This window comes from Pseudoalteromonas rubra, from assembly GCF_000238295.3.
GTDB classification, from domain to species: domain Bacteria; phylum Pseudomonadota; class Gammaproteobacteria; order Enterobacterales; family Alteromonadaceae; genus Pseudoalteromonas; species Pseudoalteromonas rubra.
This window is the reverse complement of sequence record NZ_AHCD03000039.1, coordinates 1-57671: the sequence shown is the minus strand read 5'-3', so window position 1 is coordinate 57671 and position 57671 is coordinate 1. Positions and strand designations below refer to the sequence as shown.

Sequence of the window (57671 nt, the reverse complement as noted above, 5' to 3'; positions counted from 1 at the left end):
GTTGCTTAAAAAACGCCTGATCCGCCAAAGCACCGGATTTATTTTCACCTCCGCTGAAACCAGTCCAGAGTTAGTTCACAGCATCGTTGAGTTGCAACCAGATGACTTCCTGGTGAAGCCTTTTAGCATAAAGGAGCTTAAAGCGCGTATTGAGCGGGTGTTAAAGCGTAAACGTAGCCTTAAGGCGCTCTACAACCTGATTGACGACGAAAATTACTCTAAGGCACTCAAACTCATTAACTCTGAACTTGAGAGCGGTGAGCACGCTTACAGCCCGATTTTACTAAAGCTTAAAGGCGAGACGCTGTTAAAACTTAAGCTGTTTGACGAAACCAAACAATTCTATCGCTCCGTACTTGAGCTGCAAAAGTTTACCTGGGCCAAACTTGGTTTAGTCGAAACCCTGATTGCAAATAATGAAGACATCATGGCGCAAAAAATGCTCAAGTCACTAGTAGAGAAAAGCGAAACCCGACTTGCCGCCTTAGATCTATTGTCTCGCCTGGAGCTCAAACTCAACCAATTTGAAGAAGCGCAGGAGTCGTTGGTAAAAGCCTCTCAAATTGCGCCGCGCAATATTGAGCGTCAGAAATCCCTCAGTACTGTTGCCCGAATTAACCATGATTATGAATGCAGCTACAATGCACAAAAAGAAATCGCTAACTTTGCCCGCTTTTCAATGCATGATAGCCCTGAAGTCTATTTGAATGCAGCACGAGCCGGCATTGACTTTGCGCTCAGCACAGATCAGCACGACCAGATCACCCGTCTCACCCGGCAAACTCAGCAATATCTGAGTGATCTCAAAAAGCAGTTCCCCAATGCCAACAACCAGACTCAAATTGACGTGTTAAACGCACGGCTTCATTACCTAAAAGATGAACATACCAAAGCGCGACAACTCATGGAACAGTTGGAAGATGAACCTCAAATACGCTCGGTTGATGCTGCATTAGATAAAGCCAAAGCCTTCCACGAATTGGGGTTTCAGCACAAAGCAGAAGCGTTGTTTGGTCAAATAATTACGCACTGCGAACGCCATCAGCAGCAGAAAGATCCAACCTTAATGCACCTGCTTCAACAACAACAGGATGAACGCAAAAACATCACAATGGGGCCAAAAGAACTCAATAACCATGCTGTAAAACAGTTCCAGAAGGGGCAGTTAGACGTGGCATTAGAAGCGTTCACACAAGCATTCAGAGTGATGCCTAAAAATGCCAGTATCGCACTCAATTTACTGCAGTGTCTGGCTGATGCAACCGGAAAGCAAGCCACCACATTTAACTCAAATCTGGCAGAAAAGTGCTATAAAACACTGAGTGCAGCACAACTTGAGCCAGAGCAGCAGGAACGTTTCGACAAGCTACAAGCCCAGCTCGCAGAGATGAAACTGGACTTTAAAGCCTAACGACAAACGCCCCGCCCTGTTAGGTTAGTGGGTGCCTTCTTCGTGTTTTTTCAACGCCAGTGCATTGACACAATAGCGTAAACCACTAGGCTTAGGCCCATCCGGAAAAACATGTCCAAGGTGCGCATCGCAGACATTACAAACAATCTCCACTCTGTCCATACCATGGGAGCGATCCAGCCGATAAGCGACTGAATCAGCACAATATGGCTGCGTAAATGAGGGCCAGCCTGAGCCGCTATCAAACTTTTCTTCTGCATCAAATAGCAGCTGGTCACAACAGGCACAATGATATTTACCCGGTGAAAATACAGTGCAGCTTTGCGAGCTAAACGGACGCTCTGTACCGCGGTTGCGGGTGATATGAAAAACTGAAGGTTCCAGCAATGCCTGCCATTGCATCAGATTTTTTTCGACGCGCCTGGGTGGTTGTGGATTGCCGTTGTCTGCGAACTGCAGAATATCTCGCCAAGTTAACATGTCTCTTTCTCCGCTTGATGTAGGGTTACTCCATATTGGCAAACACATGAGATTTGTCTTATTGTTATAGAGTCACACAGCCAGTCCGGATCAGACTAGCGTGTTATTTTTACGCCAATATGAAAGCCACGATCGCCCTAATGTTTAGTTGTTAGCCCGTCAGCGTCAAGTCAATTATTTTCAGGTTCAGGCCAATCCCCAAAAAAACACGTTAAGTATCGGCTTTTGAGCAAATATAAAATTACCCAGGACACCAACACGGCTTGAATGGCCAGATAGAAAGAAAATTGATACTGCGCCTGAACAATTTGCATGCCTAACCAGGCCAGATCGAGACAGGCTGCCAGCAGTAATGGCCAACGCATATGGCGCCAGAAGCTGGCAAGTTTGGGAGAACTCGTTGGCCTGCGCAGTGAAAACAACACCGTTGGGAGGAGTGCCAGACTGGCTATCATAACTGCCACAAAGAAGTGTTGCTTTGAATGGAAAAACAAAGACATGAGGTCAAGATCAGGACGCCATGTGAGGGCTGAAACCAGCCACAGAAAAAAGGGTCTGAGCAACACCAACAAAGTCAGATTAAACCCTACAGGCGTGCGATATACTCCATATTTATCCCAATACTCGGGCCCATACCCTGCCTGTAACTTGCTCATACCACTTCTCTCATTCTGTGGCAGGCGAGTAGCCTGCCTGTTAATTACCCCTGATGTGAATCAAGTAGTGCAATCAGCGCCGCTTCATCAAGGATATCAATCCCGAGGTCCTGCGCCTTAGTCAGCTTAGAACCCGCTTTTTCGCCTGCAACGAGCGCATGGGTATTCTTTGACACGCTACCGGATACTTTGGCACCCAGCGCCTGCAATCGAGCCTTAGCATCATTACGGTTTAGCTGACTCAAAGTACCTGTCAGAACGTATGTTAAACCAGCAAGCGGTTGCTCACTTTCTTCCTTCGCCGCAATTTCAGGCCAATGTAGTCCCTGTTCTAGCAGATCGCTCACCACCTTCTGATTGTGAGGCTCAGAGAAGAACGCATGGATATGCTGGGCAACCACTACGCCAACATCGCTGACTTCCTGTAGACTTTCAATGGAGGCGTTCATCACGTTTTCAAGCGTCAAATAGTGATTCGCCAGGTTTTGTGCTGTGGCCTCGCCCACTTCACGGATCCCAAGTGCGTACATAAACTTAGCCAGAGTCGTTTGTTTGGCTGCCTGCAATGCCGCAACCAAATTTTTGGCTGACTTCGGGCCCATACGCTCCAATGACTCAAAGTGCCCCTGACGCAATGTGAATAATTCAGCTGGCGTCGTGATCAACTCGCGCTCAACCAGCTGCTCAACAATCTTGTCACCCAATCCATCTATGTCCAGTGCCTTACGCGAGGAAAAATGTTTAATCGCTTCTTTACGTTGCGCACGACACACTAAGCCACCAGTACAACGCGCAACCGCTTCCCCCTCTACGCGTTCAACATGGGAATCACACACCGGACAGGTAGCCGGGAAAGTAATCTCACGGGCATCCGCAGGCCTTTTATCCAGCACCACCTGGGTGATCTGAGGGATCACGTCTCCGGCACGTCGAATGATAACTGTATCACCCACTTTTACGCCCAAACGCTCGATTTCATCCCGGTTATGTAACGTCGCATTAGACACTGTGACACCACCGACAAATACGGGCTCGAGCCGAGCTACTGGTGTAATGGCACCAGTACGACCAACCTGGAACTCGACATCCAGTAACTGAGTCAATTCCTCCTGTGCGGGGAATTTAAACGCAATGGCCCAGCGCGGCGCACGTGCGACAAAACCGAGCTGCTCCTGAAACGGCTTATGGTCGACCTTGATCACCACACCATCTATTTCGTAAGGCAGCGCATCACGCTCTGTCATGATGGCCTCATAATACTGATAAGCCGCGCTGGCACCCGTCACCCGCTTTGTCTGCGGACACATTGGCAAACCCCACTCTTTTAACTGTTGTAGCTGAGCATAGTGAGTATCGGCCAGCTCAGCACCCTGTACGACACCCATTGAATAGGCGTAAAACATCAGTGGCCGCTTAGCGGTAATTTTAGGATCCAGCTGACGCAGACTTCCCGCTGCGGCATTACGTGGGTTAGCAAAGGTTTTTTCGTCGCGTTGCGCTGCGGTTTCATTCAGGCGAGCAAACCCCGCTTTGTCCATAAAGACTTCGCCACGTACTTCCAGCTCCGCGGGAATATCATCGCCACGCAGGCGCAATGGAATATTACGGATGGTCTTGACGTTCTCGGTGATATTTTCACCCACCTGACCATCACCGCGAGTTGCAGCCTGGACCAGCACACCATTACGATAAAGAATAGAGACAGCCAGGCCATCCAGCTTAGGTTCACAACAAAAATCCAACTCTGCATTGTGCAGCAGGCGTTCTTTAATGCGGCGATTAAAAGCTGTGAATTCAGCTTCATCAAACGCGTTATCGAGCGACAACATAGGCACCTGATGAGTGACCTGCTCAAATTTACTCAGCGCTGCACCGCCTACTTTCTGAGACGGTGAGTCCGGGGTTACATAGTCAGGGTGCTGAGTTTCCAGCTCGATCAGGGCACGCATTACACGGTCATATTCTGCATCGGGTACCGTTGGCTGATCCAAGACATAGTATTGGTAGTTATAGACTTCCAATTGCTGTCTTAATTCTTTGATTTGTTTGCTGATAGTTTCTGACATTACAACCTCTTAATAACACAAAAAGCCACGGACCCGGGTCCGTGGCTCTGTCGCGTCTGAGCCCGAAGGCAGCTTTAACGCTTATACGGTATATTCTCGTACCTTTTCGACATAGGCACGAGTGGTATTCACAGTGAGTGGCTCTCGATTGCTATCCAGCACACTGGCACCAAATTCATCGGCGAGTTTCTTTGCAGCACTGTGCAACATATTGAACGCCGCCATGCTGTCACCTTCACACGGCAAGGTCATAAACAGACTCACGCCACCGGTGCTAAATTGTTCCATATTGTCGATATCGAAGGTGCCCGGATTGTACATATTGACCAAACGGAACAAAACTGGTCCATTGCCGGATGATTCAACATGACGATTGAAAAAGCCTTCATCTGAGTACTTAAAGCCCAGACTCAATACGCAAGGTAGCAGCTTAGAACCCGCCATGGTTAGCCCTTCAGGCATATCAATATGCAGAATAATAAAGTCCTGTGGCGCCATTTCCTGCGGAGCTTCCTGCAGCTCAGTATCCGCTTGCTCAGTGGCGTCGGTATCGGCTTCAGCAGAGGCCGGTTGTTTATCCTCATCAACGGCAGAAAAGCTCATCTCGCCCAGTTGTGGCTCTTCTTCGCGTTGTGGCTGGGGTGCCGTCTCCGGTTTTTTTGCGGGTGCGGGGCTATCGGTGTCCTGGTTCTCTTTTTTTCTCACCGACCATAAGCCATGTATCAATAATCCACCAATGATCAGTGCACTGATCACGATTAATGCCCATCTTAATTCTGTGGCCATTGCTCACCTTTACTTATTATGCATGCGCCATTTGCACTGCTTGTTCTATATCTACGGCAACCATACGTGAAACTCCGGGTTCCGCCATGGTTACCCCCGTCAGCCGGCCTGCCATTTCCATTGCGACCTTATTGTGGCTGATGTAAATAAACTGCACCGTTTGCGACATTTCTTCGACCAATCGGCAGAAGCGTCCTACGTTCGCATCGTCCAGCGGTGCATCTACTTCATCCAGCATACAAAATGGGGCCGGATTTAGTCTAAATATTGAAAATACCAATGATAATGCGGTCAGGGCTTTTTCTCCACCACTTAACAGATGAATTGTCGAGTTTTTCTTACCCGGCGGTCTTGCCATTATGGTGACGCCACTTTCTAATAAGTCATCACTGGTGAGTTCCAGATAGGCGCTACCACCGCCAAACACCTTGGGAAACAGTTCCGCCAGGTCCTGATTCACCTGATCAAAGGTCGTTTTAAAACGGCTGCGTGTCTCACGGTCAATCTTACGAATAGCCCCTTCAAGCGTTTCCAGCGCGGCACTGAGATCGTCCAGCTGCTCGTCAAGATACCGCTTGCGTTGCTGGGCCTCATCAAATTCTTCAATCGCGGCGAGGTTGACCGCCCCCAACAGGCTCAGCTGCTGGGCAATGCGAGTCAGTTTCCCTTGATGGCTGCTGGCCTGCGCCTCTTCAGGTAGCTGAGCCAGGACGTCTTTGAGTGTCTGGCGCAGCTCTGTTAAAGGTTCAAGCACGGCCTGTGCCTTCACCATTAAACTCTGTTCCTGCAATGCCAGCTGCTGACGTTGCTCTTTGAGTTTAGTGCTCTGTGCCTGAGCATCTTTCAGCGCCAGCTGTTTATCACTCAATTGCTGCTTTGCTTCATTCAGTTTAACCGCGCCATCCTGTAGTGCTTGCTCCAGCTCGGTATGACGGATCAACAATTCGGTTTGCTGTTGCTCCAGCTCAACACCGGGTTCTTCACAGCTGTGTAATTGTTGTTGCACTTGCGCAAGTGATTCTGTGCCCTGCGTGAGGGTCTGGGCAAGGTGGCTGAGTTTAGTCTGACCAAGCTGCACATCACTTTCAACCTGCTGGCGTTTCAGTTTTGCCTGATGATACTGCTGTTGAATGTCACGTTGTTGCTGCTGCTGATGAAGCTGCGCCCGTTTGAGCATTTCCAGTGACTCGTTTGCCTGGTCCATCTGTTGCTGCTGCAATTCCTGCGTTTCTTCTGCCTGCCACAAAGCTTGCTCGCTTTCTTCGAGCTGTGCCACCAGCAGTTCGCTCTGCTCAGCCAGTTCATGTTGATTGCGCTCTAGCTGATCGCTTTGTTGTTGCCAGTTGGCTTGCTGAGACACTAACATGTCCACCCGGGTCTGGCTACTGGCGACCTGTTTGGCCGCCTCATGGACAGCCTGTTTATTGGTTTCAAGCAGCTCGGCACATTGCACTACCGACGTCTCCAGAGGCCCAAGCGCAGCCTCAAGCTCGCTAAGTCGCGCTTCAATCTCCGGCAGTGTCGCCTGATGGGCACGCAGCTCGCTATAATGGGCAAGTAAGTTCTCCGACTGCGTATCTGTCTCTTGCGCCTGCCAGTTATGCCCATACAAATTGCCTGCATCATCTATGGCGGCAAAAAACGCTGTATGTGCGCTAAAGTGACGGGCCTCACCAAGCCACTCAATCTGATTGAGAAAGTCCGGGTAAACGTCGGAATGGACTAACATCGCCACGCTGTTCGGGGTTTTCTCTCCCCTAGTACTGGCCCAAATCCGGTTTACATAGTCTTGTTCTGTGATCCGCAGCGAGCCCAACCCCAGCATTGCACGTTCCACAACCTGCTCGCGGCCCGGCTCGACCCTTAAAGCACTGAGCAATGACGCACCAGGTGCGTCTTCGCTGTCACCTTGCTGAGCATGGGTAAGTTTCTCCAGCGCCTGTACCTGAGCCTGAACCTGCCCAAGTTTGACTTGCTGTGTCTGAACCTGTTGCTGTAACGCCGCTTTTGCCTCATTCAAACGGTGTAGCTCGGCACTCAGACGCTGGTTTTCCTGCTGTGAGATAGCCATAGCATGCACCAACTCCTGATGTGCCTGTTGTTGCTGTGCCAATGCCTCAGCCGGGTTTTGTGTGCCATGCTGCGCCAGCTGCTGTGCCAGTTGTGCTTGTTGCTGAGTCAGGTGCTGTTGTTGCTGAGTTAAACGTTGCAACGCTAACTGACATTGCTGAACATGCTGTCGTGCCTGCTCAAGTACCTGCTGACTCTGCTGATTCGCTGCTTCTGACGCTTGCAGCTGCTGGATTTTTTCTTCGTTTAATATTTCTGCTTCAGCCAGCTTCTCAGCACTTATCTGCGTAGCCTCTTGGTGTATCTCAGCTTGCTCGGCTAATTCTGCACAATGTTGTTGTTGCTGTTCATATAACGTCTGAGCCTGGGCAATCTCTTCGTTCAGCTGTGTTTGTTTATCCACTAAGTCACGGCGCTTTTCACTCAGATGGATTTTCTGCTGCTCCAGCCGGGTTAACTGAGTTTGGGTAGCATGAAGCTGCTGTTGTAATTGGGTCTGCGCCTCGCTGAAGTAGGTGACTTGTTGCTCATAGGTGGCCAGTACATCATCATGGCCGCCATGGGCTTGCTCCAAAAAGGTCAATTGCTCATTCAATTTATTGATCTGATCGGTTTTTTCCTGCTGCCTGGCATGTAACTCCTGCCACTTTAACACCGCCAGCTGGCCTTTCAGAGTCCGCTCCTGTGCCTTAAGGTCTCGATACTGACGGGCCGCATCGGCTTGTTTTGACAACCGGTCAAGCTGATTTTGCAGCTCCTGACGCATATCCAGCAAACGTTCCAGATTCTCTCGGGTACTTTTTATCCGAGTCTGCGTTTCCCGACGACGCTCTTTATATTTGGAAACACCGGCGGCCTCCTCCAAGAAGATACGCAGCTCCTGCGGCTTACTCTCGATAAGTCGCGAAATCATCCCCTGCTCGATGATCGCATAACTGCGCGGGCCCAGGCCGGTGCCAAGAAAGATATCAGTGATGTCACGTTTACGGCATTTACTGCCATTGAGGAAATACAGTGACTGGCCATCTCGGGTTACCAAACGCTTGATGGCCACCTGAGTCCGATCGGCCATAGAACCTGGCAGACGCCCCTGAGTATTATCGAACAGCAGCTCTACCGAAGCCTGAGACACAGGCTTGCGATGGGTTGAGCCATTAAAGATAACGTCCGTCATGGCATCGCCGCGGAGGTTTTTTGCGGAGCTTTCACCCAGCACCCAGCGTACGGCGTCAATGACATTAGACTTACCACACCCGTTAGGGCCAACGACACAGGTCATCGGCTCTGGAAAGGGAATTTTAGTCGGCTCAACAAAAGATTTGAAGCCAGCCAGTTTGATGCTGCTCAGACGCATATAAACAGTAGCTTAAGTGCAAACACAAGAGTTCAAAGTCACACCACCTTAGCTATGGCGTTTGATGTTATCAAGAATGATCCCTGTCGCCATTGCCACGTTTAGTGACTCTGCACCACCAAATGCCGGGATGGTAATGGGCTGATTAATATGCTTAGCCACTGCATCGCTAATACCATGAGATTCGCTGCCCATCACGAGTATGCCGCGCGCAGCAAAAGGCGTTGTATGCACGCTTTCACCTTCTAAAAAAGCCCCATAAACCGGGCCATCGTAGTCTTGCAGCAGGGCACACAGATCCGTTCTGATCACCGCAACACGCGCAAAAGAACCCATAGTCGCGCTGATCACCTTCGGATTCAAATGATCCGCACAGTGCTCACTGAGTACAATTTGGTTCAGGCCATACCAGTCTGCAACTCGAATAATGGTGCCCAGGTTGCCCGGATCGGATACATCATCCAACGCCAGGATCAACCCTTGCGTGTCCAGCTCTGCCTGTGGCTCTGTCTGGGCAACGGCAATGGCCGCATTGTTGCTGACCAGCGTGCTGACCTTACTCAGCTCAGCTTCATCACACAGCACCACGTCATGACCTTCCAACAAAGCCTGGTTGTCGGCAACAAAATCGGCGCTGGCAAAGAGGTGTTGAACCGGCTTGCCTGCAATGAGCAACTCCTGGACATTTTTGGCCCCCTGCACCAGGTACAGACCATGTTGTTTACGATATTTTTTTTGCGCCAGAGCACGGAGCAGCTTTTGTTGATTTTTCGACAGCATACCTACCTCATTGGTTTACCCGCGAAGTATAACCGCAATGGCGCAGAAAAGGCAGAGTCATCCATCTGCTTGCTTGCCAAAGTCCTGTCGCGCACCTTAAAATAGGGACTTCTTCATACCTATAAGCTGTATTTATGTCCATTGAACTTCAGGTCATCCTGCTCAACGTCATCATTTTATGTTTGGCCTACTTTGTCATTTACCCCCGTTACGCTGGTAATGATCTGAAAAAGGTCTCTATTCAGGATTTGATCGCAACCATCGTCTCGCTGGCCATTGTCGGCTCGGTCTATTACGACTCCGGATTATCGTTTTCTCTGGTCTTGTTCGAGGTCAACTGGGCCTGGTTTACCGTTATTTCCTTTACTCTGATTGAATTGCCTTTGTGCTACTGGTACGCCAAACGCCACGGCGTTAAGTTTCCAGAATAATAAAAAAGGCACCCGCAGGTGCCTTGGCGTTAATTTACATTAACTTTAGGAAATAAATCGGTTGGGCTGCACTGATTGGAATTACAGCTCACTGTGGTGCAACAAAGACACTACAATGTCGTTAAAGTGTTCGGCTGGCCGCAGTTGATTAACAGAACGACCCCCTGCCTTGATCAACTCGACCAAATCAAAGTAACCGCAAATCTGACCGGTTTCAGGCGCTGTCACCAATAAGTAATCCAGGCCATGCGCTTCCATAGTCACCAGTACATCACCAGCGCGCGCGGTACGCAGTTCGGTCAGGCTCACCTGCTTGAGCGTTTTCAATGGCAGCATGACATCGGTAGCGACCAGCTCACTGCGCTGACAACCTCTCAACTGAGCTTCTTTTAAAATATGTCGACTCCCCAGCCGGGCTTGCGAAATAATGCCCAGCAATGCGCTATCCTGCGCGACAAACATTGAGGCCACATGGGTTTTGTTCAGCACCAGCGTGGCTTCATCAACACTGGTATCCGGGTCCAGACACACTGAATTCTGACCATCCAGATTGTGCTTGTATTTTTGAGCCGATACAGACAAGCGATCAAGTCCATTGTTATCAACGTCAGTTATCAATGGATTAGCCTGTACGGGCATGTCGGTGGTCACATCAAGCGTATTGAGTCTGTTAAACGTATTCATTATTCACCTCTGTTTCGGGAATATACCAAGGTGCTATATCACTGATAGCGGACAGCGAATCAATCTCGACTAAACAAATCGATTGATGCTTGCCTTTGGCTAAGTGTATTCACATTGGTCGTTGTCAGTCGCTTAGCTGTTAAAACAGCAGCGCTGACTTTAAGCACATCACGACACGGCCTGTCAGTCAGGCGTGTACATTCAAATTAAAAATGAGTGGCTTAAACGGCAACAGGTGGGGCTCGGATCCCCTGGTGATAGTGAGTAAACGGGTGGTATAAGCTAACGGCATCGTGAAAATCAGGGACAAACTGAATCGATTCCTGTTTGGCTGCGCCGGGTAAAGGAATATCAAAATCACTGTCTAGCTTATCTTTGTCCGGTTCGGTTAAAAGCTCTGCCAGCTGCGTGGTTTTGACTGACACACTGCTGCCAGCGGCGTTCACTGTCAGTGACACCATCAAACACAATGCTAATAACCAAAAACGCGATTGCATGAGCAAACTCCCTCGGGACGATATTTTGAATGTATAGGCAAGCTGATGCGGTTTCAACCAGCAAAGTGCAATAATCTGCAAATTAATTCTATCCGGACCAGTCCGACCCCTTAGCAAAACCACCAGCAACTCAAAAAACTGGCTAAAACACAATAAGATGGTACAACATGCACAATTTGTTACTGATTAGACTGCCCTTTTTATGTTGCCCGGATTTATAATGAAGGCAGAACTTTCAGTACAGAGGTATCTCAATGCAACTTACCAAGGGGATGGAATATTTTGTCGCGGGCTTTTCATTGTTAAGCCAAAAAGGACTTAAACGTTTTGTGTTTATTCCACTACTTATCAATGTGATGCTGTTTGGCGGCTCATTGTTTTTCCTGTATGACTGGCTGACACAAGGTTTTGCTTATCTCAATGACTTGTTGCCTGACTGGCTCAGCTGGCTGGAATGGTTAATGTGGCCGATCGCCGTATTGGTGATTTTATTCAGTTACAGTTTGGTATTTTCGGTGATCACCAACTTTATCGCTGCGCCATTCAACGGCTTGCTGTCTGAGAAGGTCGAGCTGTTTCTCACCGGGCAAAAAATTAACGATGACGGCTTTGCCGATCTAATAAAGGATGTGCCTCGTATGCTGGGGCGCGAATGGAGCAAGCTGGTTTACTACCTGCCACGTGCCATTGGCTTTTTCATCCTGCTGTGGATGCTGCCGCTGATTGGCCAGATACTTTGGGTGTTGTTTTCGTGCTGGATGTACAATGTGCAGTATAACGACTACCCGTTTGATAATCATAAAATCTCTTTCAAAGAGATGAAGGATACCTTAAAAGCGCATCAGGGCCTGTCGTATGGCTTTGGGTTTGCTGTCATGGTGCTGACCAGCATTCCAATAGTAAACCTGATTGTGATGCCGGCCGCGGTGTGCGGGGCCACGAAATTATGGGTTGAGAATTATCGGCCTAAATATCGCAATTAACTCCCAGCACTTTCCTCCCGGGCAACATCAGCTGCTCGGGAGGCTAACTCGCCTTTTCCCCTAACGGCAAACTCACCGTCACCTCAGTGCCGCGTTGCTCATCGGTATTAAACGCTATCTGACCCTGCTGCGCTTCGGCAAGCAATTTAGCGGTGTAAGTGCCGACCCCAGCTCTGTCAGGCTTACCAAAGGTCACAAACTTATCGAAGAAACGCGTTCTGACGCCGTCCGGTATGGGATCCGGGTTTTGAATGATCACCGTCAGCTGCTGCTCCGCGGGCTGCGCACTGATGGTCACCAAGGGCTTAGTATTCACCGCCTCCAGCGCATTGGTGATGAGGTTATGAAATAAGGTATAACACAACGCTGGCTCACCAAAAAACATGAGATCTTTAGACACCACGGTACGTAACTGTACTTTGTGTTCTTCAACCAACGGGGCCAAGTCTTCCAACACGGATTCGATCACTTTGTGCAAAGGGTGATTGAGCGGATTGAGTCGATACTCATTCGCTTCAATTTTTGCCAGCGCTGACATGCTGTCCATGGCATGCTGGAGGCGCAAACAGCTATGTTGAATATAGCTCAGGTACCGCTTTGCTCGCTCCGGATCTTTAATGTGCCGTGCCAACAGCGCCGTTGAACTGCGAATATCCGACACCGGTTTTGCAAGGTTTGTTTGGGTCAGGCTGTCAAACTCGTCCCTCAGCCTGGCATTGTCCAGCATCGCATCTATCTGCGCACGCATCAGCCGATTCGATTCAATATTACGGCAATGGGCCCGTACCCGAGACTTTACCACTGATGGGTTGGCCGGTTTGGTAATGTAATCGACCGCGCCAAGCTCAAGCCCCCGCACAACGTGCTCGGTTTGTTCCAGCGCGGTTAAAAAAATCACGGTAATATGCTGAGTATGTGGGTCGTCTTTGAGGCGACGGCATACTTCCAGCCCATCCATACCCGGCATCATAATATCCAGCAAGACCAGGTCGGGTTGCGGTTCTGCAGCGCAGATCTGCAAAGCTTTTGCGCCACTCAGCGCGGCTTTAACCTTGTACTCTTTACGCAGCACGTCACCAATAATTTTGATATTGTCTGCGACATCATCGACCACCAGCACCTGAATGGGTTGCTCTACGACCGCTTCTTCTTCGCCCATTTCTCCGTGGTAAGGCCGAACGGGTTTATTCAGTGCTCTGCGCAGCCGCTCTAGCATGATTTTACTGGAAAAAGGCTTTACCACATATTCAGACACGCCACACTTTATGGCCTGTAGTACCTGAGATTGCTGTATAGAAGTGGCAGTCATGACAAACGGGATAGCAGCCGTACGTGGGTTTTTCCGCACTTCTTTTAATAAGTCGATCCCCGCCAGCTTGGGCAGCATCCAGTCGGCGATAATGAGGTGAATATCCTGATATTGCAACTTATCGAGGGCATCGGCACCATTGGGGCTCTGTAACACATTGACCCGCCCAAGGCCGGTCACAATATTAGCCACCATAGAGCGAATGGTCTCGTGCGCTTCAACAACCAGGATAGTCATAGTGGTTACTGCACTGCCATTGTCCATTCTTCTCTCCTAAAGCCAACTGCCTCCCGATGAGGCCGGCACAGTTAAGGTGTTGCAAGGTCAGAAAATTTATTTGCTGTTATTGTGCACATGTTATTATTACCTGTCTAACATTTGTACAACGAATTAACTGACCAGCCAGCAGGCCAATGCTATGTCCGTCACCTCAGTTTTATGCCCGACCCAAACACTGCGCTACGGTTTTGCACTCACTGTTAGTTTAGCGGTGAAATTGCTCTTGTGTGTGCTCTTCGCTCAAAAAGTGCTGGCCACAACGCTGAAAATTGAGAATATCGCCACTTATAACGGCTTGAATACCCCGCAGATCTACGCTGTTAGCAAAGATCAGCAGGGGTTTATGTGGTTTGGCAGCGCCGACGGCATTAAACGCTATGATGGCTATCAATTTAGTAACTTTAAACACGACCCGAACGATCCTCACTCACTGTCTGCTGACAGTGTCAGTGTCTTGCTATTTGATACCCGTGGCCGTTTATGGGCTGGCACCTGGGGCGGTGGCCTTAATCTGTTTTTAGGCGCTCAGCAAGGATTTCAGCACTTTCGTTATGATCCGGATAATGCGCAATCTCTTGGGGCAGACAAAGTGCAGGCCCTGTTTGAAAGTTCGGATGGCAGCCTGTGGATTGGTACCAATGGTGGCGGCCTTAACCGTCTCAAAGCAGATGGCAGCGGATTTGAGCGTTTTATCCATGAGCCAGGCAACCAGGCCAGCCTGGGGAACAACCGGGTATGGAGTATTACGGAGGACAAAGCGGGCAATATCTGGTGCGCCACGTCAGATGGGCTTTACCGGCTTGACCGCCAAAGTGGCCAATTCAGTGCATTTAAAATGGCACCGCAGTCACTCGACCACCCTGAGGTCAGGCAGGTTTCCGTTGCCGCCGATGGCCGACTGTGGGTTGCCACGCGCACGAGCTTTGGCCGCTTTGATCCGGAAACGCAGCGCTTTCATACCTATCAGCTCAATGAACACAGCCTGCCGAGCGTATCCAGTCTGTTGCACCATCAGGGCGACATTCTGTTATCTACCTTTGCGGGTATCTATCGCTTTTCACCAATCCAGGAAAAGTTCATTCCCACCGCACAAGATGGCAAGCTGGCCTTATTACAAAACCGTGACGTGCGACAGGTGTTAATTGATCAGACCGGGCTGATGTGGGCCGCAACGCGCTATTCTGGGGTCATTAAAGTCTTTCCTCACCCGCCCGCCTTTAAGGCCTGGCATCATTTTTTGGCAGATCAGCAGCTTTCCGGATTATTTAATCAGGTACTGAGTATGGCTCAGGCCATTGAAGGCGGCGTGTGGCTTGGTACAGGTCGCGGTCTGGTGCATTTTGATGGCCATGGACAATTCACCCCCTTTGCTTCGCCCGAGGAGTTGACGGGCGATTATCGGCTCAGAGTACACCACCTCAACCGGGACACGGATGGCCAGCTCTATGCCGGTACCAATTTTGGGCTGTTTAAAGTTGATGAGCTAACTCGTACTTTGACGCCCTTTATGCCACCGGGGGTGCGAGAGAGGTCCCCGGTCGACTACATTAATTTTGATACTCAGGGATGGCTGTGGTTAATCATTGCCGGTGAACGCAGAGTCACACGCTGGCATCCACCAAGCGGTGAAGTACAGCATTTCTTACCCAATACAGACCCCACTTTTGTGTTGATTGACAGCGATGACCAGGTCTGGGTAGGCAGTGACGGGGATGGCCTGTTTCGCCTGAGCCCGGACTTAACACAAATACAACACTATCTGCCCGATAACACCCCCACCAGCCTGGATGGTCGCCATATTAATCAGGGTATTCAGAGCGGCCGTAACCTGTGGTTTGCCAGCAATAACGGCATTACCCGTTTCGCACTCGATCAGGGCCAGTTTCGGCGCTTTAGCAATACCACCTCACAAGCCAATTTTGCAGTGAAATCCATTGTTGCTGATGAGCTGGGGCTGTTGTGGCTGGCAACCTCTGGCGGTGTGTTTCAGCTTGATCCGCTCAGTGGGATCTTTCATCAGTTTACCACCCATGACGGACTGGGTAACAACCACTTCCTGGCACGCTCATTTGTGACTTTTGATGAACAGATCCTGTTTGGCAGCATAGACGGCATTACCGGATTTAATCCACTTACTGTCTATGTCAACATCTCTGCGCCGCCGCTGGTTTTTACTCATGCCGATTTGGATGGCGAACGGCTGGACAAACTTGATACCGGCATTGAGTTTACCCACAGAGACAGAAATCTGGCCGTATATTTTGCAGCGCTGGATTACCATGCGACTGAGGACAATCGCTACCGCTATAAGTTATTGGGACACGATGCCGACTGGAGCGCCATCACAGATACGCCCCGTGCCAGCTATCGGTCACTGCCACCCGGCGAGTACGTGTTACAAGTGTTAGGCAGTAATAATCACGGTGTCTGGAATGACACGCCGATTGGGCTACAGATTATTTCGCTGCCAGCCTGGTATGAAACCTTGTGGTTTAAAGTACTGTTACCTGCTGTGCTAATTATCTCGATTGTCAGCATAGTGCACATCCGAGAGCGCAGGCTGCGTCTGGCCAGCTTAAAGCTGGAACAAAAGGTGGCTCAGCGCACTCAGGACCTGGTGGTACTGGGTGAAGTCGGTAAAGAAGTTGCCGCAACCTACGACATGAAGGTCATTTGCGAAACCATCTATCAGCACTTAAAGCAGACTTTACCCTGCGAGTTTTGTGCGGTGGGTATTTATCACCGTGACCAGCAGTATATTGATTACATTTATGCCGTGCAGGATGATGAGCCGTTTTCAGCGTTGATCAGCAAACTCTCCACCAGCCGCGGTGCTGATGTGTATTGCGTCCAGGAAGCCAGCCAAGTGTACGCTGCCTGTCCACAGGACTGGCAGAAACTGGCGCTGAATGCCGCGGACAATCTTCACGGTGACGCCACACAAAGTGTTTTTTGTGCTCCGCTCGTAGTCGACGGCGAGGTACTGGGCGTATTTACCCTGCAATTTAACCATGAGCATGCGCTCACCCGCGCGCAACGGGCAATATTACGGGTGGTGGCCAACCACCTTGCCGTCGCCCTGGCTAATTCCTTGTCCTATGGCGAACTCAAAGAAGCAGAACAACGGCTGGAACTGGCAATGTCTGGCGCCAACGCGGGCACCTGGGAGTGGGATATCAGCAGTGGCCAGCTGATCACCAATGAGGTCTGGTCAGAAATGCTCGGCTACCAGTGTGACGAGCTTGAGCAACGCTATGGCCCCAGTATTGCCCGCTGGCACCAACTCATTCACCCCGACGACCTGAGTGCCAGCGAAGACGCGTTACTGGTCCATGCGCGAGGCGACAGCGATACCTTTCGCCATGAAATGCGGATGAAATGTGCCGATGGTAGCTGGAAATGGATCCTCAGCATTGGCCGCAGTGTTGTAGCCAAACATGGTCCAGGTGGCAAGGAAGTATTTGGGATCCACATGGATATCAGCGACGCCAAAGCGCTCCAGGTAGCCCTGCAAAAAGCCAAAGATAAAGCGGAAAGTGCCACTCAGGCTAAATCTGACTTTTTATCAAATATGTCGCACGAAATCCGCACCCCCATGAACGCCATCATTGGTATGAGTTACCTTGCACTGCAAACGGCTTTGAATCGTCAGCAACGCAACTATGTGGAGAAGATCAATCGCAGTGCTGAGTCACTCCTTGGGATCATCAATGATATTCTCGATTTTTCTAAAATTGAGGCTGGCCGACTCGATATTGAAGCCATCGAGTTTGACCTCGAAGAAACCCTCACTCAGAGCATCGACCTGTTGGCCATCAAAGCCCGGGAAAAAGACATTGAGCTGTGTGTCATGCTGGATCCCGGGATCCCGGCGCGCCTGATAGGCGATCCACTGCGGATCTCACAAATATTATTAAATTTAGGCAGCAATGCCATCAAGTTCACCGATGAAGGCGGTGATGTGATCATTGATGTATCACCAAAAGCAGGCGACAAAGAAACCCTAACACTGGCATTTGCGGTCATAGACACCGGCATTGGTATGACCGAGGAGCAACAACAAAAACTGTTTAAATCCTTCAGCCAGGCAGATACCTCAACAACCCGCAAGTATGGGGGGACCGGTCTGGGGCTGGCCATCTGTAAGAAACTGGTGGAACTAATGGGCGGCCAGATCAGCTGCCAGAGTATTGCCGGTGAAGGCAGTACTTTTGCGTTTGAGATTGTGGTGCAATTGTGCGACTACAACACCGCAGCTTTGCCGGCACTGTCCGTGCAGCATGCCATCATTGTCGATGATAATCAGTATGCCGCGGCGACCCTGAAACGCTACCTGCACGCCTTTGAGATCAGCGCAGAGCCCATCAGCAAAGACTTCCTTAACGAAGATACAGAAGCTTTGGTGAATGGCCAATTCATTCTGGCAGACAGCCGCTGTATAGATGCCTTGCCCGACCCGCTGCGCGCAAAGCTGCCCGTGGTGCTGCTGAATCATAACGGAGATAGCACAGAACCCGATGTCAGCTATACCCTCTCAAAACCCGTTTTCCCCAAGCCGCTTGCCGCCTGCCTGCTCAGTCTGTTCGGCGATCCAAGTACCTACGAGCAACACGATACAACCACTGATGAGCAGCCCAATTCCGTCGCGGGTTCCCACTTACTGCTGGTAGAGGACAATGACCTCAACCAGGAGCTGGCCATAGCCTTGCTGGAAAAAAATGGCATTCGGGTTGATGTCGCCGAACATGGTCAGCAGGCACTGGAGATGCTGCAACAGCGTGATTACGATGGCGTGCTCATGGATTGCCAGATGCCAGTGATGGATGGTTACAGCGCGACCGAAGCTATCCGCCGCCAGCCCAGATGGCAGGATCTGCCGGTCATTGCTATGACCGCCAGTGTGATGCTAGATAACCGTCAAAAAGCGCTGGAATGTGGCATGAATGACATCATAGAAAAACCCCTGAATCCGCGCAAAATGTTTGCCACGCTGGCCCGCTGGATAACCCCGGCCCAGCCAGCAAATATATCCTCCACCAGCGAACGTCCGCCTTCAGTAGAACCAGATGAACCCAGGAACTTACCAACGATTACCGGGCTGGATACCCAGGCAGGACTGGCCATCAGTGAAGGCGACACAGCTCTGTACAAAAAGCTGCTGATGCGTTTTTGTGACAAACAGGCGCAATTCGCACACGCCTTCACCGACGCGCAAGCACAGACAGATGTTGATCCACAGGGACCGATGCGGTGTGCCCATACGCTCAAAGGCAGCGCTGGTAATGTTGGGGCAGTCCAGATCGCGCAGCTGGCCGCTGAATTAGAAACCGCCTGTGCCAACAATGCACCTGTACAACCCATATTGGATGAGCTATTGATCAGCCTGACGACACTTATTGATGCACTTAAGCTGTCATTGAATGAGCAGCAAACCCGTGAACACAGCAGCGAAACAAGTCTCCCAGCAAACGCACATCAGGATATTGATATCGCGGCCTTACTCGCGGAGCTCAAAGGCATGATCAATGATTCTGATATGGATGCCAGCGACCGGGCTGAAACGCTGCTCGAGGCGCTCAGCGGGACCCCTCAACAAGCGTTGGCAGAACAACTGTTTACCCAGATTGAGGATTTTGATTTTGATGGTGCGGGTGAAACTTTGACGGCACTGGATCAACAGCTGACAGGCTGAACAACGAGCATGTAGTTATCCAAAGTCATACTCAGTAATTCGCTCTGTGCCAGGTTGTGGTGTCACCGTGCTCAGAAACCAATACTAACTGGCTTGCGGTGATGCTTTTCACCTTAAACTGAAACTGATGCGCCACAGATGAGAAATTCAACGTTTCCGTCACCGTGAGCGCTTCTCCGTCCAGGTGCCAGGTCCCTGTTACTTTATTTATATGTGCTTCCCCAAACTTGGTAGAAAAAGAAGCCTCTTCGATAATGCATGTACGCTGCGTGTTTTCAAAAAACTCACAAACCTGAGTCGTTTTGTGGCTCGGGCCAGCATCAACCGTAATCCACTCGCCCTGTAATTTATTCAACCTAGGTACATTAGCACTGGCTATATGACAACTCAAAAGTAAAAGCGTCACTGGCAGTATAAATCTAACTCTCATTGATGTTTTCCGTGCGAGCTAAGATCAGATGTTCACTTGCTTCAGGTGCTTCAAAATACTGGCTAACCTGATAAAACACCGCTTCGTTATCAAACTGTGCTCGCGCTGGCTGTTCAATACGGCGTTTGACCAATTGTGCCAGACACTGTGTATCACTGACATCCAGATAGTAAAGCTGATGTTCAGCCTGTACAGTTTCGCTCAGCTCAACGAACCAGGCGCGTTGTCGCCGGGTGTTGGCCGGAAAATCCATCACCACATTCAGCCCCAGCTGCAACAGGCTTTGTACATGGGCTTTGATAAAGGGTTTGATCAACCGAGATTTCTCGATGTAATCGTCGAAGGTATTGATTTGGCCAGGGTAATGCGCCGCCAGCCAGTCATCCTCAGACAGCACCACTGCCTGATGGTCCTGCGCCAGCTGGCGCGACAAAGTGGATTTACCAGCCCCCATCTTGCCGCATAAATAATAGAGTGTCGCTTTTTGTGTCACTGCATCGTCCTTGTTTAATGTAATCGACAAACCAGTATTAACACATTAGGTAACCGGGTCAACCACTGTGACAACACACCTCTACACGCGCATTTTGACTACTGCCGCTGATAAACCCGACCTGCCACTCCAGACTGACAGGCTTACCAACCGTATTTAGTTTATAGAGAGTTGAATAATGAGAAGTTCACTCTAGTTGTGACTTTGTCTGTTTCGAGCGCACACTTACATGTGGTAAATCATCGAAAAAACACCAGTAAAAAAAGTAATCAACATAAAGCAACCAACAGAAACCTTGATAAACGCTTGTTCCTCTTCACCTTTATTTGTAAACCAGGACTCTGCCTGCTGGTACTTTTCTTCATTTCTAATTGAGAAATAGAAAATTATCACTGAAAAAGCAAAAGCTGACAAAGCCAAGACTTTAATTATGTCGAAGTCTAGCAATTCCCCTCGTCCATGAAGAGGCGAGTATGTATAAGCAAAATAAACAACACTTTGCATCACCATATTTAGCCAAAAAGCACCGGCCACCACACCGTAATACTTTTCTCTTTTATCCCGGGGCAATAAATTCTTTATTACAACGTTCGCCTTACACAAGAACATTGACACTGCTTCACCCTTCTCAATGATTGTTTTCATTTCCCATCCAACAGCACACACTCAACATTTTTTTGTGTAAAAATGTGGGGGTTGTTTGATCTCTCGGTGTAAAAATAAGAATTTAAAAATTAAGGCGCACGAAACGTTGCGGTAAAGCTATCACAGCTTAAACACTGCTTGGGCTTGTGCGTAAAGCTTACAAAAAGTCCGTAAATGCGCACTTTTTATGATTCATGATTCATAGTTGAAACTATAGAAAGTAGCGACAACCACAAGATTGCCGCCACTCAGGACTTAGCTATAGAGGTTTTGCGGTACTTTCAGTACCTGAATATGCACGGTCACTTCTTCGCGGTCGTGATAGAGGTGTTTAGCCTGTAGCTCATAGCCTACGCCGTATTTTTTCAGCTCATCGCGGATCAGCGTCAAACACTCATAGACGGTATCAAAACGCTTTTTCATTGGCAGCTTAAGGTTGAAGATAAGCTCGCGGACAAAACCATTTACTATCCAGTCGACCATCAGCTCACTGACGCGAGTTGGTTTTTCAACCATGTCACACACCAGCCAGTCGATGTTGCGCTTTTCCGGGCGGTATTTAAAACCGTCTTCGCGGAAATGCTTTACCTGTCCGGTTTCCATCAAATCATCGTTCATCGGGCCGTTATCGATTGCCGCCACAAATAACCCACGGCGCACCAACTGATAGGTCCAGCCACCCGGACACGCGCCCAGATCGACGCCGCGCATACCAGGACGAACTCGATCAGGTTCGTTCTCTTTGCCGACAAATACGTTAAAGGCTTCATCCAGCTTCAGTGTTGAGCGACTGGGGGCATCGGCCGGCATTTTAAGCCTGGGGATCCCCATAAAGAAAGGCGAATTATTGTTACTGAATGAGTAACCAACATACGCCGTGTCGTTAGCCAGAAACAGCACATGTAACACCGGTTTATGGGCTTTGTGGTCGCGGGTCAGCTTATTTTGCTTCTCCAGCGCTTTGGCCAGTGGTGTCGAAAACTTCTTACAGAACTTCGACAACTCCTTGCCCTCGTTGGTGTCCGGGGTTTCTACCCGCAGATCGCCACACAAAGGAAAATCACCCACTACCTGTTTGATCTCAGACACCCTGTCTTCAACAGGCATTTTGCTTAACAGCACACCTGCAAACCACTGACGGGCAAAGACCAGACTAGAAAAATCAACCTGTTTAAGTAGCTGCTCACTCTGAGCCGGGTCGAAGCACTCAAAGGTCACATAACCTGTATTAGGCTTAGCTTTCACGTAACCGGCAACATTATGTAACGCGGCGTGATGTGTAATTTCGGCCGCTGCATCGCTTTCAAAGCCGCTTCGGCAATAAATAACCACACTAGACATAGTGATAAAAAGTCTCTAATCAATTAAAAGGGCTGGCGGGCAACCTGAAACAGCAGCCAGGCCCAGCCAAGAATAAAACACAATCCGCCCAGTGGTGTGACAGGTCCCAGCCACTTAGCGCCGGTCAGCGCCAGCAAATACAAGCTGCCGCTGAAAAGGACAATCCCGGTCGCAAATAAATAACCCGACAGCTGAACTTTCACGCCCCACTTCAACAGCAGAGCCACGGCCAGCAGAGCCAGGCCATGCGTCATCTGGTATTCAGCGCCGGTTTTAAAAATGCCAATGGCGTAGTCACTCAAACGGTTTTTCAGACCGTGGGCAGCAAAAGCCCCCAGCATGACGGACAGCATACAAAATGCCCCGCCCAGCAATAAGAATAGCTTAGCCATTGAGTGTCTCCGCAATTTTAGTTGCAATGGCCTCTGCTGCCAGTTGGCGGTTTTGCGCTTCTGTCAGGCCACTGGCTTTGCGCGGCTTCAAGGAATGGTCGCCATCTTTAAGCCATACCAGCTCAGGCCAGCTCTGATCTTCAGCTTCCACTACCAAAGCATTGACCTCGGCATGATTTCCAAACGTGTCACGCTCTCCTTGCAGCACCACAAATGGGCAAGGGATGTCGGCAAAGTGCTCGGTACGCAGCTTGTCCGGCTTGCCTGGCGGGTGAAACGGATATCCCAGCGCAAACACGCCCCGTACTTCAATCCCCTCTTCACACACCAGCATCGACGCCATGCGTCCGCCCATTGACTTGCCCCCAATAAACACAGGCAAGGTGTCCAGCTGAGCGCCCAGGACATCTCGATAATGTGCCAATAGCTTAGGGGCGCGCTCTGGCGGGCGGCGTTTATCCAGTGCCTTCGCCATCTGCATATAACCAAAATCAAACAGCCCGACGGTGATCCCCAGAGTGCTCAATCGGGTGGCCATATCCTGCATAAACTCGCTATCCCGGCCTGCGCCCGCGCCATGAGCCAGGATCAACTGCGCCTGAGGTTGTTCAGCGTGGTGCCACTCTATATCAATCTTTACTTCGCTCTGCGTCATTGTTGTTCCTGCTCTACCATTTCCAGCATCCAGTTTTTGAAGGACACAATTTTACCTAATTCCGCCTGTGATTCACGACATACCAGATAATAGGCATTTTTACTTTCCAGATGGTGACTGAATGGGATGATCAAGCGCCCCGCATCCAGGTCGGGCTTTGCCAGCACGCTGTTGCCCAGCGCGATCCCCTGACCATGTACAGCCGCCTGAGTCACCATCGAAGAGTGACTAAAAATAGGCCCGGTATTCGCAGGGACATTTCGTACCCCGGCGGTTTTAAGCCAGGCTTTCCAGGCGCGTCGGGTGGTATCGTGCAACAGGGTATGATTCGCGAGGTCACTGGGCTGATCCAGCGGCTTAGGGCCATTGAGCAATAAAGGGCTACACATAGGCACCAGATACTCAGTGTGCAGCTTATGCGTTTGCACCCCACTCCAGCTGCCCCGACCATAATAAATGGCCACGTCCACATCATCCGTCAATGAGTTCTCATCCAGATCCTGTGCTTTTATACGCACATCAATGTCCGGGTGTAGTTCATTAAACAAACTCAATCTGGGCACCAACCACTGAATCGCGAAGCTGGGCGTCAGACTAACCGTCAGCGAGCCTTTCGCTCCCCGTGCCAATAGTTTTTCTGTGGCATCGATCAGCTGAGAAAACAGCTCTTTAATGTCCAGAAAATAACCCTGCCCTTCTTCTGTTAACAGCAAGGACCTGTTTTTACGTAAGAAGAGTTTAACCCCAAGGTGCTCTTCCAGAATCTTGATCTGGTGGCTAATGGCTGCCTGAGTCACAAACAGCTCTTCGGCAGCTTTGGTAAAACTCAGATGTCGGGCAGCGGCTTCAAAAGCTTTCAGTGCATTTAATGGGGGTAATCGTCGTGACATGGCACAAATTCCGAACCAGGCTGATGGAAATGGCGGAGCTCGCTCCGCCTGTAATTATCGGGTTACAGATCAGCTGCGCTGGTATCTAACGGAGCAAACCCTTTGACCAGATCGTCCACGGCTTTCATCTGCTGCAGGTAGCCTTCCAGCTTAGCCAGAGGTAAAGCACACGGGCCGTCACATTTGGCTTCGTTTGGATTTGGATGTGCTTCAATAAACAAGCCCGCCAGACCCAACGCCATACCACTGCGTGCCAGTTCCGCCGCCTGAGCACGACGCCCATCCGCGGAGTCACTGCGGCCACCCGGACGCTGCAACGCATGCGTGGCATCAAAAATCACCGGTGCCATATGCTTCATGTCATCCATCCCCAGCATATCAACCACCAGGTTGTTGTAACCAAAACTGGTGCCACGCTCACACAAGATCACTTGCTCATTGCCCGCTTCACTCATCTTCTTAATGATGTGACGCATCTCGTGCGGTGCCAGAAATTGCGGTTTCTTTACGTTAATGACATTGCCTGTTTTAGCCATCGCCACAACCAGATCGGTTTGACGAGCCAAAAAGGCTGGCAACTGGATCACATCAACGACTTCAGCAACCGGAGCCGCCTGATGCGGCTCATGTACATCAGTGATCAACGGCACATTAAAAGTGCTTTTGATTTCTTCGAAAATTTTAAGCCCTTCTTCCATACCAGGACCACGGTACGAGTTGATAGAAGAACGATTAGCTTTGTCAAACGAGGCTTTAAACACATAAGGAATGCCCAGCTTACTGGTCACCTCAACATAGTGCTCAGCAATGCGCATTGCCAAGTCACGTGATTCCAGCACATTCATGCCACCAAACAGCACGAAAGGTTTGTCGTTAGCAACTTCGATGTCTGCTACTTTAATAATCTGTGTATTCATTGTCTTTCCTAAAATAGTCGCTAACTGGCAGTGCTAACTGCCAATCACACGCAAAATTTGTCCGCACAGCCAGGCGGCGTAGGTGCCCAATGCATAGCCCAATACTGCCAACAACACGCCCACCGGGGCCAATGCCGGGTGGAATGCTGATGCAACGACGGGAGCCGAGGCCGCGCCACCTATGTTGGCTTTACTGCCAACGGCCACGTAAAACACGGGCGCTTTAATGAGTTTAGCCACCAGAAATAATAGCCCCACATGCACCGCCATCCAGATCAGGCCGATCACCACATATTTAGGCGCTTCAACTATTTTGGTGATGTCCATGTGCAAACCTATGGTTGCGACCAGGATGTACAAAAAGCTACTCCCGACCTTGGAGGCCCCAACAGCCTCGAAGTTACGGGCCTTGGTAAATGACAATGCCAGGCCGATGGTTGTCACTAACACGATAATCCAGAACAGCTTTGAATGCAGAGAAAACTTTTTCAGTTCCGGGAAGTTGCTGGCGAAATAAGGAACCAAGAGGTCGGCAGCAAAATGCGCCAGGCCGGTTGCACCAAAGGCAAAGGCAATCAGCAACATTAAATCTTGCAGTTCCGGACGTCTAGCGTGTTCCGCCTCAAAGGCCTGTACTTTGTTAATCAACCGCTCAATCGATGCCGTATCAGCCCCGGTGCGCGCATCTATTTCTTTGTGTCTGGCGGCCAAAAATAACAGCCCAGCCATCCATAAGTTGGCAACAACAATATCCACGGTCACCATGATGGTAAAGATTTCTCCCCCAGCACCGTATATTTCTTTCATTGCCACCATGTTGGCACCGCCGCCAATCCAGCTACCGGCCAATGCTGCCATGCCGCGCCAAACGGCTTCTGGCCCAGCAACGCCAAGCAATTCAGGCATAAACGTGGCGGTGATGAGCAGTGCGATAGGCCCACCCAGTACGACGCCAACCGTGCCGGTCAGAAACATAATAATCGCGCGTTTACCCAGCCCCATAATCGACTTCAGGTCGATGCTTAGGGTCAGGAGTACCAAACAAGCTGGCAGTAAAAAGTACTTAGCAACCGAATACACATCATTGCCACTGCCGTCAACAATGCCAAAGGTATTCAACAAAGATGGCAGGAAGTAGCACATCAATAAGGCGGGCACATAGCGATAAAACTTAGCCCAAAATCCGGTTTTCAGATTGGAGGTATAAAATACGAACCCCAGAATGACGGCCAGCAGGCCAAGCACAACGGCATTGTTGGTAATGAGTACACTACTCTCTTGCATAGGATCTCTCTGTTTCCTTGATTATACAAAAACCGCTCGGGAACCCTGTCAGGTCACTGACTGACCCAGAGATCCCATCATACAGAGTGCGCTGATCTCACTTAATGGAGGATATTATTGTGATCGGCCAGTTCTGCGATTTGATTTTGAATGAGTTCAATGGTCGGATCATCCGGGCACTCATCGACAAAAAACTGCAGATCATCTTTGGCCATTTTAGGGCAATTAAGTTGGTTCAGCAGGTAGCCACGGTCACGACGCTCGTAAGGGTCATCACCCAGCAGCTCCATCAACATCTCGACACAGCTCAGTGCATGACCAAACTTCTCCGCAGCAATAAAGGACCATTTTTGTTGAGCCAGGTAGAGCTTAAACGCTTCCTCGCCAAATACCAACTCCATGGGTTCCTGCTCTTTGTCGTCGCCATTTTCCGGGATTACATACCAGGACTGATGGCCGGAGCTTGGGTCGATAATGTATCCTTCTTCGTCACTCAACGCGATATGAACCAGCACATCACCCTGATTAATGGCCAGGCTTGCGTTCAGACGGGCTCGTTCCAGTAAATGCACGAGAATAAGGGCCAGCGCCATACTGGTACCACTGTGCATTTTAAGCACATAGCACACATTGTTGAGCAGGTGTTCAGGCACTTTTTGGTCTGTACCGCTGAACAGCCACTGGGTATAAAACGCATCAAGCAGTGCATCTACACACTGATGTTTATCATCATTTTGATGGCAAATAGCGTCAACAGCCTGCTCCAGCTCTGCGAGCAAACATAGCGTGTGTGAAGTATCCGCTTGAGCATCCCAGTGCGGCTCAGCCCAGATACAACGTAACAAGGCAGGCGTCGAAAAATGATCCGTACTTGTGTCGTGTTCATCGAACCAGATATCAGTCATAAATAACGAACTGTTTTCTACTGTCTATAGTCATAATGGGCTAGTGTAACATTTTTCAACACATTCCCAAGGGGATTTTTATTTTGGGGAAAATTCACGAAGTGGGCGGGGAAAGCGGGCAACGATGCTGCCCGCATATCTATCATAGTATCAGCGCATTTTTAGCACTGGCAAGGTAACCAACGGCCAACAGCGTCACTGTTGCCATGACCAGTGCACCAATCTGCTTGGCTTTTGTTGTTGATTTTGCAATCACAAAACCTAGCGCTATATATGCAATGACTAAAACAATTTTTTCCATCAACCAGGGTTGCTGTGCCGGGTTCAGACTGGCCATCACAGCCAGCGATACCGCTGAAATCAATAGCACAGTATCAACACTGTGGCTGGCAATGAAAACCCCTTTGTTGGCTGCTAATTTACCACTGGCCAGACGCGAAATTGCGCGGGTATAAAACAAAATAATACTTAAAACTGCAAACATCACATGCGTGTGTTTAAGTGCCATGTAATCCAAAATTGCCCCTTATTAAATTTTAAAATCAATCTTGTAAGCGAGTCAGGATCTGTTCCAGCTCGTCTGTAACCTCATTAAATACGTCTACCAGTTTTGGATCAAAGTGTTTGCCTTTCTGGCTGTTAATTTCTGCAACCACCTCTTCCAGACTGTATGCCGGGCGATAACAGCGTTCATGACGCATGGAGTCATATACATCGGCAATCGCAGCAATACGACCAAAAATATGGATTTCCTCGCCTTTTTTGCCGCTCGGATAGCCGCTGCCGTCCCACTTTTCATGATGATCTCGGGCGATCATTGCTCCGGCATTAACGATTTCGCGACGCGAGTCACGCAGGATCTGATACCCTTTTTGAGTATGAGATTTCATCACATCCCATTCTTCTGGTGCAAGCTTGTTGGGTTTGTTTAAAATGGCATCGGGAATACCCACGTTCCCCACATCGTGCAAGGGCGAAGCCAGTCTGATCAGCTCAGCTTCACGGTAGCTCAGGCCATAGTGCTTGGCCATTACATAGCATATGTTGGCAACGCGCTTTACATGATTTCCCGACTCAGTAGAGCGCTGTTCAAGTGCTTCACTCAGGCGGTAAACCAGTTCCTGTTGGGTGTCTTCAATCTCAGCCTGCAACTGAACGTTTTCATACGCCAATTGTACGTTTTGCGAGAAAATTTTGATCAGGTGTTTTTGCGTGTCGGTCAGAAACTCCGGGATCCCGGAAACAAATAGCATAGAGGCATGATTATATTCGCTTGAACAATAGGCAAATAAATAGTTGTCCTTGTATACGATCCCTCTGTCCTGCAAAGCCTGTCGGCATGCTTCCATTTGCTCAGTATCCAGTACATCTTCTATGGACTTGCCTTCACTTCGGGCAAATTCGCCACGGCCGGTAAATACCACCAGTTTGTCACTGCTATTGCTGGGATCATTACTGGCCACCAAAGAGGTGGCGTAAATCGCTTCATCCACGGTTCCCAACAAAGACGTCAGCTGCTGTATAACGCCCTCAATAAACTGGTCAATAGAATGGGAAGCAAAAATATTACGAGATGCTGTAATGATTTTTTCCAGCCCCTGACGAGACTGATCAATTGACAAAATATCCCGATAAGAGCGCAAACTCGACATCACCACAGTAAACAGCTTTTGCGCCGTCAGTTCAGTTTTAGATTTGTAATCATTGATATCGTAATTAACAATGACCTGGCGCTCCGGTGCCTGACCTGGCTGACCCGTACGCAAAATAATGCGGATATTATTGTTCTTGGCAGTTTCGCGGATGTACTGTGCTACCCTCAGGCCTGCATCATCCGTTTCCATCACCACATCAAGCAATACAATCGCAGCGTCGGGATGGTCCATAACCACCTTTTTTGCTTCCTCGCCGGAATAGGCACTGAGGAACTCCAGGCGCTTTTTCTGAAACTCAAAGTCGCTGAGCGCGAGCTTGGTCACCGCATGCACTTCAGGTTCATCATCAACAATGATCACCTTCCAGGTGCCACTTTTTTCCTGTACTTCCGAATCACTTGGCTCGTCTGAAAACAAAAAATCATCCATTGGAGAGTCCTCAACACTCTTTTTGTACTCGTATCTCGCCAGTATTGCGCACGCTGACGGTCATGAAGCAGGTTGGCGATAACCGAGCTGTTCACCACAATACGGTATCACTGCACTATGCATAATGCCTGCACAAGGCAATTTAGATAATCAGCAACGATTATTGTGGCTTTTGCGCCATCGTTACCCTATCACAGCCTGCCATATCTTTTATTGTAAGTATATTGCGATAGTTCATTTGTGCAAAAATCTGCTGAACACCAGCAGCTTGCTGATACCCGTGTTCAAACATCAGATAACCATCCGGTGCCAGATATTGCAGTGCCTGCTCAGTAATATGACGGATATCGGCATAACCTTCTTCCGGCGCCACCAGGGCAGATAAAGGCTCGAAACGGACATCCCCCTGATTCAGGTGTTCATCTGTTTCACATATATACGGGGGGTTGCTGACAATCAAATCAAAACGCTGATCTAACAAGGCAGAAAACCAGTCACTCTGGCGGATCTGCACATGCTCAAAACCCAGCCGTTGACGGTTTTTCTCTGCCAGGGCCACCGCATCATGAGAGTAATCTACACCGATAAGCTGCCAGTCAGGCTGCTCCGAAGCGAGTGCCAACACAATGGCGCCCGTACCAGTCCCCAGGTCAACGACTCGAGCATCTGTCGGCAGGGGTAAGGTCAATGCATGCTCAACCAGGGTTTCCGTATCTGACCGGGGAATGAGGGTGCTGTTATTGACATACAGAGGCAAACTCCAGAACTCGCGCTCCCCCGTCAGATGGGCGACTGGTTCACCCGCTTTTCGACGTGCAATGAGTGATTCAAATAATTGATATTGCGCTGCATTCAGCTCGGCTTCTGGCCACGCGAATAAATAACTGCGGTTCTTCTGAAGAATGTGTAAAAGCAGCACTTCGGCATCGAGTTTCGCTGACTCTGAGCTACTTTGAAGTTGCGAACTCGCCCAGGCAATCGCCTGAGCAAGATTGGGATTCTGCGCCATTAGTCGTCGCCCATGGCTGCTAACAGATCAGCCTGATACTCCAACACTAACGGATCGATAACGGCACCCAGGTCGCCGGCTACCACTTCATTGAGGCGATACAACGTAAGGTTAATGCGGTGGTCCGTGATACGTCCTTGCGGATAGTTATACGTACGGATACGTTCAGAGCGGTCACCACTACCAACCAAGTTACGACGTTCGCTGGCTTCTTCAGCCTGGCGCTTTTCATCTTCAGCCTGCTGCAGTCGGGCGCCCAGTACTGACAACGCTTTCGCACGGTTTTTATGTTGCGAACGCTCATCCTGACACTCGACCACAACCCCGGTTGGAATGTGAGTAATACGAATTGCAGAATCGGTTTTGTTAACGTGCTGACCACCGGCACCAGATGCCCGGAAGGTATCGACCTTAAGGTCCGACGGGTTAATTTCAATGGCTTCTGCTTCAGGAATTTCTGCCATCACAGCAACCGTACACGCTGAGGTATGAACACGGCCCTGAGATTCGGTTTCTGGTACACGTTGTACACGGTGTGCGCCCGACTCAAACTTCAGCTTGCCGTAAACGCCATCCCCTTTGATGTTAGCGATCACCTCTTTGTAGCCACCGTGCTCACCTTCATTGGCACTGACCACTTCGACCTGCCATTTTTGTGCTTCTGCATAGCGGCTGTACATACGGAACAAATCACCTGCGAAAATCGCGGCTTCATCACCACCGGTACCAGCACGTACTTCAAGGAATACATTGTTGTCGTCTTTCGGGTCTTTTGGCAGCATCAGGATCTGGAGTTGCTCCTCCAGCTCTGAAATTTGTTCTTTTGCGTCTTTGAATTCTTCCTGAGCCATTTCACGCATGTCAGGATCTGAGTCTTTCAGCATTTCTTCAGCCGCAGCCACGTTTTCCTGGGCCTGCTGGTAGGCTGTGAACGCCTTAACGACATCTTCCAGCTCTGAGTATTCTTTTGATAACGCGCGAAAACGGTTTTGATCGCCAATAACTTCCGGATCCCCCAGCATGGCTTCCACTTCTTCGTGGCGCTCTACCAGCGTTTCCAATTTACGATAGACGGACTCTTTCATTTAACTTTTATTCCTGCTCAATACCTAATGCTTGTTTTAATACTGCAATACGCTCTATATCGCCCTCTTTTGCCGCCGCCTGAATGGCACGGGTCGGTGCATGAGTGAGCCGATTGGTGAGCTTGTTTGCCAACTCTAACAAGACCTTTTCTGAATTCTTACCCGATTGTAGCTGATTTAACGCCTTTTCCACGAGCTCTAATTTAATCGTCTGCGCTGATTCACGGTATTCCCGGATCACATCGACAGAGGTCAGTGAACGCTGCCACTGCGCAAATTCATGCGTTTTATCGTCAATGATTTGCTGTGCTTCGCGCGCTGCTTGTTCCCGCGACGCCATGTTCTCGTTCACAATCGCTTGTAGGTCATCCACGGTATACAAATACGCAGCGTCTAAGTCATTCACCTGACTTTCAATATCACGCGGTACCGCAATATCAACGAACAACATGGGCTTATGTTTGCGCTTTTTCAGTGCCTGCTCTACCACCCCTTTACCTATGATAGGCAAAGTACTGGCCGTGGAGCTGATCACAATGTCAGCCTGGTGCAATTGCTCCGGCAGCTGAGCCAAAGAAATGACATTTGCGCTAATTTCATTGGCCAGCAACTGTGCCCGCTCAATGGTGCGGTTGGCCACAGTGATGGCTTTTGGGTTGTGTTGAGATAAATGCTTGGCAACCAGCTCAATGGTTTCACCCGCACCGATAAGTAACACATTGGTTTTTTCCAGCTGACCATAGATGTGCTTTGCCAGATTAACAGCGGCATACGCCACAGATACCGCACTGGCGCCAATTTCGGTTTCGGTGCGAACTTGTTTGGCCACAGAGAAGGTTTTCTGGAATAAGCGTTCAAACACAGGCTGAATGCCATTGTGTGCTTTTGCACTGTTATACGCTTGCTTAATCTGGCCCAGGATCTGTGGCTCACCTAGTACCAGCGAATCCAACCCACAAGCCACGCGCATCAGGTGATTGACGGCATCCTGATTGTGATGCACATAAACATTCTCAGCCAGCTCGTGCTCTTCTATCTGGTGAAATTGCGCAAGCCAACCCAGAAGCGCTTGGGAATTCGGGTCCCCAAGGCTACAATAGATTTCGGTCCGATTGCAGGTAGAAACAATCACGGACTCATTAAACTGCGGTAACTCAGACAGCTGCTGTAGCGCATCCGATAGTTGTTGCGGAGAAAAAGCGACTTTTTCCCTCAATTCGACGGACGCGGTTTTGTGATTGATCCCAAGTGCGATGATGGTCATAACTGCCAGTATTGCTCAAGCCCTGCTTTAAAGCCGCTAATTTTACCAAAAATCAATCGAATATGGAAAGTAAGGAACTTAGTTTGAAACAGTTTCATTTGATTTTGCTCATGTTTTTATTGTTTCTGGGTGGATGTGCACAGCGTATTACGCCGCCTGACGAGCATACACAGCAGAATCGTCCCGAAAGTTACAACAATTGGCGAGCAACGGGTAAGCTCGCATTTATCTCTCCCGAGGAGCGCCAGTCAGCCAACTTTAACTGGCAATACCGCGAACAAAAACAAACACTGACACTGAATACGTTTATTGGTACCCAGGTATTAAAATTAGAAGAACGCGCTCAGTACAGCACACTCACGCTCGAAGATAAAACCTACACCAGCGAAGACAGCAGCGAGCTGGTATATCGTCTGAGTGGCTGGCAACTGCCGGTATCGCAGGCGCCGCAATGGTTAACAGGTCAAATAAACGCGCCCGATAACCAATATAATCAAAAACAGCAACTGATCCAGGCGACCTGGCAGGATAAGCAGGGATTACGCTGGCAGGTCGCTTACCAGACATATCAACGCGTCAACGGACTCGAACTGCCAACCCGACTCACACTGACGCACAATGACATCACCATCAAAATCCGTATCAGTAACTGGCACTTTGAGACCTTATGAAAACACTTACATTAACCGCTCCGGCAAAGCTCAACCTGTTTTTACACATCAATGGCCGCCGTGCTGATGGCTACCACGAGCTGGAAACCCTGTTTACCTTGCTGGAGTACGGCGATCAATTAACCTTCGTCCCACAGGAACAAGATACCATCGAGATCCATGGTGATGTTGCGGATATCCCGTTACAGGATAATCTCATCTTTCGGGCTGCCGACGCACTACGCCCGTATAAATCCGCAGCTAGGGGGGTTCAAATTCACTTGACCAAAAACCTGCCCATGGGTGGCGGTGTTGGCGGTGGGTCATCGGATGCGGCCACCACATTACTCGCCCTCAACACCTTGTGGCAATGTAACCTGTCCACCGCCCAGCTCGCCGATATTGGATTGACGCTCGGGGCTGATGTGCCTGTTTTTGTACATGGGAAAACCGCGTTAGCTCAGGGGGTTGGAGAGAAATTGAGTCCATACCCTGTCACTGAAAAACACTACCTGGTGGTATTCCCCAATGTCCACGTCAGCACCGTAGAGGTCTTTACACATCCGGATTTGCCCCGGAAAACCCCCAAATTATCAGCCAACTGGACATTAGAGCAAACACACAATGACTGTCAGGAATTAGTTAAAAAGCTCCACCCCGAGGTTGATAAAACCCTGAGCTGGTTGTTAAGATATGCGCCGTCCAGATTGACAGGGACAGGAGGGTGTTGCTTTGCAGAATTTGAATCTGCGCAAGCCGCACAGCGTGTCCTCGAACAGCTTCCCTCTCCCTGGACAGGCTTTGTTAGCCAAAACGCTTGCGAGTCAATTGCCCACAGGCAGCTGGCTGCATGGCGTAAAGATGAAGTAAAATAGTTTAAGTTAGCTTGTTTTGACACTGTCACAGACGACGTCATTGCATAACATAATATTACAGTGCCTGAGGAACCCTACCGTGCCCGACATGAAGCTCTTCGCTGGTAACGCAACACCTGAGCTAGCTCAAAAAGTTGCAAAACGTTTGTTTATCGAATTAGGTGATGCCGTTGTAGGCCGTTTTAGCGACGGCGAAATCAGCGTTCAAATTAATGAAAATGTTCGTGGTTCTGATGTCTTCATCGTTCAGTCCACTTGCGCACCAACCAATGACAACCTGATGGAACTCATTGTTATGGTAGATGCGTTACGTCGTGCTTCTGCAGGTCGTATTACAGCTGTTATCCCATATTTTGGCTACGCCCGTCAGGACCGTCGTGTACGTTCTGCTCGTGTACCAATCACAGCTAAAGTTGTCGCAGACTTCTTGTCAAGCGTTGGGGTTGACCGCGTACTGACCGTTGATTTGCACGCAGAGCAGATCCAGGGCTTCTTCGATGTACCTGTTGATAACGTGTTTGGTAGCCCGGTACTACTTGAAGACATGAAAGAGCGTGACTTCGACGACGTTGTTGTCGTATCACCGGATATCGGTGGTGTAGTTCGTGCGCGTGCAATCGCGAAACTTCTGGATGACAAAGACCTGGCTATCATCGACAAGCGTCGCCCACAAGCGAACGTTTCTCAGGTCATGCACATCATTGGTGACGTAGAAGGTCGCGACTGTATCATCGTTGATGATATGATTGATACCGGCGGCACACTGTGTAAAGCAGCTGCGGCACTGAAAGAGCATGGCGCTAAGCGTGTATTCGCTTACGCAACTCACCCGGTATTGTCTGGTAATGCAGCTGAAAACCTGCGTAACTCAGTGATCGACGAAGTGATTGTCACTGACTCAATCACCTTGTCTGACGAACTGAAGTCTGTTGACAAGATCAAAGTACTGACTCTGGCTGATATGCTGGCTGAAACCATCCGCCGCATCAGCAATGAAGAGTCTATCTCTGCGATGTTTGAACACTAACCTGTGTTTATCCGCAAATAAAAAGCACCTCAGGGTGCTTTTTTTATGTCCAAAGGTTTGCAAGGCTGCTGGTAAGTGGTATATTAGCGCGCCTTTTTACTGGGCTTGCTTTGGATACAACCACGGCGAGTACAGTGATTTACCGAAGTGCTTGGTCGCGAGCCCTTCGAAGTATTAACTAAAATAATTGGAGACACTCATGTCACAATACGTATTAAACGCTGAAGTACGCGAAACTCTGGGTACTGGTGCGAGCCGCCGCCTACGTCGCGCTGATAAAGTTCCTGCTATCCTTTACGGTGCAGGCAAAGACGCTGTTTCGCTTACTCTTGAGCACAACAAAGTTATCCAGATGCAAGAAGATGAAGGTTTCTACACGCACATCCTGACTCTGAACATCGGTGGTGAGTCTGTTGAAGCTATCCTGAAAGACATCCAACGTCACCCGTACAAGCCTAAGGTAACTCACCTTGACTTCCAACGCGTTGACGCTTCTCAAAAGCTTCACACTAAAGTTCCTGTTCACTTCATCAACGAAGAAGCAGCGACTAAAGGCGGCAACACGATTGCTCACCACGTAACTGAAATCGAAATCACATGTCTGCCAGCTCAGCTTCCTGAGTTCGTAGAAGTTGACGTAGCAGCTATCGAAGTTGGCGCAACTGTACACCTTTCAGACATCGCACTTCCAGCTGGTGTAGTTTCTGTTGAGCTTGCTAAAGGTGCAGACCACGACCAAGCGGTTGTGACTGTAAACGCACCTAAAGGCGGCGCTGCTGAAGAAACAGCTGAAGAAGCTGCTGAATAATTTTTAAGGTGTTAGCACCTTGAATACTATTCAAATGCTAGTGGGCCTGGCAAATCCAGGCCCCGAATATGCAAACACCCGTCACAATGCCGGGGCTTGGTTTATCGAAGAACTGGCCAGGCGCTACAACGTCCCTCTCAAACCTGACTCCAAACATCATGGCCTTAGCGGCAAGCTGCTCCTGAACAATCAGGAATTTAAGCTTCTTATTCCAACCACTTTTATGAACCTGAGCGGTAAAGCTGTAGGTAGCCTGGCTAATTTTTATAAAATACCGCCTGAGCAGATCCTGGTTGCACATGATGAAATGGATATGGACCCCGGTGTCGCCAAACTCAAAAAAGGCGGCGGTCATGGCGGACACAATGGTCTGAAAGACATTATCGCCAAACTGGGCAATAACAAAGAGTTTATGCGTCTACGCATTGGGATTGGCCACCCTGGACACCGAGATAAGGTGACAGGCTGGGTACTGGGCAAGGCGCCTCAGGCAGACCAGGAAAAAATAGATGCAGCGGTGGATGAAGCCGTACGTTGCATGGAAATCCTGGCCAAAGACGGTGTGTTAAAAGCACAAAATAGACTACATTCTTTTAAGCCGTAACACCGACGTACGAGTCTCGTTACTGCTGTGATTGATCGCTTAATATCAGTCGCAAGATATAAAAATCCGGCCATGCCGGATTTTGTCCGATTGATAGCAAATTAAAGGTTTTAAACTATGGGTTTTAAATGTGGCATTGTTGGCCTACCTAACGTTGGTAAGTCAACCCTATTCAATGCATTAACCAAAGCGGGCATCGAAGCCGCGAACTTCCCTTTTTGTACTATCGAACCAAACACGGGCGTTGTTGCCGTTCCGGATCCTCGTTTGGATCAACTGGCTGCGATTGTTAATCCACAAAAAACCATTGCCACAACAATGGAATTTGTTGATATTGCGGGTCTGGTAAAAGGCGCATCAAAAGGTGAAGGTCTTGGTAACCAGTTCCTGGCAAACATTCGCGAAACCGATGCGATTGGTCATGTAGTTCGTTGCTTTGAAGATGAAAACATCGTACACGTATCTGGTCAGGTAAACCCGGCGGATGATATCGATGTTATCAATACAGAACTTGTGTTATCCGACATGGAAGCAGCCGACCGTGCAGCGCAGCGAAATGCTAAAAAAGCCAAAGGTGGCGATAAAGACGCTAAATTCCAAAACGAAGTCTTGGAAAAAGTCAAAGCACACCTTGATGAAGGTTTAACACTGCGCTCATTGGAACTGACTAAAGAAGAGCTGGCTGCAATCAAGCCACTGAACTTCCTAACGATCAAACCGACTATGTATATCGCCAACGTCACTGAAGATGGTTTTGAAAATAACCCATTTTTAGACAAAGTACGTGAAATTGCCGCAGCGGAAGACGCTGTTGTAATTCCAGTCTGTGCTGCGATTGAGTCTGAGCTGTCTGAACTTGAAGAAGAAGACAAGCTTGAGTTTATGGCCGACCTTGGTCTGGAAGAGCCGGGGCTTAACCTGGTGATCCGCGGTGGGTACGAGCTACTAAAACTGCAAACCTACTTTACTGCTGGTGTAAAAGAAGTACGTGCATGGACCATTCCTGTCGGTGCAACTGCGCCACAAGCAGCAGGTAAGATCCACACTGACTTTGAGCGCGGCTTTATTCGTGCACAAACCATTGGTTTTAGTGATTACATTGAATACCAGGGCGAAAGCGGTGCTAAAGACGCAGGTAAAATGCGTCAGGAAGGTAAAGATTACATCGTTAAAGACGGCGATGTGATGAACTTCTTGTTCAATGTCTAAGTAACGCACTCAATACTGACGGGCAAAACCCGTCTAACAAAAAGCGCCTCATGGCGCTTTTTTTGTCTTCCTATTACACTGGACGCGAAATTATTAGCCTAATTGCATTAAAAACACGCTGGTTCGCTTAATTTATCTGCAAACAAACTGTGTTAGGTATTTTTTTGCAAAAAAGGTGTTGACGACATACGGCCATATACGCATAATACGCCCCGCATCAGCGATGATGAGAAATTAAAGAGATGGCTATGTAGCTCAGCTGGTTAGAGCACATCACTCATAATGATGGGGTCCCCTGTTCAAATCAGGGCATAGCCACCATGCTTTAATTACTACCAAAACTCATCTAGCTAGCAAGACGCGGAAGTGGCGGAATTGGTAGACGCGCTGGATTTAGGTTCCAGTATCTTCGGATGTGAGAGTTCAAGTCTGTCCTTCCCCATAATGTTCTCGGTAAGAACTAAAATAATCAACTTTTCGTTGGAGTATCGCCAAGCGGTAAGGCAGCGGGTTTTGACCCCGCCATTCCCAGGTTCAAATCCTGGTACTCCAGCCAATGGCTATGTAGCTCAGCTGGTTAGAGCACATCACTCATAATGATGGGGTCCCCTGTTCAAATCAGGGCATAGCCACCATGCTTTAATTACTACAAAACCTCATCTAGCTAGCAAGACGCGGAAGTGGCGGAATTGGTAGACGCGCTGGATTTAGGTTCCAGTATCTTCGGATGTGAGAGTTCAAGTCTGTCCTTCCCCATAATGTTCTCGGTAAGAACTAAAATAATCAACTTTTCGTTGGAGTATCGCCAAGCGGTAAGGCAGCGGGTTTTGACCCCGCCATTCCCAGGTTCAAATCCTGGTACTCCAGCCAATGGCTATGTAGCTCAGCTGGTTAGAGCACATCACTCATAATGATGGGGTCCCCTGTTCAAATCAGGGCATAGCCACCATGCTTTAATTACTACAAAACCTCATCTAGCTAGCAAGACGCGGAAGTGGCGGAATTGGTAGACGCGCTGGATTTAGGTTCCAGTATCTTCGGATGTGAGAGTTCAAGTCTGTCCTTCCCCATAATGTTCTCGGTAAGAACTAAAATAATCAACTTTTCGTTGGAGTATCGCCAAGCGGTAAGGCAGCGGGTTTTGACCCCGCCATTCCCAGGTTCAAATCCTGGTACTCCAGCCAATGGCTATGTAGCTCAGCTGGTTAGAGCACATCACTCATAATGATGGGGTCCCCTGTTCAAATCAGGGCATAGCCACCATGCTTTAATTACTACAAAACCTCATCTAGCTAGCAAGACGCGGAAGTGGCGGAATTGGTAGACGCGCTGGATTTAGGTTCCAGTATCTTCGGATGTGAGAGTTCAAGTCTGTCCTTCCCCATAATGTTCTCGGTAAGAACTAAAATAATCAACTTTTCGTTGGAGTATCGCCAAGCGGTAAGGCAGCGGGTTTTGACCCCGCCATTCCCAGGTTCAAATCCTGGTACTCCAGCCAATGGCTATGTAGCTCAGCTGGTTAGAGCACATCACTCATAATGATGGGGTCCCCTGTTCAAATCAGGGCATAGCCACCATGCTTTAATTACTACAAAACCTCATCTAGCTAGCAAGACGCGGAAGTGGCGGAATTGGTAGACGCGCTGGATTTAGGTTCCAGTATCTTCGGATGTGAGAGTTCAAGTCTGTCCTTCCCCATAATGTTCTCGGTAAGAACTAAAATAATCAACTTTTCGTTGGAGTATCGCCAAGCGGTAAGGCAGCGGGTTTTGACCCCGCCATTCCCAGGTTCAAATCCTGGTACTCCAGCCAATGGCTATGTAGCTCAGCTGGTTAGAGCACATCACTCATAATGATGGGGTCCCCTGTTCAAATCAGGGCATAGCCACCATGCTTTAATTACTACAAAACCTCATCTAGCTAGCAAGACGCGGAAGTGGCGGAATTGGTAGACGCGCTGGATTTAGGTTCCAGTATCTTCGGATGTGAGAGTTCAAGTCTGTCCTTCCCCATAATGTTCTCGGTAAGAACTAAAATAATCAACTTTTCGTTGGAGTATCGCCAAGCGGTAAGGCAGCGGGTTTTGACCCCGCCATTCCCAGGTTCAAATCCTGGTACTCCAGCCAATGGCTATGTAGCTCAGCTGGTTAGAGCACATCACTCATAATGATGGGGTCCCCTGTTCAAATCAGGGCATAGCCACCATGCTTTAATTACTACAAAACCTCATCTAGCTAGCAAGACGCGGAAGTGGCGGAATTGGTAGACGCGCTGGATTTAGGTTCCAGTATCTTCGGATGTGAGAGTTCAAGTCTCTCCTTCCGCACCATGTTCTTTTAAGTCAGAACTAAAACAGATTTAATTTCGTTGGAGTATCGCCAAGCGGTAAGGCAGCGGGTTTTGATCCCGCCATTCCCAGGTTCAAATCCTGGTACTCCAGCCAATGGCTATGTAGCTCAGCTGGTTAGAGCACATCACTCATAATGATGGGGTCCCCTGTTCAAATCAGGGCATAGCCACCACGTTGCGGAAGTGGCGGAATTGGTAGACGCGCTGGATTTAGGTTCCAGTATCTTCGGATGTGAGAGTTCAAGTCTCTCCTTCCGCACCATGTTCTCGATAAGAACTAAAATAATCAACTTTTCGTTGGAGTATCGCCAAGCGGTAAGGCAGCGGGTTTTGATCCCGCCATTCCCAGGTTCAAATCCTGGTACTCCAGCCATCTCTCCTTTGAGAGATACAATTTTATGCGGAAGTGGCGGAATTGGTAGACGCGCTGGATTTAGGTTCCAGTATCTTCGGATGTGAGAGTTCAAGTCTCTCCTTCCGCACCATGTTCTCGATAAGAACTAAAATAATCAACTTTTCGTTGGAGTATCGCCAAGCGGTAAGGACAGAAGAGAGAGGTTTTGATCCCTCACTCATCCACCCCCAGATTCAAATCCTGGGACCAACATTTAGGTTTGATTTTTCGTTGGAGTATCGCCAAGCGGTAAGGCAGCGGGTTTTGATCCCGCCATTCCCAGGTTCAAATCCTGGTACTCCAGCCATCTCTTATGAGATAAAAAATGCGGAAGTGGCGGAATTGGCCAGATGTCTTGAACTAGACGCTGGATTTAGGTTCCAATATCAAAGCGAAAAAATATGCGGAAGTGGCGGAATTGGTAGACGCGCTGGATTTAGGTTCCAGTATCTTCGGATGTGAGAGTTCAAGTCTCTCCTTCCGCACCATGTTCTTCAAGTTAGAACTAAAACACTTGATTACGCTTTTTATTTCTGTAGTATCAAGCGTTAAGAAGAAGGATATTATCGATTTAGATTTATCTGGATTCAAGATTTGAATTATTGCTGGAGTATCGCCAAGCGGTAAGGCAGCGGGTTTTGATCCCGCCATTCCCAGGTTCAAATCCTGGTACTCCAGCCATCTCTTCAAGAGATGAAAATTCAGTTAAATATACGATGCGGAAGTGGCGGAATTGGATGTTGTCGAATAAGACGCAGGATTCAGGTTTCTTTTCATTGTATTGATAGAGATTTAATGCGGAAGTGGCGGAATTGGTAGACGCGCAGGATTCAGGTTTCTGTAACTTCGGTTGTGAGAGTTCAAGTCTCTCTTTCCGCACCATTTAACTCTCTTTTCTTGATATCTCCCTTCTTTCTTAAATCTAATATAATCAATGTAAAATTTCGAAATTCTCAGAATTGATTGTTGTCGAATGAGATTCAGGTTTCTTTTTCATTGATGAACTAAATATACGATGCGGAAGTGGCGGAATTGGTAGACGCGCAGGATTCAGGTTTCTGTAACTTCGGTTGTGAGAGTTCAAGTCTCTCTTTCCGCACCATTTAGTTTTCTTAATTATTCTTTGCAAACTCACTTAACTATTTCTTGACTCAGCAGTCCATATTTTTGGTCGTCTTCTGTCTTCATCTTTACTATTTTTTTAACTTAAATCGCTTTAGCTAATTTATTATCGATACTTGCTACCATTTATGTTTCATGAATGACGTCTAAACGACGCCACCCATTGCATGTTTCAATACTTCACGTTTAATTGGACCGGCATGATTAGCCACTTTTAACACTAGGTTGCGTAAATGCTTTAATGGTGCAATTTCGTTAGAGAAGCCAAAGTAACACGCATCCATCATACTCATCATCATCAGGTTATCGTTACGACGGCTCTGCTCATAGCGGCGCAGCAAGGCGGCGTTACCAATGTCGTCAGCGCCTTCCAGTACGCTGGCCAGCGCAGCCACATCTTTGAATCCTAAATTCACCCCCTGCCCGGCCAGTGGATTGATGGTATGTGCTGAGTCGCCAATCAAGGCAACGCGCCCCTGATGGTATTGATTAGCATGTTGTCTGGCTAACGGAAATACCGCGCTTTGCAACACTTCAAACTCACCGGGTAAATCGAAGAAGTGATTTTGTATCTCCTCCTTTAACTGTGCATTCGATAACGCCTTCATCTGCGCCAGCTCATTGCCATGGTGATACCAGATCAGATTGGCGTACGGGTATTGCATAGGCAAAAAGGCAATTGGCCCGGACGGCTTAAACTGCTGCCAGGTTTTTACCTGCTGCGGCGCATCCAGTTTGATCAGCACACCCATACAATGCTGCTGATATTGCCAACCGGTCACCCCAATGCCAGCCAGTTTGCGTGCCACAGAGCGCCCTCCGTCAGCAGCTAAGAGTAAATCGGCCTGATAGCTTTGCTCCGGGTAAATCAACTCAACCGAATCAGTATCTTGCTTGATTGCCTGAGGCGTACCAGAAACCTGCTCGACCTGAATGCCAAGGCGTTCGAATTGTGCCCATAAACTGGCCTGGATAAGACGGTTTTCAACAATGTGGCCTAAATGCGTTGTAGCCAGCTCCTCGCAATCAAATAACAGGCTGTTATTTTCCTGCTCATACGCTTCGAGCTGTTGATACGGTGCCAGCCTGGCATTGCGAAGCATCGGCATTGCCTGTAGCTCATCCAGCAAGGCTTCTGAAAAGCGATTAATGGCAGAGACTCGAATATCAATGGTATCGTCTGTCAGTGCCTGCATGGCATCCAATGGGTGCGTTTCGAGCACTGTGACTGCCAGACCTTGCTGTGCGAGCTTCACGGCAGCTGCTGCGCCAACCATGCCACCACCGACTATCAGCACTTTGTTTTTCATACCCTTTTTCCTTAGTTCAACTTGCTAAGTTATATCCCGCTATTGTAACCCAATTCGTTCTGAAAGGTTTATTGCCCTGCATATTGTAGCTGAGCAAATACAAGATGCCTTGATCTTGGTTTTTAAAGTTAAAAACTATACTTGGCTAGTGTCATTAGGTCATATAAAATACGCGTCCTTTAAACTAATTTCACGCAAGATCCTGGCAAGGATACAGGCTATGCTCTGTATTGATTCAGGAGATGAGCGGGTCGGCTTAGTGACATTAGTTGTTTTAGCGTCGCACATCGTGCTATTCACCGAGTTGAAAACGAGGCATTATTTCAATGAGTAAAAAGTTGCATATCAAAACCTGGGGCTGTCAGATGAACGAGTATGACTCCCAGAAAATGGCGGATCTGCTTGACTCCACCAATGGCTATCAGCTGACAGAAGAAGCTGAACAAGCGGATGTGATCCTACTCAATACCTGTTCAATTCGTGAAAAAGCACAGGAAAAAGTATTTCACCAACTGGGCCGCTGGAAGTTGCTAAAAGACGATAATCCAGATCTGGTCATCGGTGTCGGTGGTTGTGTGGCTTCACAGGAAGGCGACACAATCCGCCAACGTGCGCCATTTGTTGATATCGTTTTCGGTCCGCAAACTTTGCACCGCCTGCCTGAAATGATTAAACAGGTCCAAAGCAAGCAAGGCTCTGTGGTCGATATTTCATTCCCGGAAATCGAAAAGTTCGATCGCCTGCCAGAGCCAAAAGCTGAAGGCCCGAGTGCGTTCGTATCCATTATGGAAGGCTGCTCTAAATACTGTACTTTCTGCGTTGTACCTTATACGCGGGGTGAGGAAGTGAGCCGTCCTCTTGATGATGTTTTACTTGAAGTTGCGCAACTGGCAGAGCAAGGTGTGCGTGAGGTGAACCTGCTGGGTCAAAACGTAAACGCCTATCGCGGTGAAATGCATGATGGCGAAATTTGCTATTTCTCTGATCTGCTGCGCTTTGTCGCGGCCATCGATGGCATCGACCGCATTCGGTACACCACCTCACACCCGGTTGAGTTTACACCTGACATCATCGATGCATACGCAGACGTACCAGAACTGGTAGATCACCTGCACTTACCGGTTCAAAGTGGCTCAGATCGCATTTTGAACCTGATGAAGCGTGGCCATACGGCGCTGGAGTACAAATCTACTATCCGCAAACTGCGTAAGATCCGCCCGAACCTAAGCATGAGCTCAGACTTCATCATTGGTTTCCCGGGAGAAAGCAAAGCGGATTTCGAAGCGACTATGAATCTGATCAACGACATTGGCTTTGATATGAGCTTCAGCTTTATCTATTCAGCTCGTCCAGGTACGCCAGCATCCGACCTGCCTGATGATGTAACCGAGCAAGAAAAGAAAGAGCGTTTGTACTTGCTGCAAAATCGCATCAATCAGATGGCACAGGACATCAGCCGTAAAATGCATGACACTGAGCAACGCATCCTGGTTGAAGGTCCTTCGAAAAAGAACCCAATGGAGTTACGCGGTCGCACCGAGAATAACCGGGTTGTGAATTTTGAAGGTCCACACTCAGTGATCGGTCAGTTCGTTGACGTACGTATCACTGAGGCGCTGCCCAATTCATTGCGTGGTGAACTGATCAGAACCGAAGCTGAGATGGACTTGCGCCGCGATGTTGCACCTTCGGATATCTTAAACCGTGCACCAGCAGAACCAGAAGCCAATGAACTGGGTGTTGCGACCTTTACACCTTAGTCTTGGAATTTCGACGCCAGCTGATGCTGGCGTCTTGTTATTAGGAAGTTGTTTTGAGTAACCAAGTCAAGAATATCGAATTTTATCTGGAACCCTCCGACAATCACCGCCTATCTTCTTTATGCGGGCCTTTTGATGACAACCTGAAGCAAATTGAACGTCGTCTGGGCATTGAAATTACCCACAGAGATAACTGGTTCAAAGTCACCGGCCAACCGGTTGTGGCTAAGGCTGCTGTCGACATTTTGAAATCCCTGTATGTAGAAACTCAGCCCGTACGCGGCAAGTTTGTCGATATTGAGCCAGACCAGGTTCATTTGGCTATCACTGAGGCCAACTGCCTGGAGCAGGAAGCCCCGGATGTGTGGGAAAAAGAAGTCTTTATCAAAACACGCCGTGGTGTGGTTAAACCTCGCAACCCCAACCAAAGCCAGTATGTAGCCAATATTCTGACCCATGACATCTGTTTTGGTATCGGTCCGGCAGGGACAGGTAAAACCTACCTGGCAGTAGCGGCGGCGGTAGATGCCCTGGAACGTCAGGAAATTCGTCGTATTCTGTTGACTCGTCCAGCTGTTGAAGCAGGTGAAAAGCTGGGTTTCTTACCTGGCGACCTGACACAAAAAATAGACCCTTACTTACGTCCGCTTTACGATGCTCTGTTTGAGATGTTGGGCTTTGAAAAGGTCGAGCGTCTGATCGAAAAGAACGTGATAGAAGTTGCGCCATTGGCTTACATGCGTGGTCGAACACTGAACGACGCCTTTATTATTCTGGATGAAAGTCAAAACACCACCACAGAGCAGATGAAGATGTTCCTGACCCGGATTGGCTTTAACTCGAAAGCCGTGATCACCGGTGACATCACTCAGGTGGATTTACCACGCGGTGCGCGCTCTGGTCTGCGCCACGCCATTGACGTGCTGGGTGAGGTAGACGAGATTTCGTTTAACTTCTTTAAATCTCACGATGTCGTGCGTCATCCCGTTGTAGCGCGCATTGTTGAAGCCTACGAGAAAAAAGAAGAAGCTGAGCGAAAGGAAAAGTTTAATAAACAACAGGCAAGATTACAGGCACAGGCCAATACCACGCCTGCAAATACACAATCAGATACCAACAACGAGGAGCGCTCCTAATGTCGCTTGAGGTAGATCTACAGGTCGCCAGTGAATTCGCCAACTTACCCTCGGCTGAGCAATTTCAGCTGTGGGCCGAAAAAGCATTGCTTGCGTATAAGGAAGAGGCCGAAGTCACTATCCGAATTGCAGATGAAGCGGAAAGCCAGGAGCTGAACAGCCAATATCGTGGCAAAGACAAGCCCACCAATGTGCTGTCATTCCCTTTCGAAGCACCGCCTGGAATTGAACTACCACTGGTTGGCGACCTAATTATTTGTCCTCAGATTGTTTTTCGAGAGGCCGAAGAACAGGAAAAAACTTTCCACGATCATTTTGCCCATATGGTGGTACACGGGTGCTTGCATTTGTTGGGCTTTGACCATATAAATGAACAGGACGCCGATGAAATGGAAAGTCTTGAAAAAGAATTCTTAGCCGATCTGGGCATTGCTGACCCATATCGAGATGACGTTTAACCGACTGGAGTAACACACCGCAATGAGCGACGAAAACTCGCAAAGTAGTCAGGGTTCTTCTAGCAAGACCTGGCTGGGACGCATCACACAGATGCTGCAAGGGGAACCCCAAAACAAAGAAGAGTTGGTAGAGGTAATTGCCGACGCACAGGAAAGAGCCCTGATCGATCCTGAAACCAAAGACATGATGGAAGGCGTACTCAGTGTTTCTGAATTAAAAGTCCGCGACATCATGATCCCGCGTTCACAAATGGTGACGCTGGATATTGATCAGGACCTGGAGTCGCAGTTACCCGCAATGGTTGAATCCAGCCATTCGCGTTTCCCGGTCATTTGCGAAGACAAAGATCATGTCGAAGGCATTTTGCTGGCCAAAGATCTGTTACCCCTGATTGTTCAGCGTGACAGTGAATTACCTACCATCCGCGAGTACCTGCGTCCGGCGGTTGTGGTTCCTGAAAGTAAACGTGTTGATGCACTGCTCAATGAGTTTCGGCAAAAGCGCTACCACATGGCCATTGTCATTGATGAGTACGGAGGCGTTTCAGGCCTGGTGACCATTGAAGACATTCTTGAGACAATCGTCGGTGAAATCGAAGATGAACACGATAATGAAGACGAGCAACAGGCTATCCGTCAGTTATCTAAGCACGTGTTTAACGTTCAGGCTCTGACGCCACTGGATGAGTTTAACGAGTACTTCAAGACGGAGTATGACACGCAGGAAGCAGACACCATAGGCGGGATCATCTTGCATGCATTTGGCCATATGCCAAGCCGCGGCGAAACCATTGACATTGCTCCCTTGCAATTCAAGGTCACCAATTCGGACAATCGCCGCATTTTGCAGTTACAGGTGACGATGCCAAAAACCGAACATGTTGAAGACGTTTTCGAATAAACTCACCCCCCTACTTACTGACAAGTTTACGTGGCTGGCACTGCTAAGCGGTGCCTCACTGACTTTCAGTTATGCTCCGTTTGGGCTCTGGCCCATCACCTTCGTTGCACTCGCAGTTGCGTGTTTTGTCACCGATCAATCATCTAGTAAACAATCCGCTAAATATGGTTTTTTATTTGGCTTTGGCTGGTTTGCGGCCGGGATAAGCTGGGTGCATGTGTCCATTGCGCAGTTCGGTGGTTTGCCTTTACCTGCTTCGCTGTTATTAATGGGCCTGCTCTGTGCCTATCTGGCTATTTATCCTGCGCTGGCCTTCGCGCTGGCGACACGCTTCTCAGATAAGCCCTGGCAACGTGTAGCGCTGCTGCTAAGCGGATTTGCGATATTTGAATATCTACGCGGTACTTTACTGACCGGGTTCCCCTGGCTCAGTTTTGGCTATAGTCAGACCGACTCACCGCTGAACATGCTCGCGCCCTGGATTGGTGAGTTTGGCCTGACTCTGGTGTGTGTGTTGTTTGGTGCGCTGCTATATTATCTGCTTCGGCATAAGTGCTATCAATTAACTGTGTTCGCCCTGCTGCCTCTGTCAGTACTCTCTGTTGTGACTCACACGACAAACAACCCGGTTGAATACACGGGCGAGCAAACCCGTATCTTATTGGTTCAGGGCAATATTCAACAAAGCCTGCGCTGGGAACCAGAGCAATTCTGGCCGACCATGTCAAAATACCAGGATATGACCCGGCCATTGTGGCAACAAGCTGATCTGGTTGTCTGGCCCGAAGCAGCTATTCCGGAGCTTGAAGACTTAGCCTTCGACTTTTTACACAACCTGGACAAAGCCGCGGCTTTCAATCAGAGCGCGTTAATCACGGGCATTCCTGATTATCAGTTCGACACCCGCAATGTTTACAACACCCTGATTGTCGTGGGTAAGCAACAGGCAGACGACGAGCAGGGTCATTATCAGTACCTGCACACAAATCGCTATCAAAAACATCAGCTGCTCCCCATCGGAGAGTTTGTTCCTTTTGAAAAGTGGTTGCGGCCGGTTGCCCCCCTGTTCAATCTGGCCATGTCTTCCTTCTCCCGGGGTGACGCACAGCAAGCAAACCTGATAGCTAATGGGTTACATGTTCTGCCTGCTATCTGCTACGAAATTGCCTTCAGTGAACTGGTCAGAAACAACTACACCAGTCAGTCTGATATTCTCTTTACCGTCAGCAATGATGCCTGGTTTGGGGATTCACACGGCCCGCATCAGCATATGCAAATTGCCCGGATGCGCGCGCTGGAACTACAACGCCCTCTGGTTCGGGTAACCAACAATGGGATCAGCGGGATTTATGATCCACTCAGTCAGACACAGCACACCTTGCCTCAGTTTGTAGAGGAGACAATGTTGCTGGACGTGAAACTGATGCGCGGGGACAGCTGGTATAGTCAGCATGGAAATAAATGGGTTTGGGGGATTGTCTTTATCTTGCTCTGCCTTGTTATGTTTACAAGGGGTGCAACACGACTGACCAGTAAATTCGAGCGCAACTACTTATAAACCTGGTTGCGCTCTGTCCTACTTTAGCCTCTAACTCTCAAGTGATATAAGCCATGTCTCTGGAAATTACCCCAGTTTGTTTTGGTACATTGGTTATAATCGCCATTTTTGAACCACAGAGTCACGCTCTTATCGGCCATGCTTGCTGCCAGCATTTGACTAAAAATCGCATGACAGGCTTCAGGCGTGAAATTGCCCGATTTTGCCGTCAAATTGCAAACCGTATTGGCTTCACCTAGGTTGGTCACGGTCAGCAAGACAGTTCCACCGGGTGTAAGATCTACCGCTTCAACTTTTCCATTACAATAGTAAGCCTGAGCGGACAAGCTTGCCAGTGATAACGCAAGTGTTGCTATTATTTTCTTCATTTTCCTTATCCTATTTTTTAAATTAAATCCTCGAAACTGATGTTATCACACCTTCTATAAAAACAATGATCCAGTAGCAATGATACTGGGCAAAATAAGCTCGTATCATATTTGATTCTAAGGTAATCGTAGGGTCATTGTGTTCAATAAAGATTGCGCCATTAGGGCATTTTTATTGCATCTTTTCGGTGCAATGCTTGCCTTTCCTCATCCAGGTAAAGATTCAAATCTATGATTTTAAATGCATTTAAATCTTGGCATATATCTTTCTTATCACTAAGCGTACAGGTGAAATAGGAGCATATATAATGAACAGCTGGTTAGAAACGCTTACCCTGATATGGCATATAGACTGTAGCGTATGGCCACCCAGAGATTGTCAGTTCAATCACACAAAGGAGTGTTAACATGGCCGCCAAGCTCTCCCTAACTCACCCTAGCGTGCTGTGTGCGGTCCATATGGTAAAGAGTCAGCAACTAACCATTCACGAAGCGGCCAGTCAGTATGACTTATCTCAGCGCACGCTCTATGCCGCGCTGCGATATAAACAACCACAATCGCGCTATTCGCAGCTTTTACAACAAAAGCAGCAACTCGAATATCAGCTACGCCAGATCCGAGAAGAATTAGCCACTATAAAGGAAAGTGACTATGCCACTCCTAATTGAGCCGCTCGCCGAGATCACCCCCAAGCTGCAACAGGCGCTTGCATGTCAGCTACAGGCCTGTGTCACCGAGGGCGCATCGCTTGGGTTCTACCACCCAATCTCAGATCCGCAGATGGCCAACTACTGGGCCCAGGTGAACACTGAGCTGTTCGCCAACACACGCGTGTTACTGGGCGCTTATATAGATGAACAGCTGGTTGCTTCTGTGCAACTGGTGCCTTGTCAGAAACAAAATGGCCGACACCGGGGTGAAGTAGAAAAATTACTGGTGCACCCGGCTTATCAACGTCAGGGCATAGCGCAGGCATTGATGCAACGTCTTGAAACCTATGCCAGCCAGGCCGGCATTTCATTGTTAGTACTGGATACGCAAAGTGGTGATAAATCAGAACTGTTTTACCAGGCAGTTGGATTCAACAAAGCCGGAGAAATCCCGTTTTACGTTAACAACCAGCAAGGTGACAGATTCGCTACAAGTTACTATTACAAGCAACTGTGTTAATGCGATAGAGTTTAGAGACTTAAGTGTTTTGCCTAACCTGGTAATGGTTATCAGGCGCTCAGAAAGCATCACCGTATGCGCTCAGGCAAAGTGAGCACCTTTCGAGATTCCAATAAAAAATGCCCCTGTTAACAGAGGCATTTTTAGTTTTGCTAAGTGTACTCAATCAGCGGTCAGTATCTGTACTCGCGTACCTAATGCTCAAGCGAAATGCCCATTCCAATAATCAGTCGCTCTTGATCAACAGATGGATAGATACTCCGCCATGACTGTTTATTCATCGCCAGAATATGTTTGTTATGCTTATCTATATACACATGCAGCATCTTCGGCGGCTCAGGTGAGTCAACTAAGGCAACAATCTCCGTTAACTTATCGCTCAATTCGTCACTGCACAAAGGCAGCTTGTAAATTTCCGATATGCTTGTAAGCAAAACATTGAAACTCCCCTTCCCCTTACTGGAAAAAGGGGCCGGACTCACTGAATAACTCAGCTCATACTTCGGGTGTGCATAAATATTGGATTTGTAGACCTCCTCAGCAACCGAGATCTCTTCTGATTCCTGTAAGTCTGCCTTCGCCATTAAGACTTCTTTCCCAAACAGCCTGGCTCTGACAGTCTCAATCCCAAGTTGCTGATAGGGAAATACCTGCTCGCTCACATAATGAAAGCGAATATATTCCAATTTATTTAGTTTTTCCTGACAAGCAAAGCTCTGAGACACAGCCATGCCCACCAGAAAAACCAATCCTCTTACCGGCATTACACCATTTCCGCACACTGTGGTGATACCTCTCTAATATGAAACATCTCAATGCCACGTATAATGTACATAAAAGCATTCAACTTATTCTTGAATTTTGGGGCATTACAACTTTCATGCTACACGTCAAGTATGCTGTTTTTCTGCCCACAAAAGCTATTGTGTTCTTCAACAGCAGAAACAGGACTCCATGGGGTTTCTATCACATTAGTGAAGCATGCCCCTCAGAGCCCGTTCGCGATCTATCTTTAGTTAATTTAATAAAGGAAGGAGGTGAGATACCTTATTTGCAAAGGCCCTGTAGTGAGTGCTTTTACAAACTTAGCCTGACCAAATTAATTATGATGCTGAAAGGCCTGTCCAAAGTCTATTCATGCGGATTAGCAACATAACACTCACACATCCTTGCACCGCTTACCGAAATGAAAAGTCTTTCAATATCAAGTTACTTATAATTTCCATATTAATATTTAGAGGACGTTCCTACACAAGTAAACTCGAGCCTAACTGCGCTTACAAGCGCAATCAATATGGCCCGAGTATACCTGCATCCTCTTAATTAATTTCCTGGATGTGACTTCCTATCGATCAGGGTTGCCGACGTAGTCTTCCCCCTTGGCTCTCTTCTCTCTTTCTTCATGTACATCAATCACTTTAAAGTCAAAAGTGTCAGGATTATTAATGACATAATTTACTGAAACAAATAAGCCAATTATCAATAAAACACTCGTAAATAGCTTCTTTAACCAGCCCTCTTTGCGATAGATCACGTACCCGATAAAGGTTGCAAACTCTCTAATCGCAAAAATTACGGCAATAAATAAAGTGATAAAAACTAAAATCTTAATCAACACGCAACTCCACAACTGCTATCGCTTATTAAACCGGAAAACGATAAAACATGAGTATTTGTTCTTGAAACGCTCGCTCCCACCATAGGACCTAATGAAATAGAGTAGCCTGGCATACCAGCATGGCTGAGTGAACCTTCAAAATTAAATCCTGCCCCCACGGCCACATTAGTAGCACCGCCGGCAAAATCGATGAAAGTACCCGCACTTTCGCCAAGGGTTATTGCCGCACCTAACCGACTTAATTTGCCAAATGGTTTGGGGCCCAAGTTGCCTGAAAGCCCTTCTTCAGCGCCAGAAGTAAAATACAAGCCAGCAAACTCCTCCCAGGATTCTCCAAAAACGACTCCCACTTCAAGGCTTATTCCATGCCCATTGGAGTCGCCTCCAACCAGCTCAACGAGCGTGCTTGGTACACTGAGTTGAACACCAACCTTCTTTACTTTACTCATATGTAACTTGCGCTTTTCTTCAGCAGCCTTTCTTTGTGCCTCATGTTTACCGCCTCCCTCAGCATTATACCACCACTGCATGGCTGAAGTGACCGCACCATTCGCGAACTTACCTCCGGTGAGTTCAGAGACCGTGCCCCCTACAAGACCCGCAATGATAGTCCGAGTATAGGCATTACCAAAGTTTGTGGTCTTAGGGTTCATAAACCCTTTCATACTCGCCGTCACCATAGAGCTGACAAAACCGTGACCAAATTTACCCCCTTGCAGAACGGAGGTGATCCCCCCAACCATCGCATGAGAAGCAACATTCGCGACCGCAGTTAAGCCTCCCGCTTCAAAAGGTAACGCGCCTCCAATCACTTCAGAAACACCAATGGTCACGCTGGAGATCACATAGGCCTTGAGTGCTGCACCGAAACTCCCCGTTACCGCATAGGTTTTCAGCCCCTGATATAACGGCAATGCCCAGGGCGCATATATCCCCAACGCAATACTGACCGCCGCATCCAGAATGGGGATCTTCGCAATGGCCTTGAGCAGTGAGCTCAGCCCCGTGATCTTCATTAACTTCTTCAGGAAGTAACCACTTGGGTCGTTGTAAGTCAGTGGGTTATTCAACACATAACTGTAACGGTTGTGGCTTTGTGTTAAATCCGGGAACTGAACAAACGGATCCGCCTGTAAGAATCGACCCAGATTGGCATCATAGATACGCCCGTTCATATGTATGACCTCGAGCTGATCTACCTGCTCGTGCCCGGTAAAGGCCCGCATCTGTGTCAGTGGTAACAGGCTGCTGCCCATTTCAGAAGCCGCGTACACCCGCTGCTGTTTACCCCAAGGGTCGTAAATGTACTGTGCAATCGCACTGCCGCTGTCATTGGTCACCAGCACCGTTGAGCCCAGCATATCGCTGTGCGCAACCTGAGTTTTTTGTGCCTGACCCTCAACCTGGCTGATAACCACACCACCTGCATACCAGCGATGTTCAATTTGCGATGGCAAAGCACTGCCACTGCTGTTTTTACCCCCTGACTGCTTGATCAGCTCATACACCTTACCAACGTAGTACACCTGTTTCGTTTGTGAACTGCCATTCACCAGCTGTACGTCTTTACGGTAATAGCGGTTACCTGCTTCGTCATACCGGAATTCAGTATAGGTATTATTGTCCTTGGTGATTTTATAAGGCTTATCAAACTGGGTGTAGTAAAAACGACGCTGACCATCATTAACAATATTGCCATGACTATCATAAGACATGCTATAGCTGCGCTTACCACTTGCCCCCGAAACTGACATCAGCTGATATGGGTTGCTGGCATTCGTATAGTGGTAAGTCCCTACATTGGTGTTGGTTTTGATATTGCCATATGCATCATAGCTGTAGGTTTGATTGGCCAGGCGCAATGAAACACCATAACGGGTGCTGGCATGGCTTACCGTGCGGGTTTCGAGACGCTGCAGACCGTTATTTTCATAGCCAAATGACTCGGTGAATTTAAACGAGTCATTGCCGACGCCCGGCTCATAATACTGACTGATACGATGACGCGTGGTGCCACGGATATCATGCTTATAATTCACCGTATACAGCGTCTGCGTCGCATTAGAAATAGAAATTGAGTCAATGAAGGCACTGTCTTTTTCAAACGACTGGGTCCGGGATACCCCACCGGCAAACGTCTGCTGTGTCACCCGGCCTTGTGCATCAACACGCTCAATTTTGCTCAACAACTTATTCGTGGCGGCATCATAGTTACTGCGCAGCTTACCATTTGTGTAATACGACTTCACAAACATGCCGTTTGGCAATGCCATCTGGCTAATCTGACCCAGGCTGTTATAACTGGACACAGATTTAAACTCACCACCGGCATTTTTAGTCACACTGCTTTCAGGGCGACCTAAGTCATCAAAGGTGTAATGCTTACTGATACTCGCCGTGTTGTTGGCAATTAGGTTTTCGCAGCTTGCCGCTGAGCCCGTCACACGGAACTGATAAGAGTCGGTCAGTTTACCAATGTTATGCGCAGATTTGCTGTTGCCATAGACATTACAGCTGATCAGGGAACGGCCAGACACGGTTTTATCCAGCTGAACAGTACGCGATACCTGACCCAGCTTATTATAGAAGGTTTCTTTTGTTTCAGAGCGACCGTTCACCTCTTTAACAACCTCTCCGAAGCCGTTGTAATACAGCTGCCAGGTTCCCCGGCTGGGATCTTCTACCTTGATTTTTCTGCCATAACGGTCGTAGTGCGTTGTGATTGCGGTGTTTTTAAACTGCCCTGAGCTGCTATTATAAACCGCATTGGTCGTGCTCACTACGTTGCCAAACGCGTTGTAGCCAAACTTAACACGGTTCACAATATCCGGATTAGAGCCTGTATAAGGATCTGTCTTATACAATGTACGACCCTGCACATCCTGCATTTCATCGCGTTTGTAGCTGCTGGCACTATAATTATCATTACTGCCACCCACATCCGTGGTCCGGGTTAAATGGCCCAGATACTGAATGCTTGTCGCTTTACCACTGGGTAGCGTCGTCTTTTCTAACCGGTTGTAACCATCAAAGTCGAAGCGCGTCGTGTACTTAGTCTCTCCCAATTTATAGGGCAGTGTCTTGGTGACCGGGTTGTTGTGTCGGTCGTAGGTGATATCCTCATACGCCACACTGCCATCAACCAGTGCTTTGGTATTGCGCACATTACGGCCATATATATCAAACACCTCATACTGCGCAGCCATGCCAGATTGAGTGGATTTAGTATAGTAGCGTCCGCTCACCGATGAACACAGCGAGCTGCTGCCACAGGATAAGGTTTCACGCTTCTGATAAGTCCCGTCCGCAAAACGGGTCTCTACCGCTTCTCCCCACTGGTTCAGAAGTTTCGTTATTGACACGCCATTGGGGCTGGTTTCTGTGACAGACTCAATGCGTCCATCCGGGTTACTGACACCATTATATAAAAATGTAACAGCCTGATTCAGCGCATTCGTCTTTCTGACAACCAGCTCGCCCGTGCTGTCATACTGGGTATAACTGGAGCGAGTCTCTGAGCCTGCGGTTACATCAATTTGCTTCACATTACCAAACGCATCGTAATGCTTTGTTTTGGTGTACTTGTTACTGGCATCACAGTGGTTCGCATTATTTCGACTCGTGCCGCTGCCCGAGCATTCAGGCGCAACGGTTTCGCTTTTCAGCATCAAGTTATCGTAGTAAGTAAACTCCGTTTTACGGGTCAAATGAGAATAAGCCAGCCCCTGCTTAGCGTATTGCAGCTGTCTCACCGAGCTTGATTTTAAACGCCCATATCTCAGATAGTCCGCCCCCGTGTAATAGGCGTTGGTTGAACTGGTGATGTGCGCCACAGTCCAGCTATCCTGGCCACTGCCCGTTGGCATATAAGTCGCCGTAGTATTGCTCGTCAGGTTACCCCATTTGTCAGTCAGTCCTGAGTCATAACTGTTGGTCACCATAATGCGTTTGATGGGGCGGCGGACGCCATCAGTACCTATCTGCCAGCCTTTTTCATCACTGTGACGAAGATAAACAAAGAGTGATCCCTGCTTGTCGGTATGCTGTCTCCAGGTCGAGGTTGCATGCGTGATCAGATTGTCGCCGGCATAAGATTTGGTGAACTGAGGTTTGCCCGTCAGTGGCCAGCTCTGATGATAGCGCGTCGTTGTTTTGATGTTCGTTTGCGGATCGGTGGTTTCTATTTCATAGAAGCCCTGTGGCCCGCGACCCAGTTTATCAATCTTAAACCCGGAGTATTTGTATTTAACACCCACTTGCTGGGCCGATGAACCACTGCCATTAGAATCTGAATAGACACTGCTCACCAGCCACATACCAAATTTTGGTGAGAAGAAGTTCGCATTCACCTTACCTAAGGTATTAAACGCCGGTAAATGGGTGTACACCGCGCTGTCTGATATCTTCTTATAGTTAATGTCGGTTTCAACACCGAAACCTGTGGTGACCTTGGTCAGCTTATGTGAGGCTACACTGGCGCTCAGCATCGTATTACGATAGTGCGCAAAGGTCGCATTGGACGTGGCAGCCGTACTGCTGCGCAACACATCAACCAGGCCGTCACCATCTATGTCACCAATTTTAAGCGTGTGGGCTGTCCCTCTTAAACCACTGCCCAGTTTGATTTCCGTGTAGCCAATACTCGTGGCGCTGGTTGTTTTCCCTGTCCAGACAGTGGCCTGCATCCCATCGGTATAGGTTGTATCGACCCAGATATAGCCCGTACCACAATTGCGCCATGACGTGGTTGTCACTTCCTCTGCTAACGCAGGCACTTCAGGTTCAATACCATGGGGCTGGCCATCCCCTACCCAGCGGCAATATCCCTCCCGCAGTACAACGCGGGTATGGTTAAGTGCGATGATATCAGCAATGTTATCCTGGTTTACATCCGCAAAGTGAACATTCCCACGGTAACTCTCAGTGCCCATTTTTGCAGAGAGGATCGACAAGCTTTTTGCCGACTGTAACGGCGCGGCTGCATTGCCTGTGCCCAGGCGATATTGCCAGCCACTGTCTTTAGCAAACACCAGATCAGACAGGCCATCACCATTTAAGTCTGCAAACCGAATGTCTTCCACATCACTGAAGTCATAGTCGAACTTACTATATTCATCAGTGCCTTTACTCAGCAGCAGCTTATATTTATATGCCGTACGAGAACCCGGACACCCAGCCTGACCATACATTGGGCCATAACTGGTTTTCAGTCTGACAATGAAGTCGGACACACCATCTGCGTTAATATCCGCACTTTTGGTGAATTTACGCTCTATTGAATGAGATGAATAGCACCCTTCGTTGTTCCGATCCGGAGAAAAGGAGTGATCCCTGCTTGTCGGTATGCTGTCTCCAGGTCGAGGTTGCATGCGTGATCAGGTTGTCGCCAGCATAAGATTTGGTGAACTGAGGCTTACCCGTCAGTGGCCAGCTCTGATGATAGCGCGTCGTTGTTTTGATGTTCGTTTGCGGATCGGTGGT

General features: G+C 48.7%; 47 protein-coding genes and 30 tRNA genes (1 of these 77 running past the window's edge). 47 read left to right on the top strand and 30 right to left on the bottom strand.

Going from position 1 to position 57671, the window contains the following annotated elements:
* On the top strand, positions 1 to 1411 hold the 3' portion of the coding sequence (locus PRUB_RS19125) for a response regulator (RefSeq protein WP_010386503.1). The gene continues 224 nt to the left of window position 1, outside the view; only the last 1411 of its 1635 coding nucleotides appear in the window; its start codon lies off the left edge, out of view; the stop codon is at positions 1409 to 1411.
* A gap of 24 nt (positions 1412 to 1435) precedes the next feature.
* Here the strand turns inward: PRUB_RS19125 and msrB are convergent, their stop codons facing one another.
* The 6 genes from msrB to PRUB_RS19095 form a co-directional block, all read right to left on the bottom strand.
* Positions 1436 to 1891 (bottom strand): peptide-methionine (R)-S-oxide reductase MsrB, encoded by a 456-nt coding sequence (gene msrB, locus PRUB_RS19120; protein ID WP_010386505.1) that lies wholly within the window; start codon positions 1889 to 1891, stop codon positions 1436 to 1438.
* A gap of 170 nt (positions 1892 to 2061) precedes the next feature.
* Entirely contained in the window at positions 2062 to 2547 is a 486-nt protein-coding gene (locus PRUB_RS19115) for a DUF2919 family protein (RefSeq protein WP_010386506.1), read from the bottom strand.
* 44 nt (positions 2548 to 2591) lie between these two features.
* Positions 2592 to 4613 carry an NAD-dependent DNA ligase LigA gene (ligA, locus tag PRUB_RS19110; protein ID WP_010386507.1) on the bottom strand — a complete coding sequence of 674 codons (2022 nt, stop codon included), beginning with the start codon at positions 4611 to 4613 and terminating at the stop codon, positions 2592 to 2594.
* An 81-nt stretch (positions 4614 to 4694) separates the two neighbouring features.
* Positions 4695 to 5399, bottom strand: a complete 705-nt coding sequence (gene zipA / locus PRUB_RS19105) for a cell division protein ZipA (RefSeq protein WP_010386508.1) — start codon at positions 5397 to 5399, stop codon at positions 4695 to 4697.
* A 16-nt stretch (positions 5400 to 5415) separates the two neighbouring features.
* Complete coding sequence (locus PRUB_RS19100) at positions 5416 to 8823, bottom strand: AAA family ATPase (protein WP_010386509.1); 3408 nt, start codon at positions 8821 to 8823, stop codon at positions 5416 to 5418.
* Between the two features lie 48 nt (positions 8824 to 8871).
* A complete protein-coding gene (locus tag PRUB_RS19095) occupies positions 8872 to 9603 on the bottom strand; it encodes a TrmH family RNA methyltransferase (RefSeq protein ID WP_010386510.1) in 732 nt (243 codons plus the stop codon).
* A 134-nt stretch (positions 9604 to 9737) separates the two neighbouring features.
* On the opposite strand from PRUB_RS19095, the gene PRUB_RS19090 reads away from it, so the two are divergent.
* Positions 9738 to 10034, top strand: a complete 297-nt coding sequence (locus PRUB_RS19090; RefSeq protein WP_010386512.1) for a hypothetical protein — start codon at positions 9738 to 9740, stop codon at positions 10032 to 10034.
* 81 nt (positions 10035 to 10115) lie between these two features.
* On the opposite strand, the gene PRUB_RS19085 is transcribed toward PRUB_RS19090, so the two are convergent.
* Positions 10116 to 10718, bottom strand: coding sequence for a CBS domain-containing protein (locus PRUB_RS19085; protein WP_010386513.1), 603 nt, complete (start codon positions 10716 to 10718; stop codon positions 10116 to 10118).
* 221 nt (positions 10719 to 10939) lie between these two features.
* Positions 10940 to 11215 (bottom strand): hypothetical protein, encoded by a 276-nt coding sequence (locus tag PRUB_RS19080; RefSeq protein ID WP_010386514.1) that lies wholly within the window; start codon positions 11213 to 11215, stop codon positions 10940 to 10942.
* 254 nt (positions 11216 to 11469) lie between these two features.
* Between PRUB_RS19080 and cysZ the strand changes: the two genes are divergently transcribed.
* Positions 11470 to 12198, top strand: coding sequence for a sulfate transporter CysZ (cysZ, locus tag PRUB_RS19075; protein ID WP_010386515.1), 729 nt, complete (start codon positions 11470 to 11472; stop codon positions 12196 to 12198).
* A 43-nt stretch (positions 12199 to 12241) separates the two neighbouring features.
* Here cysZ and PRUB_RS19070 read toward each other — a convergent pair whose 3' ends face one another.
* Complete coding sequence (locus PRUB_RS19070; protein WP_010386516.1) at positions 12242 to 13771, bottom strand: response regulator; 1530 nt, start codon at positions 13769 to 13771, stop codon at positions 12242 to 12244.
* A 154-nt stretch (positions 13772 to 13925) separates the two neighbouring features.
* Between PRUB_RS19070 and PRUB_RS19065 the strand changes: the two genes are divergently transcribed.
* Positions 13926 to 19478, top strand: a complete 5553-nt coding sequence (locus PRUB_RS19065) for a response regulator (protein ID WP_010386517.1) — start codon at positions 13926 to 13928, stop codon at positions 19476 to 19478.
* Between the two features lie 31 nt (positions 19479 to 19509).
* Here the strand turns inward: PRUB_RS19065 and PRUB_RS19060 are convergent, their stop codons facing one another.
* The 15 genes from PRUB_RS19060 to hemA form a co-directional block, all read right to left on the bottom strand.
* On the bottom strand, positions 19510 to 19908 hold the full coding sequence (locus PRUB_RS19060; RefSeq protein WP_021032777.1) for a hypothetical protein: 399 nt from the start codon (positions 19906 to 19908) through the stop codon (positions 19510 to 19512).
* Positions 19898 to 20401, bottom strand: a complete 504-nt coding sequence (locus PRUB_RS19055; protein WP_010386519.1) for a P-loop nucleotide/nucleoside kinase family protein — start codon at positions 20399 to 20401, stop codon at positions 19898 to 19900. The genes PRUB_RS19060 and PRUB_RS19055 overlap by 11 nt, the downstream gene beginning before the upstream one ends.
* Positions 20402 to 20626: 225 nt before the next feature.
* Positions 20627 to 21046: a hypothetical protein gene (locus tag PRUB_RS19050; protein WP_010386521.1), complete on the bottom strand. Its 420-nt coding sequence runs from the start codon at positions 21044 to 21046 to the stop codon at positions 20627 to 20629.
* Between the two features lie 255 nt (positions 21047 to 21301).
* On the bottom strand, positions 21302 to 22387 hold the full coding sequence (gene rlmM, locus PRUB_RS19045; protein WP_010386523.1) for a 23S rRNA (cytidine(2498)-2'-O)-methyltransferase RlmM: 1086 nt from the start codon (positions 22385 to 22387) through the stop codon (positions 21302 to 21304).
* A 23-nt stretch (positions 22388 to 22410) separates the two neighbouring features.
* Positions 22411 to 22779, bottom strand: a complete 369-nt coding sequence (locus PRUB_RS19040) for a DUF423 domain-containing protein (RefSeq protein ID WP_010386525.1) — start codon at positions 22777 to 22779, stop codon at positions 22411 to 22413.
* Positions 22772 to 23434 (bottom strand): alpha/beta family hydrolase, encoded by a 663-nt coding sequence (locus tag PRUB_RS19035; protein ID WP_010386527.1) that lies wholly within the window; start codon positions 23432 to 23434, stop codon positions 22772 to 22774. Before PRUB_RS19035 ends, PRUB_RS19040 begins: the two co-directional genes overlap by 8 nt.
* The gene (locus PRUB_RS19030) at positions 23431 to 24324 is read right to left on the bottom strand and encodes a transcriptional regulator GcvA (RefSeq protein ID WP_010386532.1); all 894 of its coding nucleotides are present in this window, start codon (positions 24322 to 24324) and stop codon (positions 23431 to 23433) included. The genes PRUB_RS19035 and PRUB_RS19030 overlap by 4 nt, the downstream gene beginning before the upstream one ends.
* Before the next feature lie 62 nt (positions 24325 to 24386).
* Positions 24387 to 25241, bottom strand: a complete 855-nt coding sequence (gene kdsA / locus PRUB_RS19025; protein WP_010386533.1) for a 3-deoxy-8-phosphooctulonate synthase — start codon at positions 25239 to 25241, stop codon at positions 24387 to 24389.
* A gap of 33 nt (positions 25242 to 25274) precedes the next feature.
* On the bottom strand, positions 25275 to 26525 hold the full coding sequence (locus tag PRUB_RS19020) for a DUF819 family protein (RefSeq protein ID WP_010386534.1): 1251 nt from the start codon (positions 26523 to 26525) through the stop codon (positions 25275 to 25277).
* 101 nt (positions 26526 to 26626) lie between these two features.
* Positions 26627 to 27430: a tetratricopeptide repeat protein gene (locus tag PRUB_RS19015; protein WP_010386535.1), complete on the bottom strand. Its 804-nt coding sequence runs from the start codon at positions 27428 to 27430 to the stop codon at positions 26627 to 26629.
* Between the two features lie 142 nt (positions 27431 to 27572).
* Positions 27573 to 27947 carry a SirB2 family protein gene (locus PRUB_RS19010; protein ID WP_040644730.1) on the bottom strand — a complete coding sequence of 125 codons (375 nt, stop codon included), beginning with the start codon at positions 27945 to 27947 and terminating at the stop codon, positions 27573 to 27575.
* Positions 27948 to 27972: 25 nt separating this feature from the next.
* On the bottom strand, positions 27973 to 29514 hold the full coding sequence (locus PRUB_RS19005; protein ID WP_010386538.1) for a DUF3369 domain-containing protein: 1542 nt from the start codon (positions 29512 to 29514) through the stop codon (positions 27973 to 27975).
* 160 nt (positions 29515 to 29674) lie between these two features.
* Positions 29675 to 30523: a peptide chain release factor N(5)-glutamine methyltransferase gene (prmC, locus tag PRUB_RS19000; protein ID WP_010386539.1), complete on the bottom strand. Its 849-nt coding sequence runs from the start codon at positions 30521 to 30523 to the stop codon at positions 29675 to 29677.
* Complete coding sequence (gene prfA / locus PRUB_RS18995; RefSeq protein ID WP_010386540.1) at positions 30523 to 31608, bottom strand: peptide chain release factor 1; 1086 nt, start codon at positions 31606 to 31608, stop codon at positions 30523 to 30525. Before prfA ends, prmC begins: the two co-directional genes overlap by 1 nt.
* Positions 31609 to 31615: 7 nt before the next feature.
* Positions 31616 to 32872: a glutamyl-tRNA reductase gene (gene hemA, locus PRUB_RS18990; protein ID WP_010386541.1), complete on the bottom strand. Its 1257-nt coding sequence runs from the start codon at positions 32870 to 32872 to the stop codon at positions 31616 to 31618.
* Positions 32873 to 32955: 83 nt separating this feature from the next.
* On the opposite strand from hemA, the gene lolB reads away from it, so the two are divergent.
* The 36 genes from lolB (at position 32956) to PRUB_RS18810 (ending at position 41890) form a co-directional block, all read left to right on the top strand.
* The gene (gene lolB, locus PRUB_RS18985; RefSeq protein ID WP_010386542.1) at positions 32956 to 33543 is read left to right on the top strand and encodes a lipoprotein insertase outer membrane protein LolB; all 588 of its coding nucleotides are present in this window, start codon (positions 32956 to 32958) and stop codon (positions 33541 to 33543) included.
* The gene (gene ispE / locus PRUB_RS18980) at positions 33540 to 34397 is read left to right on the top strand and encodes a 4-(cytidine 5'-diphospho)-2-C-methyl-D-erythritol kinase (RefSeq protein ID WP_010386543.1); all 858 of its coding nucleotides are present in this window, start codon (positions 33540 to 33542) and stop codon (positions 34395 to 34397) included. The genes lolB and ispE overlap by 4 nt, the downstream gene beginning before the upstream one ends.
* A gap of 79 nt (positions 34398 to 34476) precedes the next feature.
* Complete coding sequence (locus tag PRUB_RS18975; protein ID WP_010386544.1) at positions 34477 to 35424, top strand: ribose-phosphate pyrophosphokinase; 948 nt, start codon at positions 34477 to 34479, stop codon at positions 35422 to 35424.
* Between the two features lie 199 nt (positions 35425 to 35623).
* A complete protein-coding gene (locus PRUB_RS18970) occupies positions 35624 to 36232 on the top strand; it encodes a 50S ribosomal protein L25/general stress protein Ctc (RefSeq protein WP_010386545.1) in 609 nt (202 codons plus the stop codon).
* Between the two features lie 19 nt (positions 36233 to 36251).
* Positions 36252 to 36836: an aminoacyl-tRNA hydrolase gene (gene pth, locus PRUB_RS18965; RefSeq protein ID WP_010386547.1), complete on the top strand. Its 585-nt coding sequence runs from the start codon at positions 36252 to 36254 to the stop codon at positions 36834 to 36836.
* Positions 36837 to 36953: 117 nt separating this feature from the next.
* A complete protein-coding gene (gene ychF / locus PRUB_RS18960) occupies positions 36954 to 38045 on the top strand; it encodes a redox-regulated ATPase YchF (RefSeq protein WP_010386549.1) in 1092 nt (363 codons plus the stop codon).
* 244 nt (positions 38046 to 38289) lie between these two features.
* A tRNA-Met gene (locus tag PRUB_RS18955) sits at positions 38290 to 38366 on the top strand.
* A 41-nt stretch (positions 38367 to 38407) separates the two neighbouring features.
* Positions 38408 to 38487: transfer RNA gene (locus PRUB_RS18950), tRNA-Leu, on the top strand.
* A 39-nt stretch (positions 38488 to 38526) separates the two neighbouring features.
* Positions 38527 to 38601, top strand: a tRNA-Gln gene (locus PRUB_RS18945).
* Between the two features lie 2 nt (positions 38602 to 38603).
* Positions 38604 to 38680 (top strand) — tRNA-Met (locus PRUB_RS18940).
* A gap of 41 nt (positions 38681 to 38721) precedes the next feature.
* Positions 38722 to 38801, top strand: a tRNA-Leu gene (locus PRUB_RS18935).
* A 39-nt stretch (positions 38802 to 38840) separates the two neighbouring features.
* A tRNA-Gln gene (locus tag PRUB_RS18930) sits at positions 38841 to 38915 on the top strand.
* Between the two features lie 2 nt (positions 38916 to 38917).
* Positions 38918 to 38994 (top strand) — tRNA-Met (locus tag PRUB_RS18925).
* A 41-nt stretch (positions 38995 to 39035) separates the two neighbouring features.
* Positions 39036 to 39115: transfer RNA gene (locus PRUB_RS18920), tRNA-Leu, on the top strand.
* A gap of 39 nt (positions 39116 to 39154) precedes the next feature.
* A tRNA-Gln gene (locus PRUB_RS18915) sits at positions 39155 to 39229 on the top strand.
* 2 nt (positions 39230 to 39231) lie between these two features.
* Positions 39232 to 39308: transfer RNA gene (locus tag PRUB_RS18910), tRNA-Met, on the top strand.
* A gap of 41 nt (positions 39309 to 39349) precedes the next feature.
* Positions 39350 to 39429: transfer RNA gene (locus PRUB_RS18905), tRNA-Leu, on the top strand.
* A gap of 39 nt (positions 39430 to 39468) precedes the next feature.
* Positions 39469 to 39543 (top strand) — tRNA-Gln (locus tag PRUB_RS18900).
* Between the two features lie 2 nt (positions 39544 to 39545).
* A tRNA-Met gene (locus PRUB_RS18895) sits at positions 39546 to 39622 on the top strand.
* Between the two features lie 41 nt (positions 39623 to 39663).
* Positions 39664 to 39743, top strand: a tRNA-Leu gene (locus tag PRUB_RS18890).
* A gap of 39 nt (positions 39744 to 39782) precedes the next feature.
* Positions 39783 to 39857 (top strand) — tRNA-Gln (locus PRUB_RS18885).
* Positions 39858 to 39859: 2 nt separating this feature from the next.
* Positions 39860 to 39936 (top strand) — tRNA-Met (locus PRUB_RS18880).
* A 41-nt stretch (positions 39937 to 39977) separates the two neighbouring features.
* A tRNA-Leu gene (locus PRUB_RS18875) sits at positions 39978 to 40057 on the top strand.
* A 39-nt stretch (positions 40058 to 40096) separates the two neighbouring features.
* Positions 40097 to 40171, top strand: a tRNA-Gln gene (locus PRUB_RS18870).
* Positions 40172 to 40173: 2 nt separating this feature from the next.
* A tRNA-Met gene (locus tag PRUB_RS18865) sits at positions 40174 to 40250 on the top strand.
* A gap of 39 nt (positions 40251 to 40289) precedes the next feature.
* Positions 40290 to 40374, top strand: a tRNA-Leu gene (locus tag PRUB_RS18860).
* Positions 40375 to 40413: 39 nt separating this feature from the next.
* Positions 40414 to 40488: transfer RNA gene (locus PRUB_RS18855), tRNA-Gln, on the top strand.
* Between the two features lie 2 nt (positions 40489 to 40490).
* Positions 40491 to 40567: transfer RNA gene (locus tag PRUB_RS18850), tRNA-Met, on the top strand.
* Positions 40568 to 40571: 4 nt separating this feature from the next.
* Positions 40572 to 40656, top strand: a tRNA-Leu gene (locus tag PRUB_RS18845).
* Between the two features lie 36 nt (positions 40657 to 40692).
* Positions 40693 to 40767, top strand: a tRNA-Gln gene (locus PRUB_RS18840).
* 27 nt (positions 40768 to 40794) lie between these two features.
* A tRNA-Leu gene (locus PRUB_RS18835) sits at positions 40795 to 40879 on the top strand.
* Positions 40880 to 41020: 141 nt separating this feature from the next.
* Positions 41021 to 41095, top strand: a tRNA-Gln gene (locus PRUB_RS18830).
* A gap of 96 nt (positions 41096 to 41191) precedes the next feature.
* A tRNA-Leu gene (locus tag PRUB_RS18825) sits at positions 41192 to 41276 on the top strand.
* A gap of 118 nt (positions 41277 to 41394) precedes the next feature.
* Positions 41395 to 41469: transfer RNA gene (locus PRUB_RS18820), tRNA-Gln, on the top strand.
* 116 nt (positions 41470 to 41585) lie between these two features.
* Positions 41586 to 41670, top strand: a tRNA-Leu gene (locus tag PRUB_RS18815).
* A 135-nt stretch (positions 41671 to 41805) separates the two neighbouring features.
* Positions 41806 to 41890, top strand: a tRNA-Leu gene (locus PRUB_RS18810).
* A 166-nt stretch (positions 41891 to 42056) separates the two neighbouring features.
* On the opposite strand, the gene PRUB_RS18805 is transcribed toward PRUB_RS18810, so the two are convergent.
* Positions 42057 to 43220 carry an FAD-dependent oxidoreductase gene (locus tag PRUB_RS18805; RefSeq protein ID WP_010386550.1) on the bottom strand — a complete coding sequence of 388 codons (1164 nt, stop codon included), beginning with the start codon at positions 43218 to 43220 and terminating at the stop codon, positions 42057 to 42059.
* Positions 43221 to 43546: 326 nt separating this feature from the next.
* Between PRUB_RS18805 and miaB the strand changes: the two genes are divergently transcribed.
* From miaB to lnt, 5 genes are read left to right on the top strand one after another with little or no spacing between them, the layout of a single operon-like run.
* The gene (miaB, locus tag PRUB_RS18800) at positions 43547 to 44980 is read left to right on the top strand and encodes a tRNA (N6-isopentenyl adenosine(37)-C2)-methylthiotransferase MiaB (RefSeq protein WP_010386551.1); all 1434 of its coding nucleotides are present in this window, start codon (positions 43547 to 43549) and stop codon (positions 44978 to 44980) included.
* Positions 44981 to 45033: 53 nt separating this feature from the next.
* The gene (locus PRUB_RS18795; protein ID WP_010386552.1) at positions 45034 to 46116 is read left to right on the top strand and encodes a PhoH family protein; all 1083 of its coding nucleotides are present in this window, start codon (positions 45034 to 45036) and stop codon (positions 46114 to 46116) included.
* Positions 46116 to 46574, top strand: a complete 459-nt coding sequence (ybeY, locus tag PRUB_RS18790) for an rRNA maturation RNase YbeY (RefSeq protein WP_010386553.1) — start codon at positions 46116 to 46118, stop codon at positions 46572 to 46574. Before PRUB_RS18795 ends, ybeY begins: the two co-directional genes overlap by 1 nt.
* A 22-nt stretch (positions 46575 to 46596) precedes the next feature.
* Positions 46597 to 47475, top strand: coding sequence for a CNNM family magnesium/cobalt transport protein CorC (gene corC / locus PRUB_RS18785; protein ID WP_010386554.1), 879 nt, complete (start codon positions 46597 to 46599; stop codon positions 47473 to 47475).
* The gene (gene lnt / locus PRUB_RS18780; protein ID WP_010386555.1) at positions 47453 to 49033 is read left to right on the top strand and encodes an apolipoprotein N-acyltransferase; all 1581 of its coding nucleotides are present in this window, start codon (positions 47453 to 47455) and stop codon (positions 49031 to 49033) included. The genes corC and lnt overlap by 23 nt, the downstream gene beginning before the upstream one ends.
* Positions 49034 to 49056: 23 nt before the next feature.
* Here lnt and PRUB_RS18775 read toward each other — a convergent pair whose 3' ends face one another.
* Entirely contained in the window at positions 49057 to 49401 is a 345-nt protein-coding gene (locus tag PRUB_RS18775) for a hypothetical protein (RefSeq protein ID WP_010386557.1), read from the bottom strand.
* A gap of 408 nt (positions 49402 to 49809) precedes the next feature.
* Between PRUB_RS18775 and PRUB_RS18770 the strand changes: the two genes are divergently transcribed.
* Both PRUB_RS18770 and PRUB_RS18765 read left to right on the top strand, forming a co-directional pair.
* Positions 49810 to 50070, top strand: a complete 261-nt coding sequence (locus PRUB_RS18770; protein WP_010386559.1) for a helix-turn-helix domain-containing protein — start codon at positions 49810 to 49812, stop codon at positions 50068 to 50070.
* The gene (locus PRUB_RS18765) at positions 50054 to 50572 is read left to right on the top strand and encodes a GNAT family N-acetyltransferase (RefSeq protein ID WP_010386560.1); all 519 of its coding nucleotides are present in this window, start codon (positions 50054 to 50056) and stop codon (positions 50570 to 50572) included. Before PRUB_RS18770 ends, PRUB_RS18765 begins: the two co-directional genes overlap by 17 nt.
* Positions 50573 to 50766: 194 nt before the next feature.
* On the opposite strand, the gene PRUB_RS18760 is transcribed toward PRUB_RS18765, so the two are convergent.
* The 4 genes from PRUB_RS18760 to PRUB_RS18745 all read right to left on the bottom strand — a co-directional run.
* The gene (locus tag PRUB_RS18760; RefSeq protein ID WP_010386562.1) at positions 50767 to 51336 is read right to left on the bottom strand and encodes a hypothetical protein; all 570 of its coding nucleotides are present in this window, start codon (positions 51334 to 51336) and stop codon (positions 50767 to 50769) included.
* 581 nt (positions 51337 to 51917) lie between these two features.
* Positions 51918 to 52190, bottom strand: coding sequence for a hypothetical protein (locus PRUB_RS18755; protein ID WP_010386572.1), 273 nt, complete (start codon positions 52188 to 52190; stop codon positions 51918 to 51920).
* Positions 52184 to 57421, bottom strand: a complete 5238-nt coding sequence (locus PRUB_RS18750; RefSeq protein ID WP_198452379.1) for an RHS repeat-associated core domain-containing protein — start codon at positions 57419 to 57421, stop codon at positions 52184 to 52186. The genes PRUB_RS18755 and PRUB_RS18750 overlap by 7 nt, the downstream gene beginning before the upstream one ends.
* A 34-nt stretch (positions 57422 to 57455) precedes the next feature.
* The coding region (locus PRUB_RS18745; RefSeq protein ID WP_198452378.1) for a hypothetical protein at positions 57456 to 57671 on the bottom strand (216 nt) is incomplete at its 5' end.

Coding starts and splice junctions, on each gene's coding strand:
- PRUB_RS18760 (WP_010386562.1), bottom strand. CDS start 51,336: ATGCCGGTAAGAGGATTGGTTTTTCTGGTGGGCATGGCTGTGTCTCAG.
- hemA (WP_010386541.1), bottom strand. CDS start 32,872: ATGACCATCATCGCACTTGGGATCAATCACAAAACCGCGTCCGTCGAA.
- PRUB_RS19085 (WP_010386513.1), bottom strand. CDS start 10,718: ATGAATACGTTTAACAGACTCAATACGCTTGATGTGACCACCGACATG.
- prmC (WP_010386539.1), bottom strand. CDS start 30,523: ATGGCGCAGAATCCCAATCTTGCTCAGGCGATTGCCTGGGCGAGTTCG.
- PRUB_RS19115 (WP_010386506.1), bottom strand. CDS start 2,547: ATGAGCAAGTTACAGGCAGGGTATGGGCCCGAGTATTGGGATAAATAT.
- lnt (WP_010386555.1), top strand. CDS start 47,453: ATGTTGAAGACGTTTTCGAATAAACTCACCCCCCTACTTACTGACAAG.
- PRUB_RS18775 (WP_010386557.1), bottom strand. CDS start 49,401: ATGAAGAAAATAATAGCAACACTTGCGTTATCACTGGCAAGCTTGTCC.
- PRUB_RS19090 (WP_010386512.1), top strand. CDS start 9,738: ATGTCCATTGAACTTCAGGTCATCCTGCTCAACGTCATCATTTTATGT.
- ychF (WP_010386549.1), top strand. CDS start 36,954: ATGGGTTTTAAATGTGGCATTGTTGGCCTACCTAACGTTGGTAAGTCA.
- ligA (WP_010386507.1), bottom strand. CDS start 4,613: ATGTCAGAAACTATCAGCAAACAAATCAAAGAATTAAGACAGCAATTG.
- PRUB_RS19080 (WP_010386514.1), bottom strand. CDS start 11,215: ATGCAATCGCGTTTTTGGTTATTAGCATTGTGTTTGATGGTGTCACTG.
- PRUB_RS19015 (WP_010386535.1), bottom strand. CDS start 27,430: ATGACTGATATCTGGTTCGATGAACACGACACAAGTACGGATCATTTT.
- PRUB_RS19095 (WP_010386510.1), bottom strand. CDS start 9,603: ATGCTGTCGAAAAATCAACAAAAGCTGCTCCGTGCTCTGGCGCAAAAA.
- PRUB_RS19040 (WP_010386525.1), bottom strand. CDS start 22,779: ATGGCTAAGCTATTCTTATTGCTGGGCGGGGCATTTTGTATGCTGTCC.
- rlmM (WP_010386523.1), bottom strand. CDS start 22,387: ATGTCTAGTGTGGTTATTTATTGCCGAAGCGGCTTTGAAAGCGATGCA.
- msrB (WP_010386505.1), bottom strand. CDS start 1,891: ATGTTAACTTGGCGAGATATTCTGCAGTTCGCAGACAACGGCAATCCA.
- PRUB_RS19050 (WP_010386521.1), bottom strand. CDS start 21,046: ATGAAAACAATCATTGAGAAGGGTGAAGCAGTGTCAATGTTCTTGTGT.
- PRUB_RS18770 (WP_010386559.1), top strand. CDS start 49,810: ATGGCCGCCAAGCTCTCCCTAACTCACCCTAGCGTGCTGTGTGCGGTC.
- PRUB_RS19005 (WP_010386538.1), bottom strand. CDS start 29,514: ATGGATGATTTTTTGTTTTCAGACGAGCCAAGTGATTCGGAAGTACAG.
- PRUB_RS18765 (WP_010386560.1), top strand. CDS start 50,054: ATGCCACTCCTAATTGAGCCGCTCGCCGAGATCACCCCCAAGCTGCAA.
- zipA (WP_010386508.1), bottom strand. CDS start 5,399: ATGGCCACAGAATTAAGATGGGCATTAATCGTGATCAGTGCACTGATC.
- prfA (WP_010386540.1), bottom strand. CDS start 31,608: ATGAAAGAGTCCGTCTATCGTAAATTGGAAACGCTGGTAGAGCGCCAC.
- PRUB_RS19070 (WP_010386516.1), bottom strand. CDS start 13,771: ATGGACAATGGCAGTGCAGTAACCACTATGACTATCCTGGTTGTTGAA.
- PRUB_RS19065 (WP_010386517.1), top strand. CDS start 13,926: ATGTCCGTCACCTCAGTTTTATGCCCGACCCAAACACTGCGCTACGGT.
- PRUB_RS18970 (WP_010386545.1), top strand. CDS start 35,624: ATGTCACAATACGTATTAAACGCTGAAGTACGCGAAACTCTGGGTACT.
- PRUB_RS19060 (WP_021032777.1), bottom strand. CDS start 19,908: ATGAGAGTTAGATTTATACTGCCAGTGACGCTTTTACTTTTGAGTTGT.
- corC (WP_010386554.1), top strand. CDS start 46,597: ATGAGCGACGAAAACTCGCAAAGTAGTCAGGGTTCTTCTAGCAAGACC.
- ybeY (WP_010386553.1), top strand. CDS start 46,116: ATGTCGCTTGAGGTAGATCTACAGGTCGCCAGTGAATTCGCCAACTTA.
- ispE (WP_010386543.1), top strand. CDS start 33,540: ATGAAAACACTTACATTAACCGCTCCGGCAAAGCTCAACCTGTTTTTA.
- PRUB_RS18805 (WP_010386550.1), bottom strand. CDS start 43,220: ATGAAAAACAAAGTGCTGATAGTCGGTGGTGGCATGGTTGGCGCAGCA.
- kdsA (WP_010386533.1), bottom strand. CDS start 25,241: ATGAATACACAGATTATTAAAGTAGCAGACATCGAAGTTGCTAACGAC.
- miaB (WP_010386551.1), top strand. CDS start 43,547: ATGAGTAAAAAGTTGCATATCAAAACCTGGGGCTGTCAGATGAACGAG.
- PRUB_RS19100 (WP_010386509.1), bottom strand. CDS start 8,823: ATGCGTCTGAGCAGCATCAAACTGGCTGGCTTCAAATCTTTTGTTGAG.
- PRUB_RS19020 (WP_010386534.1), bottom strand. CDS start 26,525: ATGCAAGAGAGTAGTGTACTCATTACCAACAATGCCGTTGTGCTTGGC.
- PRUB_RS19030 (WP_010386532.1), bottom strand. CDS start 24,324: ATGTCACGACGATTACCCCCATTAAATGCACTGAAAGCTTTTGAAGCC.
- cysZ (WP_010386515.1), top strand. CDS start 11,470: ATGCAACTTACCAAGGGGATGGAATATTTTGTCGCGGGCTTTTCATTG.
- PRUB_RS19035 (WP_010386527.1), bottom strand. CDS start 23,434: ATGACGCAGAGCGAAGTAAAGATTGATATAGAGTGGCACCACGCTGAA.